Genomic DNA, 57,322 nt, shown 5'->3' on the forward strand with positions numbered 1-57,322 from the left:
ACTATAAATACCTTTTTTGAGCTTGTCAAACCTCTCGATGAAAATTTTTCTATGAATTCAGCGTAGAATGTCAACTTTTACTTATATTTCAATAAGTTAACTCTGATGTAAAGATTTGTAAAATTTTTACTTTTCCATTTATCAAAGCAAATTTAATTGTTTTTCTTCTGTTTTTTGCTTTGAATTTTCTTGCGGAAGCCACTTGATTGGTTTTTCGCCTTTTTCTTCAAGCCAATTATTAACAGTTTTAAAGTGCCCGCAGCCGATAAAAGGAACAGGTCCCCTTCGTGCAGACAGCGGAGAAGGATGGTTGCTTTGTAAAATCAGATAAGAAGAGGACCCGGAAATCTCTTCAATAATTGGTCTTTTTTGTTGTGCAAAGCTCCCCCATAACAGATAAACACACGGGCGCTGTCTTTGAGCCACCGCACGAACAAGATTATCCGTAAGGATTTCCCATCCGATCCTGGAATGGCTGGATGGCTTTCCTTTTTCTACTGTCAAAGATGCGTTCAACAAAAGAACGCCTTGTTTAGCTAAATAAGTTAAATCACCGTTGGAAGGGATTTCCCCGGAATATTCATTGATGATTTCTTTATAGATATTTCTCAGACTTGGAGGAAGTTTTATTCCTTCTGCTACAGAAAAAGCCAGGCCGTTCGCCTGGTTTGGACCGTGATAGGGGTCCTGCCCAAGGATAACAACTCTGACTTCATCAAGGGACATTAAAGTTAAAGCACGGAGAGGATCGGGCGGATAAACATTATCCTCCCCGATCTCTTCTTTCCTCTTGTTCACATAGGAAGTAAGTACCTGTCCTTGCGGAGAATCAAAAAAATTTTTGACTAAGTTTCCCCATCCGGGTTTCAATCGGTTTACGTCCGAAAAATTCATTGCTTTTGAGCGTTACGGGAATCAAGAATTTCTTTTGCTACTTCAGGAATATCAGCCAAAATGATTGCATCATCTCTTTCCGCAATCGTCTCTAAAGGAACTCCCTCACTCCAACCTGTCCGGACTAATATAGAAGAAACCTCTGCTGCTTTAGCGGCTCCGGAATCATTTCCTGAATCTCCAATCATCAGAGCTTCGTTTTTGGAAACATTCAGAAGATTAATAGCCATTTCAACAGGATCTTTTGCAGGCTTTGGTCTTGGAGCCGAATCTCCTCCTACCACTACGTCAAAAAGATCCGCGATGCCGCAACTGTCCAAAGTTTCCATACTCATATCGTATGGTTTGTTGGTGACAATTGCCAACTTTAATCCTGCTTTCTTCAGAAGCTCGAGAGCCTCTTTTGTTCCGGGAAACAATGTGCCTTTGTCATAATCTCCTTTTTCTACATGCTTCTGAAGACTAGACACTGCTAAAGAGAAAATATGATCATCCAATCTGCCGTTCATTGAATCAGTCAATGAACGGTGTATTAAATTGACCATTCCTTTTCCGATATAAAGGCCCACTCTCTCCTCGGGCAACGCTGGCTTATCAAAGTCTCTTCGCACTGCATTGACTAATTGAGTCAGCCCGGGAAGGGTATGGACCAGAGTTCCGTCTAAATCAAATAAAACTGCCTTGACTTCTTCAAAATTTTTCTTGTTCTTAGACACTGTCCAACTCTTTTCTAAAATTGTTAATTATCTTTTTATAACCTTCGTAATTCTTTCCGGAAAAAACAGCGCTTCCTGCGACAAATACTTCTGCGCCTGCAGCTGCAATTTCCGCAATATTGTCAATCTTGACGCCCCCGTCAACTTCTAAAAGAATCTTTTTGCCTGTCTTTTTTTCATATTGATCAAGAATCCATCTGCACTCTTGGAGCTTATGAAGAGTCTCGGGAATAAAAGACTGGCCGCCGAATCCCGGGTTGACGCTCATGAGCAGAACCATATCAATTTTGTCCATCTCATAGGTCAGCCAATCCAGTGATGTAGCAGGATTAAAAACTAAACCTGCTTTGCAGCCATTTTCTCTGATTAGTGACAAAGTGCGATCTACATGCCTACTGGCTTCAGGATGGAAAGTAATATAGTCAGCACCGGCTTTGGCAAAAGGTTCTATCAAACTATCAACTGGTTCAACCATCAAATGTACATCGATGGGGGCTTTAGTCCATGGACGGATGGCTTTACAAACCATAGGGCCGAAGGTTAAGTTAGGAACATAGTGATTGTCCATCACATCAAAATGAATCCAGTCTGCTCCGGCCTTTATAACATCTTCTACTTCGGCCCCTAAGCGGGCGAAATCGGCAGATAGGATGGACGGAGCAATCTTAAAGCGATTATCTTTCATCAGGCATCTCCTTTGTGCTTATTTTAACGGCTGAATCTCCCGCAAGCACCTATCCTATTACCTACAACCTCTACAATGTAGGCTTGCTTTGAGGTAACAAAATGCACAAATTAGTATTCCGATTTTCTTTTTTCTCCGCCGTTTCTGCGGCACTTTTGCTCGCAGGCTGCTCAACAACTGATAAAACTAAACCGGAAAAAGAAATTGATGAACCAACATCAATAGAAACCAGAACGACAATTGACGATTACTCTTCTATTAATCAGATTTCTCAGGAAGATTGGCAGGCCGGCCTACGGGCTTTTCGAGTATCCTGCAGAAGCATCGGCAAAAAAGCGATATGGAAAGAAGTTTGTGCTAAAGCCGACTCTACCCCTGACAGCGAGGCAGAATATTTCTTTCGTTCTCAATTTACTCCGTGGAAAATCACAAAAATTAAACTCGGAAAGCAAACGGGAACCGTATATAGCGAAGATGAATCCGGCCTCATGACCGGTTATTACGAGCCACTTTTGAAGATCAGTAAAGAAAAAACTTCCGGGCACAAAATCCCGATTCTGTCCACGCCCGATGACTTAATTATCGTTGACCTCGCCAGCTTATATCCTTCTCTGAAAGGAATGCGTCTTCGAGGCAAGCTCCAGGGAAGGAAACTTATTCCCTATGACGACCGAAGCCATATCGTTCAACGCAGAGACTTAGATAAGTATGCAATCGGCTGGAGTGATGATCCGGTCGCGGTTTTCTTCTTGCAGATCCAAGGCTCCGGCAGATTGGAAACTGCCGCTGGTGAAACTATTCGTGTCGGATACGATGACCAAAACGGCCATCCGTATAAAGCCGTCGGATCTTGGCTCGTTCAAAAAGGCTATCTGAAAAGACACGAACTATCCATGCAAAATATTCAGAAATGGGCCGTTGAAAATCCCACTCGTGTAAATGAGCTTCTCGATCAAAATCCCAGTTTTGTCTTTTTCAAAGAGAGACTAGTAACTGATCCCTCGGAAGGTCCGATTGGTGCCCAAGGGCTTCCTCTAACTCCGAAAGCCTCTGTGGCTGTCGATAGAAAATTCGTCCCTATGGGAACACCTCTGATTGTTCATGCTTCTCAAGACAACCCCTCCTTAGATTTCACCCGACCTGTTGTCGCTCAGGACACAGGAGGAGCCATCAAAGGACCTTTAAGATTTGATTTTTTCTGGGGCTTCGGAGATGAAGCCGGAAAGAATGCCGGAAAACAAAAGAGCGATGTCTCTGCATGGATACTGCTCCCTAAGGGAGCAGTTCCCGAAGATATTCGTTAAGAATGCTGGATTTTTTCACCGAGCTCCATTGCTGTCATAAAACCGAACGGACCTGTACCGTCTTCTAAAAAGATTGCAGGTACCGTTTCTATTTTGAGTTTTTCAGCCAAACGAGAGTTGTCTTCCAAGACTTTCATTTGAGAAGCCTTGAACATTCCTATCGGTGCCTTTTCATCCATGCACCATTCATACCAAGCTTTATGCGGAGTCTTGGAGGAGAGGATAACGGCAGACTTAACAACTGAGTCTTCACCTAAAACAGGATAAAGGAACCAGTAAACCGTCAGATTTTCCATCTTGCTCAACGTTTCCTGCACAAGACGTTTGCACCATCCGCAGTTAGGATCGGCGAAAACTGCAATTTTTGCGCTGCCGTCTCCTAACTTAGTGGTAAAGGCGTGTTCTACCGGCCAATTTTTTTCATCGAATTTCATTGTTCAATCTCCAAAAAAATTCTAGAAGAACTATAGAAAAGAACCTGTGAATGCAAGTGCTTTAGTTTCCAAAATGAGTTATGGGTGCTGAGGAGCTTCAGAAAGAAGGTTCTCAAGATAATCAATGCCGACTGCGCCCGGAGCTCTCTTTCCGGAAGGTACAAAGACAGTCGGGGTTCCAGTGATGTTGAGTTTAGAACCAAGCTCAATATTACGATCTAAAGCAGAAATATCACAGTTTGCAGCGCGTTTGGGAGCAGCTTTGCCTTCCAAAAGCTGCTGTTTCCATGCCAAAGCACGATCTTTAGAACACCAAATATTAGCGCTGGCCTCCTTGGATCCGGCTGTGATTACCGGGTACAAGAAAGTATAGATAGTTACGTCCTTCATGCCGGCTAAGCTAGCCTCGAGCTTCTTACAAAAGGAACAGTTCGGGTCGGAAAAAACGGCAATCTGTCTGGATCCGTTGCCGTGAACTGTCTTAATTGCGTCTGCAAGGGGCAAAGAAGAAAAATCAATTGTCAAAAGTTTATCTTTTGCTTCTTGAGTGAGATTCTTTCTGGACAGAGTATTGAAGATTTCGCCCATCAAAACATGATCCCCGGTCGGATCCATGTAAATAATCTCATTATTCACGGCTAATTCGTAGAGTCCGGGAATCGGAGAGGGAAGCACATGCTTGACTTGGACTCCCAAACGTCCTTGAGCTAGTTTTCTTATTCTATCCAACTCTTTTTCTTGTGCAGAATCATTAGTGCTTTGCACAACTTCTTTTGCTTCGGCGGGAGCGGCTTTTTGTTCAGGTATTTGAGCCTGTCCAGCACCGCAAACGGCGGCAAGGACAGCTAAACAAATAAATTTCTTGAGCATCTCTGACTTTAACCTTGTATGTAATCAATACGAAAAGCAATAAATCTTTAGCAGGCCAATAATAACAGTTGAAGTAATTGCTCAATCTTAAAAAATTAATCTTTGGTTTCAAGATATCTCGCGGTGCATGGCCTGCAGAAGAAATGAACTTTTCTCAAAATGTAAATAAATTTAACTTTTTGTCCGGGACAGTTGCACGATTAAAATTTCTCCTGTATAGTTCGACTTCTCTTGATTGAGCCGGCTAGATAGCTCAGTTGGTAGAGCAACGGACTGAAAATCCGTGTGTCGATGGTTCGATTCCGTCTCTAGCCACCAGAATAAATATCCCGAGGATGTAAAAGTCCTTGGGATTTTTTCTTACAATTAAGATATTCCGATCATTGGGGAGTAACCGTTAGACATTCCGGTGTCTAAGACAGGGTCAACATACTTGATTGAATAAATCATGGCGCTGTCGGTTTTCAGCTTGGTGAGACCAACGATAAAAAGGCGGCCGCCGGTCTGCCTGTTTTATCGTTGATTTTACTTACCGGCAGAAAAGAGAAAACAATAATGGAAACCCTATTACTATCTACCGGTGTTGTCGCACTTGCAGAAATGGGCGACAAAACCCAGCTCTTAGCCTTCCTTCTAGCTTCTCGATATAAAAAGCCGTTACCTATCATCTTAGGTATTTTTGTCGCGACCATCTTTAATCACACATTGGCAGGGCTTGCAGGATCTTGGCTTGCCGGACTCTTCAGTCCTGATGTGTTGAGATGGGTCCTTGCCTTGTCGTTCGTTGCAATGGCTATTTGGATTCTTATTCCGGACAAAATGGACGATGATGGCATCCCTCAAAACAAATTCATGGAAAAATGGGGTGTATTTGGAATTACTTTCATTACCTTTTTCTTGGCTGAAATGGGTGACAAGACACAAATTGCTACCGTTGCTCTTGCGGCCAGCTACGGCACCCCGTTCATCATTGTTGCCGGTACGACCCTGGGTATGTTAATTGCCGACGTTCCTGCGGTTTGGATTGGCGACAAACTTTCGGAAAAAATACCGGTTAAATGGGTACGCTTAATTTCCGCGGCTCTCTTTGTAATCATCGGCATCTTCGTAGCCTTGGACTTCACGCCGAAAATCTCTTAACTTGCGTACTCTCAATCTGAGAAAGAGAGTTTGAGGAACCTGGAAAGCTTTTTAGAATTGAATCATCTGTCTTAGAAACAGAGAGGATAAATATGAAGAAACTTTACCGAGGACTTCTGCTCGTTCTATCCATCGCAGGGTTTCTGGCTCTCAATGGATGTACAGCCGTGCAGGAACAAGTCAATCCTACTCAGATGAATTCGCAATGGTTGAATCAAAGCGTTACTTTTGATCAAAAAACCATTACCGGAATTTTAGTTGTTGCGGTGTCCTCAGATCCGACTACCCAAAGGCTTTACGAAGATATTACGAGCACGACGTTTACTTTGAACGGCATTCCTTCGGAACCGGCGTACAAATATCTAAACCCAGGATCCGGCTTTCTGCTTCAAAACGGAGGCCTGAACTTGCCGATTCTTCGACAAGCGGCCAAGAATGCCAAGGCAAGCGACATCCTCGTCATTACGTTTAACGGTGTAAAAAACCAGACGGTCTACAATCCCGGTGTGACGTGGGGTCCCGATCCTTTCTGGGGCGGCCCTTTCGGACCCGGACCATTCGGTCCCGGACCATTCGGTCCCGGACCGTTCATGGGGCCTGGTCCGTTCATGGGCCCCGGTCCGATGTGGGGAGGATGGGCAATTCCACCCTCAGTTACTACCAATCAGTATTTAGTGAGCAATATCCAGCTTTTGCTGGCAAAGGACTATCAAGCTTTGTGGACAGCTTCCTTCACTACACTTCTTGAGCAGTTTTCAAATGAAAAAACTATTGAACTTTACTCTCAGCTGTTAGTGCAGAAACTTTTGTCCAATGGCTTCATGATTCCTCTGCAGACCCCAAGCTATCAAATCAAAGCTCCGGTCTTAAATCCAGGCGTTACGCCTGCTCCTTAGATTTCGCTTGAGAAAAGAGCCGAGAAATTCTGACGCAGTCTTCGATATGTTTATTCCCGATAAACTTCATCGCTGCAAACGAAATCCCGGCTCCGGCAACTTGTCCGAGAATCGGAACAAATTTCGCAGCCTGTGTTGCCGTTATCTGTACGCTTAGTTTCTTAAGCACCGCCGTCACTAACGGAGCCGTAATATACTTTCCGGCCCACGAACTGCCAACTGCCGTAATCATGGCAAATACTTGAAGCCTCTGATCCGTGGATAATCTCTCTATTTCTCGGGGAGAAAGTCCGAATTCCGAGTTAACGGAATTCAAGATCGAAGCCATCAAGGCAACATCAACGGTAATATTGACTCCGGGAATCGGCACCAACGAAGCCCCTGCGCTATACAAGGCTCTTTTGGTAACGAGTTTCTTACAGCGTTGAATTGCCGCTTCGAGATCATCGTCTTCCGTAGGAATCTGTCTGGACTCTCCGACATTTTCCTGCTCTTTACGAACTACGGGTAGTTTTGTTGTCATTACCGTTCCTCGTTTCTACCTAAAGAATTACACTTTAAGATAAGAATAATGCACTATTTCTAATATGGTAAGTCGAAGTGGGTTGGTATGCTTGGCCATAGCAACTATAATTCACGTTTTTTATTAAACACTCTGTGACGCCGTTTTTTCATGAATCTGCTTATTCTTGGTCTTAATCACAACACTGCCCCTCTCTCTTTGAGAGAGAAAGTATCCTATGGGCCGGATGAGCTGAAAGATTCTATCAATATGATTCGAGCGATGCTCTCACCCCAAGACAAGGGAGGCATCTCGGAAGCTGCAATTCTTTCTACGTGCAATCGTACCGAAATCTATTGCGCAGCTCAAGATTCTGAAAAAGCAGCCCGCAGTCTAAGAGAGTTCATTGCGGAACAAAAACAAGTTCAACTTGCCGAACTCGAAGAACACCTTTATCTCTACATCGGCGAAGAAGCAGCCAGACATGCATTCAGAGTTGCCTCGGGCTTGGACTCCATGGTCTTGGGTGAAACCCAAATCGTAGGTCAAATTAAAAAAGCCGAAAAAACAGCTCAAGAAGCCCGTTCTTTAGGCTTGTACCTTCACCATTTGTTCCAAAAAACTTTTTCAGTAGCCAAAGAAGTTCGGTCAACTACTGAAATCGGCACAAGATCTATTTCTTTAGCCGCGGCCGCCGTCAGAGTGGCCAACAGAATTTTCGGGAACATCTCTGATTCCAGCATCTTATTCGTTGGAGCCGGTGAAATGATTGAACTGTGCGCAGCGCATTTCTGTGCACAGAATCCTAAAAAAGTCACCGTCGCCAACAGAACTGTTGAAAGAGCGCAAGCTCTTGCGGGCCAGATTGGCGCTGATGCCATCAAACTTTCCGATATGCCGGAAGTAATGGCTGACTACGACATTGTTGTTTCCTGTACCGCCAGCTCTCTGCCTATCATCGGACTCGGAATGGCTCAGCGAGCCATTAAAAAACGCCGTCACCACCCGATGTTTATGGTGGATTTGGCAGTGCCTCGCGACATTGAAGCGGAAATCAGCAATCTCGATGACATTTATGTGTATACCGTTGATGATCTCGGCAAAGTAGTTCAAGCAGGCATAAAAGGACGTCAGGAAGCAGTGAAAGCCGCTGAAGTTCTCATTCAAGAAAGAGTCAACGAATTCCACGTTTGGATGTCCGCCCGAAATTCCGTACCTCAAATTATTTCTCTAAAGGAAAAAGCGGAAGCTCTTCGCGAAAGAGAAATAAAAAAGGCTAGACGAGCCTTGGCTAAGGGAGAGGACCCTGAAAAAGTTCTGGAGCAAATGTCCAAATCTTTGATGAATAAGTTCATCCACGATCCGCTTACTACTCTCAGAAATAATCAAAGTCTTCCTGATGAAGACTACCAGAAAGTTTTAGACCTCTTACAGAACTTTTTCTTGTATCACGGCCATTAGCGATCGCTCCTTCTCCCTCTTCTTCAACTCATTTTTGTGTTTGAAGAGACAAATCACGCCTTTACACATTAGAATTTCACAAAATTCAATTAATTAGTTGAACATGAAAGACTCAATGAGAAGCAAACTGGCTCAAATGGCCAGACGTTTAGAAGAAATTGATACCACACTGCAGGATCCGAATGTCACCAGCGACATGAACAAATTCCGTGCTCTCTCCAAAGAAAGAGCTGAAATTGAACCTGTTGTGCTCAAAACAAAAGAATTTGAAACCGCAGAAGAGGATCTGAAAACTGCTGAAGAAATGCTCAAAGATCCGGAAATGGCCGAATTTGCTGCTGAAGAGATCAAAGCAGCCAAAGAAACTTTGGAAAAAGCCGAGCAAGATCTTCAAATTCTTCTTTTGCCGAAAGACCCTAACGATGACAAGAATATCTTCTTAGAAATCCGAGCAGGTACTGGCGGAGACGAATCCGCCTTATTTGCAGGCGACCTCTTCAGAATGTATTCCCGATATGCAGAACGCCAAAAATGGAGCATTGAGTTTGTTTCGGCCAGTGAATCCGACCTTGGCGGCTACAAAGAAATCGTTGTTCGAATCATCGGACAAGGCGCCTACTCGAAATTGAAGTTTGAGAGCGGCGGTCATCGCGTTCAACGCGTGCCGGAAACTGAATCACAGGGACGGGTTCATACTTCCGCCTGTACGGTTGCCGTACTTCCGGAAGAAGACGAAATCGGTGATGTCGTCATTGACCCCGGTGATATCCGTGTGGACGTTTTCCGCGCTTCCGGTGCAGGCGGTCAGCACATTCAGAAAACAGACAGTGCAGTTCGAATCACCCACATTCCGACCGGCATTGTTGTTGAATGCCAGGACGAACGAAGCCAGCACAAGAACAAAGAAAGAGCCATGGGAGTCTTAGCTGCCCGAATCAAAGCTGCTCAAGTTGCCGAACAGCAGTCTAAAGAAGCCTCCATGAGAAAATCCTTGATTGGCTCCGGTGACAGAAGTGAAAGAATCCGTACCTACAATTATCCGCAGGGGCGAGTTACCGATCACAGAATCAATTTGACTCTCTATAAACTGGATTCCATTATGGACGGCGACATGGATGAAATCATCGAATCCTTAGGAGCCGAATACCAGGCAGAACAGCTGGCAAATCTCAGCAACGATGCCTAATAAGCCGGTGACGCTTGGAGAGTGGTATCAAGCCACACTCCTCCCCGCATCTGAAAAGAGAGGATTCCTTTGTCATTTTCTGGGCCTGACACAAATACAGACTTTAACCAGAAAAGATTTAGTCCTCTCAGAAAACGAAATTCACAAGCTCTCCGAAGCGGTCAGACGCCGTTTAGACGGAGAGCCCTTCCCCTATATTGTTGGGACTCAAGAATTCTTTTCTCGGCCATTCTTCGTCAATCCCTCCGTGCTCATTCCTCGGCCGGACACCGAATGTCTTATTGAATGGCTGATTGACCATATTCCGAAACACGCTAAAGCTGCAGACCTCGGAACAGGTTCAGGCTGTATTGCTATCACTCTTAAACTGGAAAGACCGGACTTAGAGGTAATCGCCACCGACATCTCCGAGGATGCCTTAGCTACAGCTAAAAAGAACGCTGAGAACTTAGGAGCTGAAATTAAGTTTTATCAAGGAGATTGGCTTAAAGCCCTCCCTGCCGGCGAAAGCTTTGATGTTATAGTCAGCAACCCGCCTTATATTGATCGGCACGATGAGCATCTTAAGCAATTAACCTTTGAACCCTTATCTGCACTGACTGATCATGGAAACGGTCTTAGCTGTATTGAAACAATCTATTCACAAGCGTCTGCTCTTCAAGAAAAACCTTCTGTCATAGCCATTGAACACGGCTGGGATCAAGGTTCTGCAGTTAGACAACTGGCTGATAAAAACAGCTTTGGGGGCGCACAAACTTTACGCGATTACGGCGGTAATGACAGATTTACGGTTTGGACCGAGTAGTTTCGTGCTGTAAAAATAATTCCGAAAGTAAAAAATCACTCTCGCTTACGCTGAGATAACAGAATATTTTTGGATTCTTTTTGAAGAGAAAGGAAGTGGTGCCCGTTGACTGATTTGAACAGACGACCTACCGCTTACAAGGCGGTTGCTCTACCACTGAGCTAAACGGGCCACTTGAGAATTAGAGAGAAGAGATACACCACGAAGATTTGTGGTGCCCGTTGACTGATTTGAACAGACGACCTACCGCTTACAAGGCGGTTGCTCTACCACTGAGCTAAACGGGCTCCTCACTAACGAGGTACGCATTGTACACAAAAAATCTATTTTCGTGTTGAACAAAGCAAAAATATACATTTAAAAACATTAAAGGACAGATAAATCTGTCCTCTAATATTTTTAAGCCTCTGTAAATACAGGTTTCTTAGGCCTTGAATCTTTTTTCTTTATCCGTTTTCCCGGGAAAAGATCCATGGGTAAACCAAATTGACACTCTCTGCAGACTATCAATTTCACGTTCTCCACCGGGAAATGAATATGATGAGCCTGGCCGCCGAATCTGGCATCAAAATCAACAAACTCATTTCCGATTTCTAAATTTCCGCATGCCTCAGGGCTAATGTTGAAAACGATTTCTTTGTCGTTTTCAAATTTTGCGGGGACGTTGATTTCATCTTTATTGCTCTGAAGATTCACTTGAATCATCGGAGTATAGGAATTATCAACGGCCCATTCGTAATATGCTCTGAGAGCATAGGGAGTAAAAGGAGGAACGTCAGGTTTATTAAAAAACATTTTATTTACGCATTACTCTTTCAGATGGAGTCAAGGCCTCGATAAATGCAGGTCTGGAGAAAACTCTTTCAGCATATTTCTGAACAGGCATAGCGGCAGGAGGAAGCTCAATGCCGTAGTAGCTCAAACGCCAAAGAAGCGGGGCTAAAGCAATGTCAAGCATAGAGAATTCATCGCCGTTGAGATATTTTCTCTTAGCAACGACAGGAGCCAAACCAACCAAGCTGTCTCTAATCTTCTGTCTTGCAGCTTCGCGCTGTTCTTCGGTAGAGTTTCTGTCTTCCAAAGTTTTTACATGCACGAAGATTTCTCTTTCAAGGTTAAAGAGAGTCAGTCTTGCACGTGCTCTTTCAACCGGATCAGGCGGCATCAGCTGCGGATGCGGAAATCTTTCGTCAATGTATTCATTAATGATGTTGGATTCGTATAAAACCAGATCTCTTTCAACCAGAATGGGAACCTCACCATAGGGGTTCATGACATTAATATCTTCAGGCTTGTGGTAAAGATCGATATCACGGATTTCAAAATCCATGCCTTTTTCGAAAAGAACGAAACGGCAACGCTGCGAGAATGGGCAAGTGTTGCCAGAATAAAGAACCATCATGAGGGTATTCCTCTCCTAATTTAATTGAGAATGTACTAAATATCCGAATTTTAAAATATTTGATTAAAAATCCCAAATTTTTGAAATCACCAATTTCGAGTTCAGCCGCTAATTTCTTCAATCTTTTCTTCTAGAATCAGCCTAAATAGTATTAACCGAAAGGTGTATTCATGGCTTCTGTACAGCAACAGGCATCGGGATTCTTCAAAGAGTTCCAGGCCTTTATTTCCAAAGGTAATGTTATTGATTTAGCTGTAGCCGTTATCGTCGGTGCAGCATTTAACAATATTGTTAATTCTTTTGTCAAAGATATTATTAACCCAATTCTTGGCGTCATTATCGGCAAACCGGACTTTTCAAATTTGTTCTGGGTTATGAAAATGCCCGCGGATTATTCCGGCCCAATGACCTACGACGCACTCACTAAGGCCGGCGCTACCGTGTTAGGTTACGGCACATTCTTAACCGCCATTATCAACTTCCTTCTTTTAGCTTTGGTGATCTTCTGCATGCTCAAGTTTTTGTCTTCAATGAGAAAGAAACTCGAAGCTCAAATTAAAGCCGAAGAAGAAAAACCTGCACCTGCTCCGGTTACTCCCGAAGATACGATTTTGCTTCGTGAAATTCTGGCTGAGTTAAAGAAGAACAAGCCGCAGCAATAACACCACATATTTGAAATGGTCGAATGAAAAAAATCTTTCGACCATTTCATCATCAAGAACTCGTCACTCTCGACACAAAAGAATTCAGGTCGTCTCTAGAACCTCCAAACTCCCTTAATGCCCCCTGTAACGGCAAGTCGTGTGTCTCCCGTTTGGGCAGCAACAAAAGCCGCTACTCCAAAGTTTTTAGCTTGGCCCTGAACACCAAACTCAGCGGAAGCAGACCAACGGTTAATTTCTCCCGTTACGATTTTTTGCGAGGCATTAATTCCGGGAATTGAAAGACGCGCTTTATCTTTTGTCTGCCCGACTCTCAGAGAACCTTCAAGGGCGCCATGCACTGAGAGATCAACACCTTTAAATGTTGAAATTTTTTGATTGATATTTAATTCCAGCGGAAGTTCAATAAAAGTCTGAGCTTTCATCTTAAGGCTAAAAGCGCCTCCCCCTCCTATTTGCGTGTTCTCGGTATGCTTCGGATAGTGCCAGACTGTGGGTCGGAAGCTCATGTCTCCCCACTCTTTGAAGCGCACTCCGGCTGCTGCACCTAAGCTCATATAGTTGAATTTTCCTTTCAACTTCAGGTCATCCATCTCCATGGAAGACGGCATCACACCGGAAATGCGATTATTAGCGTGATAGAAACCTGCTTGAGACCCAAGGAACCAATTATCAAATTCTTTTTGCAGAGCAAAATTTAGGGCATAGTTCCATTGCTTATTCTTGGCTTCTATAACCGTACCCGAAGATTTCGAAGATGTTCTGACCGCACTGGCTCCAAAAGCACCCTTCAGGGAATCAGTGAATGCGTACACAGCCCCTGCTCTGACTCCTTCAGAAAAAGCTTTAAATTTATCTTCGCCTAAGTAAGAGTTAATGTGTTTAGAAAATACAGCTGATCCGATAATGCCGCCATAGAGTTCAGTCTCTCCGCTGCGGAGCAACTTCTTCTGAATTCCTTCCATTTGTCCCTTCAACGCTTCATTAGCATTTAGATAAGCGGTAGTTTTAGCTCCCGTTAAAGCTGACAATTGCGTACCCTCTGCCAGCAAACGATGCGATAGGTGAGAGCTCATATATTTTTCATTATCTGCTCGCGCAAAAAACTGGGCGCCGATATTTGCGGAATTTACATTAAAGTCTTCAAAATCGTTATAGAGAGCATTCTGTATTTGAGGATAAAGAAAGTTTTGCTCAACAATATCGATGCGTTCAAACTTCCACCCTTTTGCGTCCTTCTTTAGTCCGAGCAGAACATTTGGATTTGCTGACACAATTTCGCTTCCAATGAACCCTTGATCAATATCAACTGATGAATCCGTGAGATATCCTAAATTAAAAGGATCAAGCACAATAAGCTTACTGCCTTGTTCCAAACCCAGAGACGCTGACCCATTCGCCGTAAAGACCGGCCCCGAAGCTGCAGGATTAAAGAGCAATGCGGAACTCTCGCCAAACACAAGATTTGCACCATTAGACCGAACCGCATCCCTACCCAAGACAATGCTCGATGAACTATCTAATTGCAGCGAAGAATTCACGGCAAGGATGGCATAGTTCTTCAGTCTGAAGTCTTTAACTAGCCCCTCTACGCTTTCTTTTTGAAAGCTCAGTCCCGATGAGCCGGATCCGTAAAGTAAAACAGAATTCTCTTCAACGGATAGCTCGGAGTGATTCAATGACAGCTTGTCGATGATTGCCCAGGAAGTTGCTCCGTCTTTGGCCCCTTTCAAGCTAAAACTGCTGTCTTTTGTAGTCAGCTCTTGAACCTTAAGTATCCCTCCTTCCTGAACTTCCAAAGCAGTTCCGGATAGATCTCGGCTGCCCCATGCCAAATTCAATGAAGAAACCGCCATTAAGCCACGGATTATTATCTGTCCTGAATTATTGACAGAACTACCTAACAAAGTTCCGTCAAGCAAAACCGTACCGGCATTGTTTAAATCTTTATAGAACTGTGCAGTCGAGTCGTTCTCAATCTTCAGACTACCCGTTTCACTCTGGCTTACATCATCCATGAAGCGGATCGCAGCATTTGACGCGATTCTCATCTCTCCTTGATTCTCGACATCGGAGCCTGACTTCACAGCGACTTGACCGGAAAGCGTAAATAAGGCACCTTCCTTGGTAAGGACTCGGCTGTTTAAGAGAGTCGGTTCATAGTAGTTTCGAGTATGAGAGTATTTAGCTTGTCCATGGATTAATAGGGAAGAGCCGTTTTCCACAATAAGCTTTGAGATGTTCTCGGTTACATCACCTTTTGCGCTGTAAAGGACAACATTACTGTTTTCTAACTGCACATCCCCTTGCGTATCGAGCTTCAAAGCTCCAATCTTAATTTCCTTGTTCTGAAGAAGACTCTCATCTTTAAGATTTAAAGTCACGTGAGAAAGAATCACATTCGAATTGTCAAGAACTCCGAAGTGTTGGTCAAAGGTCACTTCGCTCAACTGCCCTTCCCTCACCGTGACTTCGCCCGCGGCAATAAGCACGGAATCTTTGTAGACCTCCTGTGCGCGCAGTAAATAATCCAACGAAACAGAGGCATCTGTTAAAGTGATCGAATTAAAGGTGCTTCCATTACTGAAGGTGCTTTCCTGAAGACTTGTCAATCCCCAGTCAGAAGCTGAGATCTTGAGAAGATTAGAAGATGTCGTCGTAATGTTTACATCGGTAAAGAGCCATCCGACAACATAACCTTCCGAATTTTTATTAAATTCTCCGGAAGTTTCAAAGAAACCTCCCTTTTGAACATAATCTCCCGTGAAATCTTTTAAAGAGCCGTTGAGGATAATTTTTCCTTCGTCACCGGGCGCAACCTCTATATGGCCGGCACCTTCAAAAATTTTTGCCGCATTGATTGTTAAAGAGCTGTTGACTTTTAAAACTGAGGAACTCTTGGCAAACCGGATGCCTGTACCCACCTTACCAGGAGTTTCAAAAGAAAGCTCTGAGGTGCCGTTTAAAATTAACGAAGAACCGGCAGCAATATCAACCAAAGTATTATTAGCCTCTGACCACTGCTGAGCGTTCAATCCGGCATTAAACGTTGCCTCCGAAGACAGATTAACCTGCAGCATTGCCGCTGTCTCACCCTTTGATGCCAAAGAAAGAGAAACATCTTCCAGGAATTTCGTTTTTCCGTTGACTTGAAGCAGATTGATGCCGGTAGTGTTCTCCCCTCTGTTCAACCCGAATAAATTCAGTTTCAATGTTACGGAGGAATCGGATAACGCCAGAACAGGTAGGCGCTGAGAGTTGAATTCATAGCCGAAATTCACCGAGGCACCGGGCTTGAGAATGTCAAAGTCCGGCGCTGTCAAATCTGCAAAGAATTCCGTGAGTACGGCGCTGTCAGATACAATTTTTGCCTCAGAAGCAAATTGTTCTACTAATTCGTCATCTGAGATCTGAGCGAATCCGTTTTGTTTCCAGATCTCCAACCAGTTTTCCGAAGATTGCTCTTGAGCACCAACGGAAGATAAACACATCGCGGCATTAAAAACCGCCAAAACAAGGCACGACTTCGCCCTGCCTTTCAAAATGGAAGGCATAAATTTCCTTTATGTTAAGAGCCCTGTCGCGCTGATAGATTCCGCTATACCGGATTGTCTATATTGACGAAAGAAACTTCGAGTTCAGGAAACTGCTGTTTGAGCCATTCCGAAAGAGCTCGTATGCCTAATGTTTCGCTGGCATGATGCCCAACAGAAAAGTAAGGAGTATCCAATTCCCGGGACTCCAGCACCGTTCTCTCGCTAATTTCTCCGCTTATGTAAGCTTGAGCTCCTGCTTCATATGCGGTTTCCAGGTAGTCTTGGGCGGCTCCGGTTGACCAAGCAACAGTCGATAAAATTTTGTCGGAGTCTAAAAATATGGAGAGGGGTGGTCTATTGAGGTTAGTACTGATGAGATTAGCCAATTCCGACACGGTCATGGGTTTTGGCAATGTTCCTATGTTCAAACATGGATAATCTTCAAGGGGCCGTCCGTCCTGAATTCCGAGCAATTTTCCGAAAAGATAATTGTTGCCGATCACGGGGTTAATATCCAGCGGAAGATGGTAAGCCAAGAGGTTAATATTTTTTGTAAGGAGCCTTGAAAGTCGTTTCTTTTTGATTCCGGTGATGCACGGACTTTCATTCTTCCAGAAGTAGCCATGATGAACAATAATTGTCTGGGCACCAATTTCTATCGCCTTATCAATGAGTTCTAAAGAAGCCGTAACCCCGCAAAGCACTTTTGTTGTATCTTTACAACCCTCAACTTGAAGGCCGTTTGGAGCGTAATCCTTGATTTTTTTAATGTCTAGAAACTCATTTAGTGTTTTTTCAATCACGGCAGTTTTCATAAAATAATCCCTCATTGGAGAAGAAAGAAATTGGAATTTCTTAATGGTACTGACCTGCACAGCAATCGATTTTTTCTGCTGCCTGAACGCAAGTCTGACGTTATGACGATGATTGGATATATGAAAAAAGGCAACATCTCTGCTGCCTCTTTCGATTATTAAGCCAGTTACGGCATTACGATTCCGCTTCCGGACGGTGGAGTAAATCCAGGCTGACCGGGAACTACAAGCTTGCTGGCTTCTTGTCTGCGCAGTTCTTGAAGTTTTTGGATTGTTTCCTGAACACCCGCCTTAGCAGCTTCTTTGTACTTAGCAACGGCATCCGCAAGGTTATCTGCCTTGATTTCGAAGGAAATCGGGAGAGGTCCCATCTGGGTCATGATCTGAGCTTCACCCGTATAAATTACAGGTCTTCTGTCATCGAATTCACCACTGACGTGAATAGGAATCAAAGCACGAATCACGCCAATTTTACGGTCCGTGTAGATCTCTTCTCTATAGAGCTCTTCAGGATTCATCTGAGCATCTTCAGCCTGTTCTGGCTTTTCTTGTTGAACTGGTTCGGACATAAACACTCCTCAAATAATTTTCTTATATTTTGCCCCGTTCGCAAACAACAATGCAGTACCTCTTCCCTAAAAAGAGACTGTTGACGCATTAATTGAGACTGTCGGCGGACTAGCGAAAAATTAACGATAGACCATTACAGGAATTTTGGAATGAGTTAAGACTTTCTGAGTCTCACTGCCAAGCAGTACAGCGGCTAAACCTTGACGACCGTGAGAGGCCATAAAGATCAGATCACAGCCATATTCAGTGGCGGCATCGATAATTGCTTCCGCAGGTGAAAAAGATTTAAAGGCCACCACTTCACAGGGAACTTCTTTCTTCTCAACCAGTTCTCTAGCCCCTTCAAGTCTTTCCTGAGCCAATTCTCTGACTCGAGAGTCATATTGATCAATACTTTCAGGTCTGTATTCTGAAAGATTAGAGTAACTGTAAGGCTCAATTACTGTTGCAATAACAACAGAAGAGCCAAGGGCTTTTGCAAAATTGACACCGGCTTCGAGGGCTTTATCTGATAATTCTGAACCGTCTGTGGGAATTAAAATCTTTGAATACATATTTTTCCTGTTCTCTACCGATTAGCTCGTTAATCTTTAATATTACTCGCAGCCACACATTCTATGAAATATTTTTTTGCAAATCACAAATTTTGCAAAAACTTCCATCGCAAAAATTAAGAATTCCAGCTCTAAATCCGAATAGTTTTATTGCCTGCCGCAACATTTCTGAGGGCTAGGGCTGATGCGGCTAAACCTACTGATGCCGTCACAACCATGCCGGATCCGTAGCCTGCACATGAAAGTCCGCCCATAGTTTGAAGCTCGCATTGCTCATTGGGCTGAAGAACCTCTTCGTCGGAAAATACAGCCGGCACCTTGAATTTCGTGACTTTTCCGGAAACATTTTTCCTAGGAAAGCCATACTCCTTTCTAAGACGAGCCCTGACGCGGGATAAAAGCGGATCTCCCTTTGTCAAAGCCAGGTCATCGATTTTAATTCTCAGAGGATCCTTGCGTCCTCCGGCCGCTCCGCAAGTAATAATCGTCTGACCGCGTTTGAGAGCAGTATTGATCATCGCTGCTTTTGCCCTGACATTATCGATGCAGTCGATGACAATGCCGTCCTTCGGTAGCATTTCATCGACGTTATCCGGCTCAATAAAATCTTCAATGCATTCAACCTTACAAGCAGGGTTGATCAGGGCGATTCTCTCGGCCAACGCTTGAACTTTGGGCTTTCCGTAATTTCCGTCGAGGGCCTGGATCTGCCGGTTCGTGTTGCTTCCAGCCACGTTGTCTAAATCAATCAAAGTAATGTGGCCTACTTCTGTTCGAGCCAAAGACTCCGCTACCCACGATCCCACTCCTCCGAGACCAACAACAATAAAGTGAGACTCGTTAATGTTTTTTTGACCGACAGGCGTGTATAAACGTCCGACTCCCGAGAATCTTCTTTTTAGATCAGCTTGTTCTAAGTTTTTCGACAATTCAATACCTTTTAGTTATTTATTTTCAACGACAATTTGCCGTTACACTATTGGCTTGACCACCGCATAATAGTCTTAATGGCTGGCTTCAGTTAATGTTATACGGATTTTTGTAGTCAAAGATTTTTACAACAATTAGAATAAGTACAGCCGATACAGAGGAGGATATCTATGAAAATTTTAGTTCCTATTGATGGGAGTGAATTCAGCAAGAATTCAATTGACTTCGTAACTTCGCGTGCAACTCTTTTGGGTCACAACCCAACCGTCGAACTTCTCAGCGTCCAAGCAGCAGTACCATCACGTGCATCTAACTTAGTTGGTTCCGGTGCATTGAAGACCTACTATGACGAAGAAGCTCAAATCGTTTTAGAACCCGCTGTCCAAGCTTTAAAGAAAGCTAATGTCAATGCACAGTCCCGCTTCGCCGTAGGTGAAGCCGCTCCGACCATTGCTCAAGTTGCTGAAGATACTGAAGCTGACTTGATTATTATGGGCTCTCACGGCAGATCTGCTCTGAAGGGCTTATTACTCGGCTCCGTTACTAATGCGGTTCTGGCACTGAGCAACAAACCTGTTCTTATCTTAAGAAATAAACCTGCCCCTGCAAATGACTCACTGAAAGTCGGCGTAGCCATTGACGGCTCTAAATATGGAGAAGCTGCGGTTCAATATATTTTGAAGAATCATGATCTCTTCGGCGATAACGCAGAATTCCATTTGATCAACGTCGTCAGCGATTACTCCGGCGTAGTAATGCCGGATATGGCCGGAATGGCACTTCCGACATTAAATGAGTCCGAAGTACGTTCTATGCAGAAAGAAGCATTCGAAGAAGCTGTCGGTCCAATCCGCGGAGGCTTCGACAAAGCCGGTTATGCAACTAAAGAAATTTGCCTTGTCGGAAATCCCGGCGATGAAATTGCCGCCTATGCTAAGAAAGAAGGTTTGGATCTAATCGTTATGGGAACCCGCGGCTACGGTGCATTTAAAGCAGCCGTCCTCGGATCCACAGCAACTCGTATCGCAGCTATCAGCGAAACACCTTTGTTAGTTATTCAGGCTTAATCACAGCCAGCTCTTATGAGGACTTAATATGCTTAAAGTTATCAAACTCGTTGTAATTATGGGTTTGATGCATTGTGGCTTTACGTCCTCAAGAGTGATATCTACTCTCTACGCGCTCGATCATCAAGAATCTGCTTGGGTGGTCGGCGCGATTCTTTCTGCCTATTCTCTCATCCCCGCACTTATTGCCATTCATGTCGGCAAATGGATTGATAAGGTCGGCGTCAAGCTTCCCTTCGGGATAGCTGCATCAATGGTGGGCAGTGCTTCACTAGTTCCGGTCTTTCTGCCTTACGAAAGTTTCGGGATCTGGCCGGTTTTCATTACTTGTTTATTGGCGGGAACAGGTTTTCTCTTTGCTTTAATCAGCGGACAAGGTCTCATTGGAGTTCTTTCAACCAATAAGACCAGAGCAACGGCTTTCACTTATCAATCAATTGCCTTTTCTTTGTCAGGATCGGCAGGCCCCGTTATGGCCGGGTACTTCATTGATTTGGGAAGTTTCAGCTACGCTTATCTTGCTGCCTTCAGCTTTGCAATAGTTGGGGGCCTGGCCTTCTTTTTGCTTAGTTCAAATTTTCCAAAGAATATCAGCAATATTTCTAAACTAAAGCGGACTGAAAAGCACAGCGCTCTTGAACTCTTCGCTCTCAAACCTGTTCGTAATGTTCTCATTGCCTCGGCCTTTGTTTCGATGGCTTGGGATCTTCAAGCGTTCATGATTCCGGTGTACGGTACGGAAATTGGGCTAGATGCCGTGCAAATCGGCTGGCTGCTGAGTGCCTTTTCCATTTCTACTTTTGCCGTCAGGACAGTCATGCCGATTATTTCCAAGGCATTCGAAGAGTGGAAGATCATTATTTTTGTACTGGCCAGCAGCGGGCTTATTTTCTTGGTATTTCCGTTCATTCATTCTCTTCCGCTTCTATTTGTCTTTGTTTCCGTACTCGGTATGTCTCTGGGATCCTCTCAGCCTAATGTCCTTTCCTTACTTCACACGGTGACGCCGGAAGGAAGAATTGGAGAAGCAATCGGCATCAGAACGATGCTGATGAATTCAAGTCACTGTGTATTCCCGCTATTATTCGGCGCCGGAGGAAGTTTAGTCGGCGCAGCAGCAGCTTTCTGGTCTTTAGGAGGTACCTTACTAGCCGGAGCGGGTTACTTGAAAGCTTCCAATAAAAATATCTCATCCCCGACTTCCTTGTGATTAAAAGCCGAGATCCGGCCTTATATCCCTTCTTGAAGGACGGCGTTTTACGAGCCGAACTGATAAAAAAGTATTTTGTCTTTTCAAAATTGCAACTAAGAGTGTAACAATATCGTGCTGAATTTTTACATTCAGCTTATTATTGATTGATCTTGTCAAAATAACTTTTATATATCCTTAATAATTAAGGGGTTATGAATGAGTAGCTAACAAAATGTTAAAAATAGTACTTTCATTTAAGGGGTTTTCTTAATACGATATAGTACTTTACTCATGGTTATTTTTCATTCACCCCTGTAAAATAGCAGTATGAAGTAAACCCACCTTTTGTTACTTCTAATATTTCTCTAACCGTAACAAAAGTTTTTTATATTTTTTATAGAAGGAAGAGTTTTGTAGTTGTAGGAGGGTGTTTTGTTAAATCAAGAAATTTCAGTATTAATTGCCGAGTCTGATTTAGAGACACAGCGCTTGTACCGCCAACGTTTGATTCATGATCCCACAATCAAACTAGTTGGTATCTGCTCAAGCATGTCCTCAGCCAATCTATTGTTGAGTCAGACCTCCTGCGATTTGTTGATCACGGAAATCGATCTCCCCGACGGCAACGGTGCCGATTTGATATCTTTGGCTTTAACTGACTACGGCGTGAGAAATTGTGTTGTCATCAGCGCAAAAAACACTCCAACTGACATTAAAGCCGCTATAGACAACGGCGCTACCGGCTACATTCTAAAAGGCGAACCTGAAGCAATTGATATTGCCGCATGCGTTCGTGTCGTGGCATCCGGAGGAAGCCCGATTAGTCCTCCCGTCGCACGAGTTGTCCTAGACTCCATTCAGGCAAAAAAAGGCAGAGAAAACCGGAAAAAAGATGGCGCCCGCGTAGTCGCTTCTCCCAACAATCCTCTCTCTCCGCGAGAATCTCAGATTCTCGAACTGCTTGCTAAAGGTATGAGTTTCTCTGAAATCAGCAAAACATTGCAAATTTCGTGTCATACGGTCACGGCACACATTAAAAAGATTTATCGTAAACTTCAGGTGCACTCCCGCGGAGAGGCTGTTTACGAAGCCTCCCAGCTGGGCATCTTAGAGAAATAATTCTTAACTAAGCGGCGAACCAATCGCCGCTTTTTCCTCCGTGCTTTTCTAAGAGGCGGATGTCGAACATGACCATACCTCTGTCCACGGCTTTCAGCATATCGTAAATAGTAAGCAAGCCTACCTGAACGGCGGTGAGCGCTTCCATTTCAACTCCTGTTTTACCCCAAGTTTCACATGTCACGACGCAGCGAATTTTTGACTCTTTCTCAAAAATTTCAAAATCCACATTTACATGGGTCAACGAAATCGGGTGACAAAGCGGAATTAAATCCGGAGTCTTTTTGGATCCCATGATTGCAGCGATTCGTGCTACGGCAAGCACATCGCCCTTTTTGGAAGTCCCTTCCTGGACTTTCTTCAATGTTTCCGGCTGCATGCGGATCCAGCCTTCTGCGATGCCTATTCTTCTGGTAATGCCTTTCTCTCCGACATCAACCATGTGGGCCTCACCCGATTGGTTAAAATGAGTTAGTTCTGCCATTAGAAATCCTATATTTGGTTACAACTTAAGTTATTTCTCTCAAAAAGAGATAAGCTTTTGCTTTTAAAGTTAACTTTGTAGATCCTATAACATCTGTGCGAAAGAGTGTATGAACCTTAAACCGTTATGCTGTCTAGTTGTTTCGGTGTTTACAGCGCTGACGCCGATTTCTGCAGCTTACAGCCAATCTTATAATCTTCCGGATTTAGGTGCGGCCGGCGGTTCTACTTTGTCTCCTCTGGAAGAAAGACAAATTGGCGAACACATTATGGGAGAGGTCAGAAGCGATCCGACTTATCTTCCCGATCCGGAAACCTCAGAATATCTGAACAAAATCGGTTATCGATTAGTTTCTGCAGGCCCGGCTAACGGCTATTCCTACAATTTCTTTGCCGTCCGCGATCCCTCGATCAACGCTTTTGCTTTACCGGGAGGATTTATCGCCATCCACACAGGGCTTGTTACGGCAGCTCGTTCGGAAAGCGAACTCGCCTCGGTAATGGGACACGAAATTGCTCACGTCCAGCAGCGCCATATTGCACGTATGCTGGAAGGACAAAAAAATAATCTGGCATGGACTCTCGGATCCTTGCTTGTCGCTATTCTGGCAGCAAGAGCAGGCAGCGGTGATGGGGCGGCCGCCGCAGTTGTCGGCACACAAGCCGCAATGGCACAGAACTACTTAAGTTTTTCCCGCAACGCTGAAAGAGAAGCTGACCGTGTAGGCTACGCTTCCCTTGTGCGCGCCGGATTCGATCCTAAGGGCATGGAGCAGTTCTTCGACCGTTTAGACTTTAATAATCGTGTGTACGAAGGTGCGCATGCTGCCCCCGCTTATCTGCGCACTCACCCGATGACAGTTGAAAGAATGAGTGAGGCTCAAAATCGCTCCCGTCTTTCAAAGAAAGTAAACTACAAAGACTCTCTTGACTTCTTTTTGATTCAGGCACGCCTTCGTGTGCTCGAATCAAACAGATTCCAAGGCTGGGATGACGCCCTGCAGTACTTCCGAAACGACTTAAAGACAGCCAAAGGCTATCAAGCAGTTGCCGATCACTACGGATGCGCGGTTGCACTCCAGAGAATGAAGAAATATTCCGAAGCTCTGACAGAGATTGAAACCGCTAGGAAGATGGCCGGCCAAAATTCAAACATAATCAGCAAACTCCATTCCGAGTTAGTTTTCCTTTCTTCACCAAGTCAGCAAAGCCGCGGCATTCAGCTTGCAAAACAGAATTACGACCGCAATCCTTTATCTCAGTTAGCGCTTCTGAACTATGCAGAACTCTTATACAAAGGAAAACAATACAACGAGGTCATTAAGCTAATGCGAAAACAGCATGCTCTTAATTCTAGGACTCCGGCGTATCAGTCGATTTTAGGAAGAACTTACGAGGCACTTGGAAAGAAAAGCCTGAGTCACCAAGCAATTGGAGAAATGTATGCGCTTAACGGCCAGAAAGTCGCGGCTATTCAGCAATTTCAAATTGCTCAGCGAAGCAACGACGGTGATTTCTACACGATGAGTGAAATCGATGCAAGGCTAAGAGAATTAAGAAAGCAGGTTGAAGACGACAAAAAGTATGAAAATTGAGGTCGTTTGAACCTTTTGATTAATGAGAAAATATCACGGTTTTAAATTTAGAGAAATAAAGTGGCAGAAACAGAAAATCAATCCAAACCAATTGAAACGGATGCAGTCATCATCGGAGCCGGCCCTGTAGGCCTATTCCAAGTTTTTGAACTCGGTCTTCTGGAAATGAAGGCCCACGTCATCGACTCTTTACCGAGACCGGGAGGTCAATGTGTGGAACTGTACCCGGACAAGCCTATTTATGACATTCCGGCCGTTCCAGTCTGCTCTGCACAAGAACTTACAGACAACCTTCTTAAACAAATCGAGCCCTTTAATCCGACTTTCCACTACGGAGAAGAAGCCCAGGAACTCAAGAAGCTCGAAGATGGCCGTCTTTACGTTAGAACCTCTAAGGGAACGGAATTTCTTGCCCGCGCAGTATTCATCGCCGCAGGTGTAGGTTCTTTCCAAGCAAGAACACTTAAAGTACCGCACATCGACAAATTCGAAGGCACGCAGCTGCACTATAAAGTTAAAAATCCTTCCATGTTCGAAGGCAAGAATATTGTTATCTGCGGAGGCGGTGACTCTGCATTAGACTGGTGCTTAAACCTTGTTGGCAAAGCAGAAAGCGTTGTCCTTATTCACAGAAGAGACGGCTTCAGAGCAGCCCCTGCTTCCGTAACTAAGATGAAAGAACTCTGCGACCAGTGGGAAATGCAGTTTGAAGTAGGTCAAGTCACTGGCTTTACAGAAGAAAACGGCGTTATGACAGAGGTCAGAGTTACCGGCGCAGACGGCGTTACACGACGCATGCCGATGGATCATCTGCTGGTATTTTTCGGTCTTCAACCGAAACTCGGCCCAATCGCCGAATGGGGCCTTAAGCTCGAACGCAAACAGATTGCGGTTGATACTGCAAGATTTGAAACCAACATTCCGGGTGTTTTCGCCGTGGGCGATATCAACATCTATCCGGGCAAGAAGAAACTTATTTTGTCCGGCTTCCATGAATGTGCTCTTGCTGCTTTTGCGGCAGCTGACTACGTTTTCCCGGAAAAACGTGTTCTCCTGCAGTACACCACAACAAGTCCGAAGCTTCACAAAGTTTTAGGCGTTGAAACACCTCACTTTGATTAAGAAACGAAAAAAGCGGCCTCGGCCGCTTTTTTCAATTTTGAAGATTAGTCGTTAGAAACCTTGATGGAAGGCATCTTAGCTGAGTAATCTTTATTTCTTTCAGAAACGAGAACGCCGACCTTTCTAGCGATTTCTTTGTAAACCTGAGCGACCTTGCTGTCAGGAGCAGCTTCAACAATCGGTTCGCCCTTGTCCATGCTGAGGCGGATATTGATGTCCAAAGGAATTTCGCCCAAAAGTTTGACGCCGTATTGCTCGGCCATCTTCTTAGCTCCGCCCTCACCGAAGATATGTTCTTCATGTCCGCACTTGCTGCAGATATGAGTTGCCATATTTTCAATAATACCGAGAATTGGAACATTGACCTTTTCAAACATGACCAAACCCTTCTTGGCATCCATTAAAGCGATGTCCTGAGGAGTTGTGACCACGATAGCGCCGGTCAAAGGCACTTCCTGAGAAAGAGAAAGCTGAATATCGCCTGTTCCCGGCGGCATATCTACAATCAAATAGTCCAGATCGTGCCAGTTTGTCTGCTTAATCAACTGTTGAAGAGCTGAAACAGCAAGAGGACCTCTCCAAATCATCGGTTCGTCCGGATCAATGAGCACCCCGATAGAAGCTACCTGCAAGCCATGACCGTCTAACGGTTCAAGAGTCTTGCCGTCTTTTGTAACTGCACCGCCTTTAAGACCAAGCATAGTCGGCTGGCTAGGACCATAGATATCAGCATCCAACAAACCGACTTTTGCGCCTTCTGCCTGAAGAGCCAACGCTAAGTTAGCTGCAACGGTGCTTTTGCCCACACCGCCTTTGCCGGAAGAGACGGCGATAACGTTTCTGACATTATCAAATACCTTCACGCCTCTCTGAACTTGGTGAGCGATGATGTTCTGTCTAACTTCAACATCAGCCTCAATATGATTCTCAGCCAATTTTGCTTCGACAAGATTCTTGACAACAGGAATTTGTGTTTTTGCGGGATAGTCGAGGTCGATTAAAATTTTTAACTTATTATCGACATCTTCAATTTTCTTAACTGACTTAGAAGTCACCAAATCTTTTCCGGTGTTCGGATCAACTACTTCCTTCAAAAGATGGCGAACTTTTTGTTCAATTTTTTCGTCCATGTAGAACTCCAATTATTAGTTCTGAAAAATATCCGTTAAGTTTAACTCACGACCGAAGAGATACCCTAATCGATTGTTTCAAAACGGATCAAAAAAGTTGCGAAATATTGTATGAAACTCAAGGCTTCAAAAGAAAATGAAGCCGCAAGAATAAGACTGGACAGCAATGCTCAAAAAGAGATTTTCTCAATGATTATGCAGATGGCTGAATTTTCTGATGGTCAGTTGACCGTAGAAAGAAGAAGCTCTGCCAGAAAGAGTAAAATTATGAGTTTCACGTTAACTAAATCTTTAGCAGAACTTTAAACATGAGTAAACGCACCATATTCCTGACTACCGCTCTTCCATATGCGAACGGTAATTTTCACATGGGCCACATTGTTGAGTACATTCAAGCTGACATTTGGGTCCGTCATCAACGCATGGGTGACAACACTGTCCACTTTGTAGGTGCTGATGATGCACATGGTGCGCCAATCATGATTTCTGCCCAAAAATTAGGCATCTCTCCGGAAGCTTTCGTTAAGAAAATTTCCGAAGGACGCAAACAGTACCTGGACGGTTTTTACATCAAGTTTGATCACTGGCACTCCACAGACAGTAAAGAGAATACCGAACTTTCCTGTGAAATTTATCATCGCCTCAAAGACGCCGGTCTGATTTATACAAAGGATATTGAACAGTTCTACGATCCGGAAAAGAAGATGTTCTTGGCGGACCGTTTCATTAAAGGCAAATGTCCTAAGTGCGGTGCTGAAGATCAATACGGTGATTCTTGCGAAGTATGCGGAGCAGTCTATGCCCCGACCGAACTCATCGAACCGTATTCCGCCCTTTCCGGAGCAAAACCTGAATTAAGAAAGAGTACTCACTACTTCTTTAAACTCTCCGATCCAAAATGCGTAGAATTCCTGAGAGACTGGACAAAAGGGGTTGCTCCTGACGGTTCGTTGAGACTGCAGCCTCAGATTATTGCGAAGACTGAAGAATGGCTTGGAAAAGACGGCGATCTCTCTGATTGGGATATCAGCCGCGATGCTCCTTATTTCGGCATTGAAATTCCGGATGCACCGGGCAAATATTTTTATGTATGGCTCGACGCCCCTATCGGCTACTTAGCGAGCTTAAAGGCCTATTGCGAATTAAAAGGAATTAACTTCCAAGCCTTGTTGGAAACTTCTACAACTGAACAGATTCATATTATCGGCAAAGACATTGCCTACTTCCATACTCTCTTCTGGCCGGCAATGCTTCAATTTTCCGGCAAGCCCTTCAAGACCCCGGATCATGTTTGGTGCCACGGGTTCTTAACCGTTTACAACAGAAAGATGAGTAAGAGCCGCGGAACGGGCCTTGATCCTATCGCCTACCTGAATTTGGGCATGGATCCGGAATGGCTCCGTTATTATCTGGCTTATAAGCTCAACTCTAAGGTGGAAGATATCGATTTCAATCCTGAAGACTTCATCCAAAGAGCCAATACCGACTTGGTCGGCAAGTATGTAAACATTGCCAGCCGCTCCGCCGGTTTTATCCTCAAGAGATTCGACGGCAAAGTCGATGCTGATGCGATTACTGACAGCGACCTCGTCAGCGACGTGAAGTCCTTCTCGAACGCCATTAGAGACTTCTACGAAGCCAGGGAATATAACAAGGCCATGAGAAAAGTCATGGAGCTTGCTGATAAAGTCAATGAATACGTTGACAGTCAAAAACCGTGGGAATTAGCAAAGAGCGAAGAGAACCGCGCTAAGCTTCATGCCGTATGCTCTACCGTCTTGGAAGCTTTCCGTCTTCTGACCTTGTATTTGAAACCTGTCCTTCCGAGAACAGCATCTCAGGTTGAAGACTTCCTCGGCTGCTGCGACCTGAACTGGGAAACCGTTCAAAATTCATTAAATGCAGAAACTCAAATCAAGCCATTCAAGCATTTGATGACGCGTGCGACACCCGACCAGCTCACACAATTATTTGAACTCAGCAACCCTGCTAACAAAGCAAAAGCTGAAGAAAAAGCTAAAGAGGCAGTCTCCGATGAAAACAAAGATGAATTCGTCTTTGAACCTCTCCAGCCGAATATCACCTTTGACGATTTCGCTAAATTAGATTTGCGTGTCGCAAAAATCGTCAACTGCACTAAAGTTGAAAAGAGCAAGAAACTCCTTCAGCTAACAGTGGATGTAGGAGAAGGAAAAACAAGAAACATTTTCTCCGGTATTGCCAATTTCTATAAGCCGGAAGACTTGATCGGTAAATTGACAGTCATTGTTGCGAACCTTGAACCTCGCAAAATGATGGGCCAGTTTTCTGAAGGAATGCTTCTTTCTGCTTCTGACGGCAGTGAGAAGACCACCGGCTTGTATCTGTTAAACCCTGATTGCGGTGCTAAACCGGGTATGCGTTTGCACTAGTAAAATCACCTAATTGACTCTAACTTTCGGTCAAAAACCTGTTATTTCTACCGAAAGTTAGAGTTTTTCTATTTTTGAGGGATACACTCTCAAAACTTCAATCTTCACTTGCCAACGAAATTTAGAAATGACTGCACGTCAGCATATTGTGGATGCTTTGCATCGCTTTCCGCTAGCAACTTTCCATCCTGCTTCTATAAATATTCTTAAAGATTATTCCGTCAACAAATTTACTAGTGACCTTTCTGCGGGTCTGACGGTAGGTGTGGTTGCCCTTCCCCTCGCTATGGCTTTTGCCATTGCCTCCGGCATGACTCCTGAAGCAGGTATTTATACGGCCATTGTGGCAGGATTCTTAATTTCCTTGCTCGGCGGCTGCAAAGTCCAGATCGGTGGCCCAGCAGGTGCCTTCATCGTTATTGTTTACGGCATCATTGCTCAGTTCGGCGTAGGCGGTCTTTTAGCGGCAACGTTTATCTCCGGCATCTTCCTATTTATTATGGGACTGCTGAAGATAGGAAGCTTTATTCGTTTTATTCCCGTATCCATTGTTATCGGCTTTACCAACGGTATTGCAGTTCTTATCGGCTTATCTCAGGTCAAAGATTTTCTCGGCCTTGATATCGCTAAAATGCCGGCGGATTTTTTCAGTCAAATCTCCACTCTATACGGAGCAATTTCAACCGTTAATCCATACGCTGTCGGCATCGGGCTTCTTTCTTTAATTATTGTTTTTCTTTGGCCGAGAAGCTGGACCCAAGGCGGAGCTCCTTGGAAGCGCTGGATGGCAAGAATCCCAAGTACCGTCATTGTGTTAATCATCATGACCTCGGCAGTGACATTCATGGATCTTCCAGTAGAGACTATCGGTTCCAAGTTCGGAGGCATTCCGCAGGGACTTCCTAAACTCCAATTGCCGGAAGTCTCCTGGACCTCCTTTAATCAGCTTATCGGACCTGCTTTGACCCTGGCACTGCTCGGCGCCATTGAATCTCTTCTCTGTGCCCGCGTAGCCGATGCTATGACAGATGATCGTCATGATCCTAATCAAGAATTGATGGGACAAGGCATTGCCAACTGCATCGTGCCGTTTATCGGCGGGTTGCCTTCTACCGGCACAATTGCTCGTACCGTTACCAACATTAAGAGCGGTGCGGTCTCTCCCGTCGCCGGCATGGTTCACAGTATCACCTTGCTGATTATTGTTCTTGTTGCAGCTCCATTAGCTTCTAACGTACCTTTAGCCTGCTTATCTGCCATCCTTCTCTTCATGGCCTTTAACATGGGAAATTGGCATGAATTTATCCGACTCAGACAATTCACTATGTCCTACAAGGCTACACTTTTGGCAACCTTCTTCCTGACAGTCATCTTCGACTTGACCGTTGCCGTAGAAGTCGGTTTGATGACAGCTGCAGTGTTCTTCCTTTACAGAATGAACACACTGACACGCGTGCTTCCTCTGCATCTGCCGTTTAATGCCTCCTACGGCATTGAAGCCTGGGTTATGGAAGGCGCCTTGTTCTTCGGCTCAGTTTCCAAACTGGAAATCGTGACGGATCCGAAGCACATCATTGATCCTCATTCTCCGGATGTCATTATCTTCAATTTCACGGATCTTCTCTCTATTGACAATAGTGCTCTTGACATCATTGAGAAATTCCAGAAGAACCTTTTAGCTCACGGAAAGATTTTGGTTATTGCCGGTGCAAACGGCCATCCTCTTAAGCAGATGGAACGTCTTGGCATGACCAAGACGCTAGGCAAGTATCTTGTCGGAGACATGGACGAAGCAATCAAGGTAGGCGAAGAGTTCTTAGAAGAAAAGAGACTCCAGAAAGAAAAGAAAGCTGCGCACGAAGATATCCGCATCGTTGAAAAGTAAGCTAAGTTCTTAATCCTTCTTCGTAAAAATCCCGCAGCGTTTTGTTCTGCGGGATTTTTTTATTCCTAAAAGAAAAACTGCTGAGATTCAGAACTCCGAAGACTCAGCAGTTTTTCAAAAGCCTTTTAGAGAAGACTAGTCAAGGTACTTAGGTTTGTACATGTAGTCTTCCAAAGCAGCCGTCAAATCAGCAGGTTTTTCGATCTGGGCGATACCGCTTTCTAAGCAATATTCAGCAACTCTCTGTGCGATATGACGAGATACTGAACGAACTTCTGTCAAAGACGGGAAGAGGCTTCCGTTAGCCAAATCTTCGTCTGTAACAGTTTCAGTCAATGCACGAGCAGCTGCCAAGAACACGCCGTCAGGAATTAAACTGGCTTTAGTGTACAAGGCTCCCAAGCCGATTCCCGGGAAGACGTAGCTGTTGTTGCCTTGACGAGGAACAAAAGTCTTGCCGTTTAATTCAACCGGAGGGAAGGGGCTGCCGCAAGCAAAAAGACAACGTCCTTCTGTATACGTATAAGCTTCACGTGCTGTGCACTCTGCTTTGGATGTCGGGTTAGACAAAGCAAAGATGATAGGACGTTCATTCAATCTTGCCATTGCGCCTAATACATATGCGTTGAAGGCACCGGACTGAGCGGCCAAACCTACGATAGCTGTCGGCTTAACGGTTTCAATTGCATCCAAGAAAGTTGTGCAGGGTTCCACATCTTTGGCATAAAGAGCTTTGTCATGAGACAAGTTGTCTCTGGAAGAAACAACGAGGCCCTTAGAATCAAAGAGGAAGATTCTGTCTCTTGCCTGCTGTTCCGTCAGACCTTCGGCAATCATTGCCTGAACAAGTAAATTAGAGCAGCCGAGAGCGGCTTCACCGGCGCCTAAGAACAAAATCTTTTCGTCGGAAACTTTTGTTCCTTTGGCTTTTGTTGCAGACATGAATCCGGAGACAGTAACGGAAGCTGTGCCTTGGATATCATCATTAAAGCAAGTAACCTTGTCTCTCCAAATTTCAAGGAGTTTAAATGCGTGTCGGTTAGCAAAGTCTTCAAACTGAATTAATACACCCGGCCAACGTTTGCGAACGGCCAAAATAAATTCTTCTAAGAGTTCGTAGTATGCGTCTCCGTCAACTCTGGGATGTTGCAGACCAAGATACAGAGGATCTTTGAGCAATGCAGGATTGTTTGTGCCAACGTCAATGCAAACAGGCAGAGAACGTTCCGGATGGATACCGGCACAAGCTGTGTAGAGGGAAAGCTTTCCTTTTGGAATACCCATACCGCCGGTACCCAGGTCTCCGAGACCTAAAATTCTTTCACCGTCAGTAACGACAATAATGTCAACATTTTCCTGCGGACAATTGCTGACAAGCTCAGCAACTTGCCCTTTATCTTCGATGGAAACATATAGACCGTCGGTATTACGGAAAATATGGTCATAGTCCATACAGGCTTTGCCCACCGTTGGTGTGTAGACGATTGGCATTAATTCTTCGATGTGATTGATTAACACATAGAAGTAAAGCGTACGATTTCTATGGCGTAAAGAATCGAGGAGTTCGTATTTGACCAAGTTGTCATCCGTCTCTCTCACTCTTTCCATAAATCTTTTGGCTTGAAGCTCGATTGTCAAAATTCTGGGCGGTAAAAGACCGCGGAGTTTTAATTTTTCCCTAGCTTCTTTACTGAAGGCGGTTCCTTCATTAACGTAAGGATTTCTTAAAACATTGACTCCTTCTAAGGGCTGAGCCATAACAAATTTCTCCAAAAAGAAAAAAATAGATTCGGGCGGAGACGAGCCCCGCCCTTTTATACTCTCGTTCAGTTAGAGTTTATCCCTTTAACCTTAAGATAAACGCTCATAAGGCAACAATTTGTTTGTTGTTAGCCAAACAGCACTTGTTTTCCTTCTTTCTGAAGTTGTTTAACCTCAGGAATTCTAAGTCTCAAAGCCGTGTAAATCGGAGGATCCTTCAAGCACTTAGCGGTAAAGAAAGCTACTGCACTGGCGCCGATCATAGCCAACGTTAGATCCCAGCAAGCCGTCATTTCCAAAATCAAGAGCACACCGGTAAAGGGCGCACGAATTGTCGCCCCGAAAAATGCGCTCATGCCGACCGCGCAGAAGGCCAATGGACTGACCTCTATTCCGACTAATCCAAGAGCCCAAGCAAACAAATGTCCTAAAATTCCTCCCATGAGAAGCAAGGGAGAAAACAATCCGCCGGGCACCCCTGTTGAATAACAAAGCGGAGCAAAGATCCAGCGAATAAGACCAAAGAGCAAAACAATCTGAATAGGATAGGCATAGTTCAGCATATCCTGACCTAAATTATCACCGCCGCCTGCCAAGTAAGGCGCATACCAAAGAAGCAGAGCAACCACGATTCCGACGATACCTGCCTTAACCTCCGGCAGAATATGTTTGAAGTAATCGTTGAGATTCAAAAGAAGCAGCACGGATTTGTTATATAAAACTCCCATTGCTCCGATAAATATGCCGAACAGAACCAAGGCAAAAACTTCCTTAACATTCGGAATGGCAAAAGCCTTTTGGATAACAGCATAATCCGGTTGAGCTCCAAGAATCGTCATGGAAGTAGAACAGCCGACCAGCACACAAAGCATGGTAGAAATTACCAAACTCGGTTTAATGTCCTTGGTTACTTCTTCGAAAGTAAACATGGCCCCGCCCAGCGGTGCAGAGAAAGCCACTCCGAGCCCTGTGCCGGCTGAGGCAATGGTTAAAAATTTCAGCTTCGTATAGTCCAGCTTGAATATTCTGCCGAGAGTACCCCCGATAGAAGCCCCCATTTGGACGGTAGGACCTTCTCGGCCAAGTGCCATCCCGCTTCCCAACGTCAAAAGACCGCCGAAGAATTTTACGAAAAGGATTGGCAGACGTGCCGGCTCATGTTCGTTGTGCCACATGGCTTCAACGTATTGAATTCCGCTTCCTCCGGCAGTCGGAGCAAAACGAACCAAGAATCGTCCGACAACCGCGCAGCCGACGCAGATTGCAATTAGTGTCAGAAGACCTTCAAAAGTTCCGGCGGTATGGGCCCAAGAAGCAAGCTGATTACGGTATTTGTCGGCCATATGAAGGAAGTATTGGAAATACCCTCCGGCCAAGCCCGTCAAAAAGCCGGCAACCATGCAAAGTACTAAGAACCAACACAATGAACCCACGGACTCTTTTCCTAAGGTTGTTGCACTGTCTTGCGGAGGCAGTCCCGCAATCGGCGGCGTTTGCGGGGGAACTGTCTGATTGGTTTTACTAGTAGACATAATGGCCTCTTTTTTCTTTGTATGCTTAGAATAAAGGCCAAAACAGCTGAGGGTGAGTCAATGTCCTTCAAAATGAGAACAGGACCATAATGGTCCTGTTCTTTTGTGCTTAACAGCAATTACATTTGACTCTTTGCCATCTTCGCGGCTTCGCTCTTCGGGAAACGCTTGATTAACTGTTGGAACGTTTGTTTAGCATCCTCCGTTTTCTTAGTATCCATTTGAGCCATACCGATAATCAGCATTGCTTCGGGTACTTTTGCATGGCGAGGGAAGTTCTTCACTAAAGCTGACTCGGTATCAATAGCTTTTTTGAAGTCTCCCTTTCCATAGTAGCTGCTTCCCAACCAGTACATTGCTTCCGGATAGAGCTCGGAACCTCTGTTTTTCTGGATGAAAGTGTTGAATGCGGAGATAGCTTTTGCATACGCACTTTGATTCAACAATTTCAAAGCGTTGTCGAGTTCTTGCCTCTGCTGGATCTTTTTATCCTGCGCTGCCTGGTTGGCTTGAACCTTCGGATCCATTTCCTGAATCTTAGTGTTCAGATCACCGACCATGTTCTGCTGTTTCCCATAGGAATTTTTCAGGTCATCGAGCTGACCTCTGAGGTTTTTAACCTCTTTTGTCAGCGACTCAATGCGCTCGTACAACCGCATTTGCGTTTCCTGTTGAGTCTGCATTTGGGCACGCAATTCTACAATCGCCCTTCTTGCTTCATCATCTCCGAAGAGAGCATGAGCAGGATTGGCAAGAGTTGCAAAAACGATCAAGGAAGAGGCAAGTAAGCTAGTTCTCATTTGTTACCGACTAAATAATGAATATCGACGCGACGGTTCTGTGCGTAATCTTCTTCAGTATCGCCCAAAGCTTTTGGACGTTCTTTACCGAAACTGATAGATTCTACTTGATCAGGATTAACTCCCATCAATGTCATACGCTGTTTAACAGCTTCAGAACGTTTTTGTCCCAAAGCCAAGTTGTATTCACGGCTGCCGCGGGCATCAGTATTGCCTTCAAGCATAACTTTAACATTCTTGTTGTTGGCCAAGAATTTAGCGTGATTAGTTACGATCGGCATGTACTGCGGGCTGACGCTGTAGCTGTCAAAGTCAAAGTAAATTTCGCGTTTAGCTAAAGGACCGTCTTTAGCATTGAGCATTCTTTCCACTTCTGTTGCATCTGTAACGGAAGCAGCATCTTTATCCTTCTCTAAATCAATGCTAGAGCAGGCTGTTAAAGATAAGGCAGCCAAAACAGCAGCAGCTGCCAAAGAAAAACGTTGAAGATTCATTTTTAATTTCCTATCGAATGGTCGGTCCCCAAGCGGGTTCTCTAATGTCTCCGCTCAAGCCTGACAAGCGGGAGCGAGAGCTTCCATCGGTAGATACCGTCGAGAGCACTCCCTTACCTCCTTCGTCAGTAGCGAAGATAATCATATTTCCGTTAGGGGAATAGCTGGGGGATTCGTTTTTACCAAGTTGAGAAAGGGGGATTACGTTACCGGTAGAGAGATCTTGTTGGACAAGCTGGAAGTTACCTCCGGCTCTAACAATATACGCAATCTCGTTATTTTTCGGGCTCACAGTCGGGCTGACAGCGTAGGCATTGCCGAAGCTGACACGTTCTGTTGAACCGCCTGCCACAGGTTTTCTGTAAATCTGCGGGTTGCCGCCTCTGTCGCTGGTGAAATAAATATATTTTCCATCAGGAGAGAAAGTCGGCTCAGTATCGATACTATCTCCCTCCGTAAACGGACGAAGATTCATGCCTTCAGGGTTAAGCAAGTAGATTTTTGTACCACCGTCTTTAGAAAGAGCCACTGCTAAGGTGGAACCGTCCGGGCTGAAAGCAGGAGCACTGTTGTTGCCGCGGAAAGCAGCAACCTGGTGTCTCTTGCCGGTTGTCAGATTTTGAAGCCAAACTGTCGGCTTACCGGTTTCGAAAGTGGTGTAGGCAATTCTTCTGCCGTCAGGGGCCCATGCAATAGACATAATCGGCTCACGGCTCTTCAATGCAGTTTTAGGATTGTGTCCGTCGCTGTCGGCAACCATAATATTGAATACATGCCGTCCGTCCTGACGCACGAAAGCTATTCTTGTAGCGAAGTCGCCTTTTTCTCCGGTAATTCTCTCGTAGATTCTATCGGCAATGCGGTGTGCGGTTAAACGCAAATCATCAGCCGGGCAGACGTATGAGGCCTGATCGGTTTCCTGCTTTTTAACCACATCAAATAATTTGAATTTAATTTCGTAGCGGTTATCCGCTGTCTTCTGGATGCTGCCTACTACGTCGGCATCCGCTCCTTGTGCAGTCAGAGCTTTCCAATCAGGATCGACATCGATGCCGGATGCTGAGCCTCCCTCAACTAAACGAAAAACGCCGCTTCGTACCAAGTCATTGGAAATGATCTTGGAAATATTTCCAGGACAAGCATACTCATTTTCAAAGGGTTGAACCGCGATTGGGAACTGATTTGCTCCAACTCCGAGAATATCTACTTGGAACTGTCCCCACGCCAATCCGGAAGCGGCTAGTCCGGCCATCAGCCCTGCTCCCTGTAGAAGCAAACGTCTCTTAAACATTTGAACTGTCATAGTTATTTCCTGCTCATCCCTACGTAGGAATATTTTCTTTACAAAATTAATCTGAAGTATATTAATTTTTTTTGTTACACAAAACCTATATCTGTGGACATTTTGGGTTAAGAAGTGTTAAGAAAAAAAAGACCACCGATTTACTCAATGGTCTCTTTGTGCTAGTTAGCTATGGATTTTAGTGACGGAAGTGGCGTTCACCTGTGAATACCATTGTGATTCCGCGTTCATTTGCAGCAGCAATAACTTCTTCGTCTCTGATGGAGCCGCCTGGCTGAATAACAGCCTTAGCACCGGCATCGATAATTACATCTAAACCATCTCTGAACGGGAAGAAAGCATCGGAAGCCGCAATGCTGCCCTGCAAGGACAAACCGGCTTCTTTTGCCTTAATAGAAGCGATACGGGCAGAGTCAACACGGCTCATCTGACCGGCTCCAACACCTAAAGTCATGCCGTTCTTCACGAATACGATGGTGTTGGATTTGATGAACTTAGCAATCTTCCAAGCAAACATCATGTCGGAAATCTGAGCGCTAGTTGGCTGGAGCTCTGTTACCACCTTCAAATCTTCTTCTTTGACTGTCTGGCTGTCCGGTGTTTGAACCAAGAGTCCGCCGCCGATTCTCTTCATATCGAAATCGTTGTGGGCGGAGCCGTTAGCAACAATCAACAAGCGAAGATTCTTCTTCTTGCCAAAGATTTCCAGAGCTTCCGGTGTGAATTCCGGAGCAATAATAACTTCAGCAAATTGTTTGGAGACTTCTTCTGCTGCTTCTTGGCCAACCTTGCAGTTGAAGGCGATAATGCCGCCGAATGCGGATGTCGGATCGCACTTAAAGGCCTTTGCATAAGCTTCAGCAGCATCTACACCGATGGCTGCGCCGCAAGGATTTGCGTGTTTGATAATGACGCAAGCCGGTGTATCAAAACTTCTGACAGCTTCCCATGCAGCATCGGAGTCAGCGATGTTGTTGTAAGAAAGTTCTTTCCCCTGGATCTGGTCGTAGCCGGCAAGAAGTCCCGGAGCAACGTGTTTTTCTCTATAGAAAGCGGCAGCTTGATGAGGATTTTCGCCATAGCGCATATCCTGGACTTTAACCCACTGACGAGTCAAAGATTCAGGGAAGCGAGTACGTGTCGAAACGTCCGAACCCTTCATGCTTGTCAGATAGTTAGAGATCATGGCATCGTAGTGAGCGGTATGAACGAACACTTTCTTAGCCAATTCAAGTCTGGTTTCAGGAGTTACATGGCCGACTTCTTTGATTTCATCGATAACCTTTCTATAGTCTCCTGGGGAAACAATCACGGCAACGCTTTCATGATTCTTAGCAGCTGCACGAATCATTGTTGGGCCGCCGATATCAATGTTTTCGATAGCGTTTTCGAAAGTGCAGTTTGGATTAGCAATTGCTTGTTCAAACGGATAGAGGTTTACGGCAACGATATCAATCGGGTCAATCTTGAACTGTTCAAGAGCCTGCATATGTTCAGGAACGCAGCGGCGAGCGAGAAGCCCTGCATGAATCTTCGGATTCAATGTCTTAACACGGCCGTCCAACATTTCTGGGAAACCGGTATAGTCAGCAACTTCTTGTACTGGAATACCTGCTTCAGCAATCAATTTTGCTGTACCGCCAGTAGATAAAATGTGATAACCAAGGTTAGAGAGTTCTTTTGCGAACTCGACCACACCTGACTTATCGGAACAGCTAATTAATGCTTGTTTTTTCATGTAAAAACCACTCCTCATTAGAGATTAATAGACAGATCCAACCTTTCAAGCAACTTAAGGGTCAGATCAATCTGTTCGTCCGGATTCCCGGCTAATAAAACTTTACGAATATCTTTCTCGTCCGCATTAAATCTTTTGAGGTACCAATTCAGGTGTTTTCTAATAGTTTTAAGACCAAGGACTTCTCCGTAAAAGGCATGATGAGAACGGATATGCCCAATGATTGTTTCCTCAATTTGAGTTTTGCTAAGTATAAATTGTCTTGTTCCCGATAACAGAGAATTGATTTGGCTAAAAATCCAAGGATTTCCAAGTGCTCCTCTGCCGATCATTACACCATCAGCCCCAGTGGCTTTAAGCACTTCCAATGCCTTATCTGCGGTATCAATATCCCCGTTGGCGATAACAGGGATGGAAACGGCTTGTTTCAAACGTCGTATCGTTTCATACTCTGCATGTCCTTTGAAACCTTGCTCCCCGGTTCTTCCGTGCAGAACCAGCATTTTTACTCCTGCCTCTTCAGCCCTTTTTCCCAAATCCACTGCATTAATATCGGATGCAGTCCAACCAATTCTGTACTTGAGGGTTACCGGAACCGAAACGGCATTCACAATACTCTTAAGAAGGGACTCCACTAAATCCGGATTTTTTAAAAGTGCTGAACCGCATGCTACCGAGCACACCTTCTTAGCCGGACAGCCGCAATTTAAATCTACGATGTCGGCACCGGCGTTTTCCGCTCTCTTAGCTGCTCTTGCTAGCTCTTCAGGAACGGAACCGATCAGCTGAATTCCTCTTGGGGATGGTTCTCCATCTAAGTTCATCCTGAAAGAAGTTTTGGCGGTATGCTGAAGGTTATCTTTGGAAGCGGCCATTTCAGCAACTGCATAGGCGGCTCCCCATTGTCTGCAAATTTTGCGGTAAGGCAGATCGGTAAACCCAGCCATAGGGGCCAGAATCGTTTGACCGGCAATACTGACTGGGCCTACTTGGATGTTATTCATAGCAATACGGGGACATTTTTTCAAATTTTTCTAATTCTTCCGGGGTTCCGACATTTGCCCAATTACCTTCATAAATTTCTCCGGTAATCAACCCCTGATCTACAAAATCGTAAAGCCATGGAAAAAGCGGAGTTTTAGTACTTGGAATATTTTTAAAAATTGATGGAGAGAAAACAGCTATATTCCCATAGGTATATTGTTTTTGTTTGCGGGTAATTTGTCCTTTTTCCAGGCCCATATCTCCGCCTTCATGATAAGAAGGGTTCGGAACCAACACCAAGTGCGCTTTAGCTTGCCCCCCGGAGACTTTCTTTGCTGCGCTTTTTAAGGACTCATAAGGAAAGTCGGTGACGATATCTCCGGACACGACAACGAAAGGCTCACTACTGCTTTGTTCAACCAGCTTATCTAACGCTTTAACGATTCCTCCTCGGGTCTCCAAAGATTCTTCGTGAGTATATCCTTCTATGGAAAAAGTTATGTTTACCCCGTACTTTGAACCGTCCCCAAGATATTCCAGCAGCTTGTCGGCACAGTAGGCAACATTAACAACAATGTCTTTAAACCCAGCTTTTTTCAACGCCAGAATCTGCCACTCAATCAAAGGGCGTCCCCAAAGTTTGATTAACGGCTTCGGCATCGAATCCGTTAGATGCCGCATTCGTTTACCTCGTCCTGCGGCTAAGATCATTGCTTTCATCAAAACGTATAACCTACTTGCTTTTCTTTATTCTGAATCTTGTCCATAAGGTTTGCCAACGGCTTTAACGCATCATAACGGCCGGCAGTTTTAGAGACATAATTGATAAAGCGCGGAAGATCGCCGATGTATTTATCTTTACCGTCTCTGTAAGACAAACGGCAAAAGATTCCCAACACCTTCAGATGGCGCTGCAGTCCCATCCACTCAACATCTTTCCAGAAAGCTCCGAAATCTGCCGGAACCGGCAGTCCTGCTTTTCTTGCTTTATCCCAGTAACGAATCGTCCAATCAATGATTTGATGTTCTTCCCAAGAAATAAAAGCGTCACGGCAGAGACTTGCAATGTCATAGCTGATAGGTCCGTAAACTGCATCCTGAAAGTCCAGAACACCCGGATTATCCACAGACTCCGGCATCAAATTTCTTGGCATATAGTCTCTATGAACGTATACCTTGGCCTCACTCAAATTCTTAGCAATAATCAGATCAAAAGTCCTCTCCAAAAGCTTTTTCTCGAGATCGGACAATTCCATATGGAGATGCTTTTCTAAAAACCATTCAGTAAACAAATTGATTTCTTTTCTTAGAAGCTCGGCGCTGTAGGGCGGAAGGACATCCGGTTTGCTGGCAACCTGAAGTTTGACCAAGGCTGTTGTTGCATCATCCATGAGCCGGTCGGCATTATCGTGATCTAAAACATCCAAATAGGTTTTAGTTCCTAAGTCGGAGAGCAGCATGAAGCCGCCTTCATAGTCGACCTCAAAAATTTCCGGAACGTTCAGACCGGCAGTCTTCATAATCTCATCAACCTTGACGAACTCTTTCATGGATTGCTTTTCTTTCGGACAATCCATGATGATGTAGCTGCGGCCGGTTCCCTGAATACGGAAATATTGTCTGAACCCTGCATCTGAGGAGGCATAAGTCAAAGTCTCCGGCTGAAGACCGTAAGTCGGGGAAACCAAAGCGAGCCATTTGTTTAATTGTTCACGACATTCCATCAGAAAATACCTCTTTTCAGAATAAGCAAGACAACAACTATTGCCTTTATAATTTAGCCACCCAATTCCGTGCAATTCTAATGACTCGACTTACCCAACGGCGAAAACTTGTTACCAGAGTTGTGAATGTGACGCCTGTAGCTGCTTCTATTGCCGCCCTCTTTTTTGTTGCGGCAGGCTCTGCTGTGCGCGCTGAAATTTCAGCTTACGGCACAGCACTTCCGATTAACTTAAACATGGCGCGTTCGCTTGACGTAAACGCTCCGACCGACACTGATGATACGAATATTTATCTTCGTTCTCATCAGATGCACTCTATCCCTGAAGAGCAGATTGTTCTGACCGATGAGGCCGAAGTCCGAAAAGCAGGTGCTGTCCTGAAGGGAGACAAGATCACTTATACCTTCTCAAAAGATGAAGTGTATGCGCAGGGCAATGCTCTAGTTGCACGGCAAGGAACAGTATTCGAGGGTCCGGAACTTACCTATCGTCTTGATGCGGAAAGCGGAAGCATGCCTAATGCTAAGTTCCGTTATCTGCCTAATAATGTTCGTGGTTCCTCTGATGAAGTCCAATTGCTCGGCGATGGTAATGTGAAGATGTGCAACGCCATGATTACCACTTGTAAAGAAGGGGATAACTCATGGTGGATTGAAGCTTCCACCCTCGATATTGATCAACAAGAAGAAACGGCAGACGGACGTAACGCCCGTCTCTATCTCGGCGGCGTTCCTATTTTTGCCTCACCTTACTTTACTTTCCCGATTGGCGAGAAAAGAAAGAGCGGCTTCTTGACACCGAAGATGGGTGCCAACTCCACGTTCGGTTTCAATGTTGAGATTCCCTATTATTGGAACATTGCCCCGAACTATGACTACACCATGGTTCTCAAGCCGATGTCAAAACGCGGCTTTATGCTCGGCAACCAGTTCCGGTACTTGCAGCCGACCTTCGGCGGTCAGCTTGATTATGATATTTTGTTCCATGACAGAGAAACCAAAAAGAAGAGATATTCTCTTGCTTGGAAACACACTCAGCGTTTGTGGGGCGGTGTAGGACTTGGCGTAAATTATCAGAGAGTCTCCGATGACAACTACATCTCAGACTTCTCCACGAACTTAAGGCAGTCTAGTGAAGACGTTCTACCGCAGAATGTCTGGCTGAGTTATGGAAAAACATACTGGAGCACATCTCTGGGAGTTTATAAAAACCAAACTTTAAGACCGGATAACGAGTGGACTGAACAACCTTACGAAAAAATTCCGGAATTTAATTTCCGTGCGTATGGCGCCGACGTGAAAGGCTTCTCGCTTCTTTCCAACTTTACGGCTACACGTTTCCGACATGGAAACAACTTCAATTACAGAGGCGAGCCGATTGGAAGAACTCGAAGCGGAGACGGAAACCGTGTCATGCTGAACAGCACCATCAGCTATCCGATGATGGGCTCTTATTGGTTCTTAACACCGTCGTTCGAATACAGCATGGCTTGGTACGGTGACATCACCGGCCGTAAGTACAATTCCGGCAACGTAGATATCTATAAGAACTCTCATCGAACCATCCCGATCTTCACGCTCGATTCCGGATTGGTCTTTGAGAGAAATACTATGGTCCTTGGACGAGAGACCGAGCAAACTCTCGAACCCAGGTTGTACTATGCTTACATCCCTTATCGAGCCCAGAACCACTTGCCGAACTTTGATTCGTCATTGGCTGACTTGAACTTTGCTCAGCTTTTTTCTCCTAACCGCTTTATCGGTTACGACCGTATTTCCAATGCCAATCAGCTCACGGCAGCTTTGACGACCCGGTTTATTGATTCTCAGACCGGAAAAGACTGGTTCAGCGCAACCGTTGGTCAGCGTTACCACTTTACCGACGAAAAAGTCGATATTTACTGGAATGAAATCAATCGGAAAAACCTCAAGAGCGATATTATCGGCATGACCGAATTCACGCTCATTAAGGATTGGAAGGCTGAGCTTGGGGTTCAATACTCCACTCTGTGGAAAAAATTCTCTAAAACAACTGCCGGTGTTCGCTACAACCCTGCGAAATACAGCAATATCGGGTTGTATTATCGTTATAACTACGATCCGACTGATACCAGAGAGGCTTTTTATAACTCGAACATCAAGCAGCTTGACCTCTCGTTCCAATGGCCGGTCACCAGAGACTTGTATGCCCTTGGCCGTTACAACTATTCAATTCGTGACAAAAAAGTCATTGATTCTTTAATTGGTCTTGAATATCGTGAGGGGTGTTGGATTTTCCGCTCAGCCATTCAAAGATACGTACGCAGTGCTGGGCGCACCACAACCAACTTCTTCTTCGAGTTAGAGCTCGTTGGTTTAGGCGCTTTCGGATCAAGCCCGATTGAAGCACTCCAACAGAGTATTACCGGCTATCAACCTCTCAGTCCCAGACCGATAGAAGTTGGAAGATATGATTACTATGAATAAAACAGCAATGAAGAAAATTAAACTTCTGAGTTTGGTTCTCAGCATTTCTCTAGCTGCTTTAGCCAGCGGACCGGTGTCCGCTCAAAAAGCCGCTAAGCAAGAGACCCAGTCGACCTCTAAAATTATTCCCGTTGACAGAATAGCCGCCGTTGTTAACAACGATGTCGTCACAGAGATGGAACTGCAGTCCCGCGTTCACCAGACCGCTTTGAATCTGCGCCGTCAAAACATTGCATTGCCGCCGATGGAAGCTCTGAGAGATCAGATTCTGGAAAGAATGATTCTGGAAAGAATCATCGAACAAAAGGCCAGAGAAACGGGCGTACGTGTTGACGACAATATGCTTAACTCGGCTATCGAACAGATTGCTGCCAACAACAACATGACTGTTCCTCAGTTAGAAAAAAGACTGTTGGCTGACGGTATTACGTTCAATAACTTTAGAAAAGAAATTAGAGCCGATCTTCTGACTCACCGCTTACGCGAGAGAGAAGTTGATGACATGGTGAAGATTCCGGAAAGCGAAGTCGATCAGTACATTAAAGATCAACTCGGACCTGAAAAGCGCCGTCAATACAATCTGCAGAGAATTGTAGTCAGCCTGCCGGAAAATCCCTCCAGAGAGCAGTTTGAAGAGGCTCAGAGAACAGCCAACAAAGTTCTAGAAAGTGCACGCAAGGGCGGCAACTTCAGCCAGCTGGCTGCCAGATACTCTCGCTCTCCTGACGCTATGGAAGGCGGGAACATGGGATGGAAAACTGCCAATACGCTTCCTCCTCCGCTTTTCGACGCCCTTAAGAACGCAAAAACCGGCGATATAGTGCCTCTTCGTGCGCAATCCGGATTCCACATTTATAAGGTCTTAGGCAGCCGAGATCCGGGAGATGCTGCGGAAGTTCAATCCGTCAAACAAACCCGTGTTCGTCAAATCTTTATGCGTCCCACAAACATCACACCTGAGAACGTTGTTGTTGAACGCATGAAGAAGATTAAGGAAAGAATCGAGAGCGGCGACTCTGATTTTCAGACCCTGGCCCGTCTTCACTCTGCCGATCCTTCGGGCACTCGCGGAGGAGATCTAGGTTGGATTTATGAAGGCGACGTTCCTCCGGAACTGGAAGCAGAAATTAATAAACTTCAAAAAGGCCAAATCAGTGAACCGATTAAAACTCCTTTCGGCTATCACTTGATCCAAGTTACGGACCGACGTACACAGCAAGGCGTTAATGAAAGACTTCGCAGTCAAGCCAGAGACAATCTGAGAGAACAAAAAATCAATGAAGCGACTCTGGATTGGGAAAGACAACTAAGAGACCAAGCCTACGTTGATAAACGTATTGCTCGCCCTCAGGATTAACATGAAGCGCCTGGAAAAACCAGGCGTTTTTTACTATGGCACTTGTATTAAAAAGCCACAAGGCTAAAAAGAATTTCGGACAGAACTTCCTTCACGATGATTTCTGGATTGAAAAAATAGCATCCGCAGTTGATGCTCAGCCGGGCCAAAACATTGTTGAGATTGGTCCTGGACAGGCAGCTCTTACACGCTTGATGATTCGAGACGCAGGCTGCGTTACCTGTATCGAAATCGATAAAGATTTAGCCCAGTGGCTGCAAAAGAAGTTCAAGCCTGAAGAACTGGCTCTTATTGAAGCTGATGTTCTTAAAGTTGATTTTGCTCGCATCAAGCCGGGAGAAAAAATAAGGCTCGTCGGCAATCTTCCGTACAACATCTCCAGCCCTCTTCTCTTCCGCTTAATGGAATTAGCAGACAGAGTCATTGATCAGCATTTCATGCTTCAAAAAGAGGTTGTAGACAGAATGGCAGCCACACCGGGCCATAAGGCCTTCGGACGTTTGTCAGTCATGCTTCAGCACCGATACAAGATCGTCAAGCTTTTTGACGTTCCCCCTGATGCCTTCTCTCCTCCTCCGAAAGTCATTTCTTCCGTCGTGCGGATGATTCTTTTGGAATCTCCCCTTCCGGTTAATGAAAAACTTTTTGAACGGGTGACGGCTCAGGCGTTTTCGATGAAGAGAAAAACGCTGAAGAACAACTTTGCCAAATATTTTGGCCCGGAAATTTTAGAAGAAGCGGGCATTGATCCCGGGGCCCGAGCAGAAGCCGTAAGCATGCCGTCTTTTGTAACTTTGACCAATTTATTGGAGAGCAAAGGCATCCTGCTTGATGATTGCGTCTCGGCGACACAGGAATAACTAAATTGATCATTCGGCTGTTCCATCCGACATTTCAGCGGGAGAACAGCCTTTTCCTTACACTTTCTTCGACATCTATCGAACTGAAAACGTGTTGTGATAAGGACTGAACCTATTTAACAGGATCGCAGATGTGGAAAGTTTTTAGTTTTGCTCTGCGCTCCATCGCGTCCGGACATTTTTCCAGAACTTTGTTCCAGAAATTTGGGCTATGGTCCAAATAGTACAGATGGCAAAGCTCATGAATGATGACATATTCACACAGGTTTTCCTCGGTCAAAACCAATCTCCAGTTGAGATTGACATTGCCCAAGCATGAGCAGCTTCCCCATCTAGTCTCGGCCGAAGAAAGTTTGACCTTTTTAAGTCTTTCTTTGAAGTAAGGATCCTTTTCAGCAATTTTATGAATCAAGTCCGTTAAGTAAATACGTGCCCAATACTTCACAAACTCTAAAGCAGCCTTATAGAAAATCGCCTGATCTACCTCTTCCGTTGAAAAGAAATAAAAGGTGTTCGTCGACTCGTCAAAAGACTTCCTTACCTTCTTGGAAGAAATCTCAATTCTGACAGGGTCTTGGATGCCAACAACTTTGATGCACTTATTCTCCCAAGCAGAAAGCCACGGCTCACGAATTCTTTCATGCTTCTTATTGGGCGCTTTGTTGAGATTTTTTTCTATCCAAGCTAAGTGGGTCTCGATAACCTTTTCAATACACAGTATTGGCTCATAATGAGGAGCTCTAACCGTTAATACACCGTCAGAGATAACTAAGCCAATCGTCTTTCTTGTTGACCTTTTCAGAATATATTCAAGAGACTGTCCATTTAAAAGTATTGTCCTCTTATAGCCATTCTGAGCTTTCTTTTTGGGCTGGACTTTCCTTTTTGGGCCAGCTTTCGGTCTTCCCGATCCCGGAGTCAGAGGTTGGCCGCTCATCACTTTATAAAAATCCTCCCCGAGGACGTTCTCCTCCTCTTCAGTAAGAGCTTTCTTCCCGCCTTTATATTGATCGAATAAGTTCCAGGAATTCTTCTCTTCTCGAAGTTGAAGCCAGAGTTCAAGCAATTTTTTCGGATTGAGCAGATCTTTATTGATTAGATCTCTAATATCGAACATAGACTTCAGAATTAAGGTTTATCAATGACCTTCATTTGAGTTTCGATCCAGTTCTGAACTTCATCATTAAGTTGAGCAACGGTCTTTCCTTCAGGACGAATTTCAGGTCCGAAAATAACTTGGATATGACCCGGATAAATAATGAAGCTTCCCTTCGGCCAGCATCTGCCGGAATTCAAAGCAATAGGCACGACAGGAGTCCCGGTATCAATGGCGATTCTTGCACCGCCGGATTTGTATTTAACAGTCTGCCCCGGTTTTGTACGAGTCCCTTCGGGGAAAAGAACTATAGCCCAGCCTTTTTCAAAATACTTGGGGGCTTCTTCTTTAATATGCTCGAATGCAGCTTTCCCGTGACTGCGATCGATGCTAAGCATTCCTAAGGAGGCCAGACCCCAGCCGAAGACCGGAAGCTTATGAAGTTCTCTTTTGTAGACGAAACTGACTCTGCGGGGCACAAAACCAAAGAGAGCCAGAGTTTCCCAACCGGACTGGTGTTTGCTTAAGAGAACGACGGGTCCCATGTTTTTAATGGAATCCATATTCTCAAAACTGAACTTAACATTGCAGATGCCGCCCATGGCTTGAATAATCCATTTGCACCATCCCCTAACAATGTCGTAACACCTCTCCTTACTGGAAGAAAAAAGAGAGGCGGTAAGAAGAATGAATCCTGCAATCAAGATGCTGACTGCAAAGACGAACCAAAACAAAATAGAACGAACCAAAGCAGTCAGCTTCATGATCAACCTCTAAAAGAAATTAGGACGCCAAGCAGGAGAGCTTAGCGACTTGGTTCATTGAACGATGCAGCTCTTTGAGCAAAGCGAGACGATTGCGTCTTACAGCTTCATCATCCACATTGACCATTACCTTGTCGAAGAAGGCATCAACCGGAGCCTTGAGAGGAGCTAGAGCAAGGAGAATAGTCTCATATTCGCCTTTTTCAAACTTACCTTCAAGATCTTTATTGACTTCAACCAATGCCTTATAAAGGTCTTTTTCTTCTTGCGCTTCAAGAAGGTTTTCGTCAACACTCTCAGGAATGCTGTCTTTGCTCTTCTTCAAGATATTCTCAATTCTCTTGTTTGCTGCACTTAAGCTGGCTGCCTCTTCGAGTTTTCTAAAGGCTTGCAACGCTTTAAGGCGAGCAGAGATTTCACGAAGATACTTCGGTTCTACGGAAAGCACCGCCTCCACTTCAAGAGCTTGGGCACCTTCTTCTTTAAGCATGACTCTGAGTCGGTCATAGAAGAAGTCTTTGAGCTCGCGGGAAGCATCTTTAACGCCGTCAATCTTCTGCTCTTCAGCCACGGCAATAGCAATCAAATCATCCAAGCTTAGCGGAAGATCTTTTTCAATCAACATCCTCAAAACACCTAAAGCATGGCGCCTCAATGCAAACGGATCTTTATCTCCGGTTGGGATCTGACCGATACCGAACAGACCGGTTAATGTGTCAAGCTTGTCTGCCAATGCCACGGAAAGGCTTTCGGGAGTGCTCGGCAATTCACCGCCGGCATATCTCGGATAGTAGTGTTCCTTAATAGAAACGGCTACGATCGGATCTTCTTTGTCATGGAGAGCATAGTATTCGCCCATGATACCCTGGAGCTCTGGGAACTCACCGACCATCAAAGTACGCAAATCGGCCTTAGCCAATTTGGCGCCGCGTTTCGCAAGTTCGGGATTTGCGCCGAGCTTCTCAGCAACTTTTTCAGCGATGTTTTGAATTCTTTCGCTGCGCTGGAGCTGGTTACCGAGTTTGTTGTGATAAACAACATGTTCCAAGCCCGGAACCCTGGAATCCAAACGTTCGAGCTGATCCTGTTCAAAGAAGAACTTGGCATCGGCAAGTCTGGCTCTGACAACTCTTGCGTTACCCGACTGGATAGCAGCGCCGCCGTCTTTGGCATTGATCTGAGAAACTACTAAGAATTTATTGATAAGCTTGCCGTTCTGATCACGCAGGGCAAAATATTTCTGGTTTTGCTGCATTGTCAGAATCAAACATTCTTCCGGAACTTTCAAGAAATCTTCATCAAATGAAGAGACATAAACGACCGGCCATTCAGTTAAGGAAGCAACTTCATTGACCAAGTCTTCCGGCATGATGATTTGTGCATTCAGATTTGCCGCTTCGCTCTTTAAAGCAGCAACCATTTTGTCTTGACGCTTCTCAAAGGAAGGAATCACCTTGCCCTGTTCTTCAAGCTGGCTTTCATAGGTGTCCGCGGAGTTTATTGTCAACAAATCTTTGGTGTGGAAGCGATGGCCTGCCGTCTGGTTTCCTGCTTTCAAACCGAACAAAGAGACGTTCAATACTTTATCGCCATAAAGAGCAAGCAAATGTTTTACCGGACGAACAAATTCAACGGTTTCTCCATTAGCAAGCTGATAGCTCATCACCTTTGGAATCGGAAGATGAGTTACTGCATAGTCGAGAGCATTTTGGAGGTCTTTCTCCAAGCTCTCTCCTTTCTTAACGCCTTCATAGTAAAGCTGGTCTTGTTTGCCGTCATTGACAACCTTAAGTTCAGAGACGTCAGCTTGTACACCGAGAGCAGCTAATTTCTTGGTCAAAGCCGCGGTAGGCTTGCCGTCAGCACCGATACCAATCTTGCTTGGAACCAATCTCTGGCTGAAAGGTTTATCAGGAGAATCAGCCAAAACGTCAGTAATGTAAACAGCAATTCGACGCGGAGCACCAAAGGCTTTCATCTTGGAGTCCGGCAGCAAAAAGTCTGCCTTCTTTAATTGAGTAAAGACTTCCTGAGCAAAAGCATCTGACAATTTTTTCAGAGCCTTCGGAGGGAGCTCCTCTGTTTGGATTTCTACTAATAAGGAGTTCATTTTTCTTTACCTCTTAGCCTTCTTTGGAACACATTGGGAAGCCCAAGCGTTCGCGGGAATCGTAATAACTTTGAGCCACGGAGCGGGAGATCTGACGGATTCTGCCGATATAGGCAGCACGTTCAGTAACGCTGATAGCGCCTCTGGCGTCTAAAAGATTAAAAGTGTGTCCGGCCTTCAAAACCATTTCATAAGCCGGCAAAGCTAAATTCAAGTCCATCAGGCGCTTGGCTTCGCTTTCGAAATAATCGAACTGCTTTAAGAGTTTTTCCGGATCGCTGGCTTCAAAGTTGTAATGACTTTGCTCAACTTCGTTCTGGTGGAATACATCACCATAGGTCAAGACATGTTCTTTTTCTCCGTCGGACCAACGGGTATAAACCAAATCAAATACGTTGTCGCAGTTTTGGAGATACATACTGAGTCTTTCCAAACCGTATGTAATTTCACCTGTAATCGGTTTGCAAGGAATACCTCCGACCTGTTGGAAATAGGTGAACTGAGTAACTTCCATGCCGTTCATCCAGACTTCCCAGCCTAAACCCCAAGCACCAAGAGTAGGATTTTCCCAGTTATCTTCTACGAAACGGATATCGTTGACTTCCGTGTCAATACCGAGTGCTCTGAGAGAGCCCAAGTATCTGTCAACGATGTCTGTTGGAGAAGGCTTTAAAACCACCTGGAACTGATGATGCTGATGAAGACGATTTGGATTTTCGCCGTAACGTGCATCTTTTGGTCTGCGGGACGGCTGGACGTAGGCGGCTCTCCACGGTTCCGGACCTAACGCTCTTAAAAATGTTGCGGTATGAGAGGTTCCGGCTCCGACCTCCATATCAATAGGCTGAAGCAAGGCGCAGCCCTGCTTGTTCCAATATTCCTGCAAGCGCAGGATGACTTCTTGAAAGGTAATCATAATCTTTTAGGTAAGGTGAACTCTGAATGAATTCATGACAATCTGACTATTTTAATGAAATAAAAGGATGATTAGCATCGGAGGGCAAGAAAATCCTCCTCCTTTTCCGCACGCATACTTCCGCTCAGTTATTTCCGTACTGAACTCATCGCTTTAACAAGACTCAACAATGCCAGATCGCCGTTTCGTCTTGTACCAACCATCAGGCTTCCCGGCGGTGTCTTCCCTAAGTCCACAGGAAAGGCGATAGTCGGACCGCCCCCGATTGCCCACCAATCTAAATATTCGGAAGAGACGATATAGTCGGCATCATATTTAAGCAACAAACTTTCAATAAAGTCGTTTGCCTTCTCTATGTTGCGATTTGCCAATTCCTTCTCTTTCGGTTCAGGCATTGCGAAGGCATCTTCCAAACGTTCCATCCCATACCGATGAGATTCGGGTCGGCTACGGTACTTCTCGACTAATTCTCGGAAACTCTTCGGTTCAGAAGCACTTCCATAACGTTCCAGAAACTTAGTCATATCCCGATTAATGTCGCTTGAGCTGATCTCTTTATAGTCAAACACAATTTGAGGCGTCTCAAGTTCAACTACAGAGATTCCAAGATCAGCCAACCGGCTAAAAAAGCTTTTCAAGGAGGGAGACACTTGTGAGCTATTCCTTAGGAAGAGGAGCCTAGGGCACGTACGGATGAACGGTTTGGAACAGAAAGAGAAATCAAATGATTGTGGATCGGAGGAATCGTGGCCTGTCATCGACAAGAAAACTTCTTTAAGTAGTTCCGGATTTCGTGCCAAAACGCCCGGAGCATCGAAAGAAGAGGATAAAGGTATGATTCCCGTTCGAGAGATTGAACCTCGTGTAGGTTTGAAACCATACACCCCGTTATACATTGCCGGAATCATGATGCTGCCCCGCGTCTCTGTCCCCAGCGCAGCGTCACAAAAACCTGCGCTGACTGCTACGGCTGAACCAACGCTGGAACCTCCGCAAGGAAAACGACCGCCGTAGGGATTTCTTCCGAATCCGCCCAGTTCCGAATACCCTCTTTTCAAAACCGATGAGGTAACGAAACCTGCCAGCTCGGTCAGATGAGTTTTCCCAAAAATATCAATGCGTAAATTCTTTCTCAACTGTTCAATACAGAAAGCATCCGGCAGTCTGAGGTTCTTTAAAGCAAAAGATCCGGCAGAAGCCGGCCAATCTCGAACGCCGATGTTGTCTTTAACAAGAAGATGGATTCCGCAATCTACTTTAGGATTTTTGTAAAAACGAACGGCATGCAAAACGCCATTAAAGGCCTGAATCCTTTTTACCATCTGAACGGTTGAAAGGTCCCTGTTTAACGGATAAGATAAGTTTTCCATAGGTTTGAGTTTCTCGTATCAAATCTCTCCCATTATCTTCCTTTCTTCTTCATTAGCGGCGCGGCATACGGGATATTTCTTGCATTGATTGCGTATAAGGTATTTTCTTTTACTTGTATTCAATGGAAAACGGCGGCCTAAATTGAAATCTGCAATACCTTCATTTTTTACCCTTAGTTAACGAGTTTTTAATTTATTTTCAAATTTTTTTGGCTCATCTGGGGCATTCTCTCCCCATAATATGAGTAACTTAGTTTGCAGAAAAAGAGAGATTTTGTGAAAACAAAAATTTTAACTTGCCTCCTCAGCTTAGGATTAGCAGCCGCACTTCCTACAGCCTCCTGGGCAGATTCTTCAGTCAAAGAAACCGTTACCGTGGACATTCAAGTTCCTGCAGCGTTGCGCGGATTCGTTCCCTTACACAACCCGGTGGCAATGCCGAAGGTAAGACTCTTTACCAAAGACGGAGAAGAGGTCGATTTAAATACATATCACGGCAAAGTTCTGATCCTGAATCTTTGGGCATCATGGTGTATGCCATGCATTCAAGAAATCCCGGCATTAGCCAAGATGCAAAAGAAACTTGAAGGTTCCAACGTAATGATCATGGGAGTCAACCTTGAACAGACGACCAATCAAGTTCTGAAATTCCTTGAGAAGAAGAAGTATGAAGGATTTCAAACTTGGCTGGACCCCACAGTGTCGGTCCCTTCTGCTCTGCCTATCAGCGGTATTCCCACAAACCTGATCCTCAATGGAAACGGAGAAATCATCGCAATGGTTGCCGGTTATGCCCAGTGGGATGCCCCCGAAGTTGCAAAGTTTCTCAAAGAACTAGAGAAAAAGTACAGCAAACCTTCTTCTAGTGCTGAGAAGAAGCTGTAGGCTTGCGGCGCCAAGACAGTCCGATTCCTGCTGCCAATGACAAAAGCATAACCAGAACCGAGGGCAGATCGCCTAAGCTCGCATAAGGCGTTGGCTTCCCGATTGCCGCTGTGACGGCCACGTCAAGCTTTCCGGGAACCATGAACGGTAGCCGAGCAATGATCTGCCCCTTTTCATTAATAGCTGCCGTAGCTCCCGTATTAGTAGCACGCACAATCGGACGGGCAAACTCTTTTGCTCTCATTCGAGAAATACTCAAATGCTGAGGCAAAGCTGCCGAATCACCGAACCAACCGAGGTTAGATAGATTAATCAAGATACCCGGGGCCTCGCCTTTGTTCCACCATTGTCTGATAGTTTCGCTGAATAAATCTTCATAACACAGGGTTGGCGCCACTCTGACCTGCTCTACAACGGTAAAAGGTTCTTGAGAAACATTTCCTTCCTTAAGGTTGGCCATTGGAATACCCAGCATATCGATGAACCAACGAAAACCGAAAGGCACGTACTCTCCGAACGGAACTAAGTGTTTTTTAAAATAGAAGCCGAACTTACTGCCTTTTTCAATCAAAATTGCAGTGTTGGCATAACCGCCTTCCGGGGATCGGATAAATGCGCCCAATATCAAAGGATTGCCTTTTTCTTCCGTTACTTTTGTCAGCTCTTTAAGCATTTTTGTCGGCAGCTTGTCAAAAGGAATCGGGAAAATAGTCTCAGGCAGAACAATCACTGCATCTTTTTTAAGACCCGGAGCACTCATCTCTTCCGTATATCTTGCAAAAGACTGTTCCGTCCCCATCGGAGAAAATTTTTCGTTCTGCGCAATCCCGCCTTGAATCAAACGGAAATTGACAGTTTCTCCCGGCTCGCTCCAAGTCTTTTCTTTCAAAACAAAAGCCGAGCCGAGAAGAGCAAGGAAAGCGACAGCAACCAAATTAGCCGTCCAGATATCCCGTCTTTTCATAGAAAGAACGAAAAGACAGATAAGTCCTGCTGTCAGTGCGGCAAGGTAATTAATGCCGGTTGCACCAATCACGGGCGCAAAAACGCTAAGAGGTCCTTCGATGTGAGCGTAGGCACCGGCTGCCCAAGGAAAACCGGAAAGAACCCATGTGCGAAGCCACTCTGTTAAAGCCCAAGCTGCTGGCGTAATCAACAGGAAGAAAACCCAGTTTTTTCTGCTGCGATCCCTTAAGCCCAAACCTGAGAGCAGCCCGGCTACTGCGGGAAAAATTGCCAGCAAAGAAGCAAAAGCCACGACCGCGATTCCCGCGACCCATGCAGGCTGGTAACCATAGTCATGAATAGAAAAATAGATCCAGTAAACGGAAGAACTAAACCAGCCTAATCCAAATAAAAATCCCAGAAAGGTGCTCCGAGCAACTGAGGAGGAATACAAAAAAAGAAAAAAGATTCCGGCCAAGCTCAAAAGTTGAATTAAAGCCCAGTGCGGTGCAATGGAAAAACCTTGAGCTCCCCCTAAGACGAGTGCAAATCCGCAGATTTCAAAGAAATTAATCTTTCGAGTCATTTTGTTCGTCGGTTTTTTCCGGAACTGACTCCGGTTTCGGCTCCTCAACCTTTTCGACTAAAAGCATCTGAACTTTTCGGGCCACCGCTTTCGTAACTTTGAAACGATATCCTCCGATAATCACTACTTCTCCTACATGCGGAACGTGTTCAAGCTCATCAGAAATTAAGCCTCCGACAGTTTCATAGTGATCATCAGAGAAGTGTGTCTCGAAATGTCTGTTGAACTCTTCAATATGAGTAGAAGCTTTGACGCGCCACTTCCCCGGAGAAATTTGAATAATGTCGTTGGCAGTTTGATCAACATCAAACTCGTCGTCAATTTCTCCGACAATTTCTTCGAGTACGTCTTCAATCGTTATGAGACCGGAAACTGATCCGAACTCGTCCACGACCAAAGCTAAATGGTTTCTTTTCAGCCGAAATTCTTTAAGAAGGATGTCAACCGGCTTGCTCTCAGGAATAAAAACCGGAGTCCGAAGATGCTCGGAAACCTTGTAATTGGGATCTACGAAAAGTTTCAGAAGATCTTTCGCAAGCAGAATTCCTACCACATTGTCTCTATCCCCATCAATGACAGGAAAACGAGAGTGACCGGCCGCAATGACCTGCTTAATCCAGTTCATCGGGTCATCGGAAATGTCGATGACCTGCATTTCCGTACGGGGGACCATGAGATCGTCAGCTCTCAGATCGGCTACCTCCAGCACCCCTTCGATCATATGGAAAGCATCATCGGTTAAGATTTTCTTTCCGTGAGCGTCTTGGAGTTTTTCAATAAATTCTTCTTTGGTCTCAGGATGTTCGTGAAATAGTTTTTCAGAAAGCTTCTCAAAAAAAGAACGGGGTTTTTGAACAGGTGCCGGGTTGTCTGACATATTTTTTAACTTTTGAACACAATAGCTCGATGATATAGGAAATCCTATTGTTTTTTCACAGCAAAAACTATACGTAGTTCCTATCGGGATATGGAGGTTTGAAACCCAAATCCATCACGATTTCGGTTTCTTTGCGCTCCATCACTTCCGCCTCTTCGTCATGCATATGATCGTAGCCCAAGGCATGAAGAGCTCCGTGAACGAGCAAATGTGCTAAATGCTCCTCCAATGATTTGTTCTGGTCCAAGGCTTCTTTTCTAAGGACAGGAACACAAACAACCAGGTCAGCTTCCACGACAGGTTCTCTAACATAATCAAAAGTCAGAATGTTGGTCGCGTAATCTTTTTTACGGTAGCTGTTATTGAGTTCTCTGCCCTCTTCTTCATCAACGAATCGAACCGTCACCATGGAATCCGAAGCCAAAGCTTTCTTCAGCCATCTCACCATTTTTGAGCGAGACGGCAAATCTTCAAATTTTGAAAGCTGTTGAAAAGAAAAATTAAAAACGGGAGATTTAGTCTCTTTTTTCACCATTTTTTTGTGCTCTGTCATATGCCTCTACAATCCTTGCAACCAAAGGATGACGTACTACGTCAGCCGCCGTAAAGTAGGTGATGGAAATGCCGCGGACATCTCTCAAGATATTTGCTGCATCCATCAATCCGCTTCTCTGGCCTCTCGGCAAGTCAATCTGAGAGGAGTCGCCGGTAATTACCGCCCGGGATCCGAAGCCGATTCTCGTCAGAAACATCTTCATCTGTTCCGGAGTTGTGTTTTGAGCTTCATCCAGAATTACAAATGAGGAATTGAGAGTTCTCCCTCTCATGTAGGCCAAAGGAGCAATTTCAATATTTTGCCGTTCAAGCAAGCGCTGAGTCTTTTCAGTTCCCAATAAATCAAAGAGCGCATCGTACAAAGGACGAAGATAAGGGTCGACCTTTTGAGAGAGATCGCCCGGAAGGAAACCGAGTTTTTCACCGGCTTCGACGGCCGGACGAGTCAGCACGATTCTTTCAACTTCTCCCTTTTCAAACGCATCGACGGCCGCCGCGACAGCGAGATAGGTCTTGCCGGTTCCTGCCGGCCCGATACCGAAAGAAATATCATGACTCATGATATTTCTGATGTAGGCCCTTTGCATCGGTGTACGGCCCGTCAAACCCTTGCGCCTTGTGCGAAGTTCAGGAGTCGGTTCTTCCGTAATCTCTTCTTCGAGACTTGTCTTGGATCCGACAAAGTAAAGCTGAATATCTTCGGTACCTAAGTCGCCGGCCTTATTCTGAGCCGCTTTTGCTAAATCGGAAATAGCCTGTACACCTTTCCTTGCCGCTTCCAGCGGGCCTGCCACGGTAAAGACAGAACCTCGCCGAGAAATGTCGACATTGAGG

Annotated in this window: 53 protein-coding genes, 3 tRNA genes and 1 riboswitch (1 of these 57 cut by a window edge); of the genes, 21 read left to right on the forward strand and 35 right to left on the reverse strand. The window is 45.0% G+C overall.

Annotated features, from left to right (window positions below):
* Positions 1-141 precede the first annotated feature (141 nt).
* From RDK53_RS05230 to rpe, 3 genes are read right to left on the reverse strand one after another with little or no spacing between them, the layout of a single operon-like run.
* A complete protein-coding gene (locus RDK53_RS05230; protein ID WP_308513606.1) occupies positions 142-870 on the reverse strand; it encodes a uracil-DNA glycosylase in 729 nt (242 codons plus the stop codon).
* 20 nt (positions 871-890) lie between these two features.
* A complete protein-coding gene (locus tag RDK53_RS05235; protein ID WP_308513607.1) occupies positions 891-1,610 on the reverse strand; it encodes an HAD-IA family hydrolase in 720 nt (239 codons plus the stop codon).
* Positions 1,603-2,295 carry a ribulose-phosphate 3-epimerase gene (gene rpe, locus RDK53_RS05240; RefSeq protein ID WP_308513608.1) on the reverse strand — a complete coding sequence of 231 codons (693 nt, stop codon included), beginning with the start codon at positions 2,293-2,295 and terminating at the stop codon, positions 1,603-1,605. Before rpe ends, RDK53_RS05235 begins: the two co-directional genes overlap by 8 nt.
* A gap of 101 nt (positions 2,296-2,396) precedes the next feature.
* Here rpe and RDK53_RS05245 point away from each other — a divergent pair, with 101 nt between their 5' ends.
* Positions 2,397-3,599, forward strand: a complete 1,203-nt coding sequence (locus tag RDK53_RS05245; protein ID WP_308513609.1) for an MltA domain-containing protein — start codon at positions 2,397-2,399, stop codon at positions 3,597-3,599.
* On the opposite strand, the gene RDK53_RS05250 is transcribed toward RDK53_RS05245, so the two are convergent.
* Both RDK53_RS05250 and RDK53_RS05255 read right to left on the reverse strand, forming a co-directional pair.
* The gene (locus RDK53_RS05250; protein WP_308513610.1) at positions 3,596-4,033 is read right to left on the reverse strand and encodes a DsbC family protein; all 438 of its coding nucleotides are present in this window, start codon (positions 4,031-4,033) and stop codon (positions 3,596-3,598) included. The genes RDK53_RS05245 and RDK53_RS05250 overlap by 4 nt on opposite strands.
* 78 nt (positions 4,034-4,111) lie before the next feature.
* Positions 4,112-4,903: a DsbC family protein gene (locus tag RDK53_RS05255; RefSeq protein WP_308513611.1), complete on the reverse strand. Its 792-nt coding sequence runs from the start codon at positions 4,901-4,903 to the stop codon at positions 4,112-4,114.
* Positions 4,904-5,145: 242 nt separating this feature from the next.
* On the opposite strand from RDK53_RS05255, the gene RDK53_RS05260 reads away from it, so the two are divergent.
* The 3 genes from RDK53_RS05260 (at position 5,146) to RDK53_RS05270 (ending at position 6,939) form a co-directional block, all read left to right on the forward strand.
* A tRNA-Phe gene (locus tag RDK53_RS05260) sits at positions 5,146-5,221 on the forward strand.
* A 55-nt stretch (positions 5,222-5,276) separates the two neighbouring features.
* Positions 5,277-5,446, forward strand: a riboswitch (yybP-ykoY riboswitch).
* 12 nt (positions 5,447-5,458) lie between these two features.
* Positions 5,459-6,043, forward strand: a complete 585-nt coding sequence (locus RDK53_RS05265) for a TMEM165/GDT1 family protein (protein ID WP_308513612.1) — start codon at positions 5,459-5,461, stop codon at positions 6,041-6,043.
* 92 nt (positions 6,044-6,135) lie between these two features.
* A complete protein-coding gene (locus RDK53_RS05270; RefSeq protein WP_308513613.1) occupies positions 6,136-6,939 on the forward strand; it encodes a hypothetical protein in 804 nt (267 codons plus the stop codon).
* Here the strand turns inward: RDK53_RS05270 and RDK53_RS05275 are convergent.
* Complete coding sequence (locus RDK53_RS05275; RefSeq protein ID WP_308513614.1) at positions 6,923-7,462, reverse strand: hypothetical protein; 540 nt, start codon at positions 7,460-7,462, stop codon at positions 6,923-6,925. The genes RDK53_RS05270 and RDK53_RS05275 overlap by 17 nt on opposite strands.
* 150 nt (positions 7,463-7,612) lie before the next feature.
* Between RDK53_RS05275 and hemA the strand changes: the two genes are divergently transcribed.
* The 3 genes from hemA (at position 7,613) to prmC (ending at position 10,893) form a co-directional block, all read left to right on the forward strand.
* Positions 7,613-8,902 (forward strand): glutamyl-tRNA reductase, encoded by a 1,290-nt coding sequence (hemA, locus tag RDK53_RS05280; RefSeq protein ID WP_308513615.1) that lies wholly within the window; start codon positions 7,613-7,615, stop codon positions 8,900-8,902.
* Between the two features lie 103 nt (positions 8,903-9,005).
* Positions 9,006-10,088 (forward strand): peptide chain release factor 1, encoded by a 1,083-nt coding sequence (gene prfA, locus RDK53_RS05285; protein ID WP_308513616.1) that lies wholly within the window; start codon positions 9,006-9,008, stop codon positions 10,086-10,088.
* Complete coding sequence (gene prmC, locus RDK53_RS05290) at positions 10,081-10,893, forward strand: peptide chain release factor N(5)-glutamine methyltransferase (protein ID WP_308513617.1); 813 nt, start codon at positions 10,081-10,083, stop codon at positions 10,891-10,893. The genes prfA and prmC overlap by 8 nt, the downstream gene beginning before the upstream one ends.
* A 96-nt stretch (positions 10,894-10,989) precedes the next feature.
* Here prmC and RDK53_RS05295 read toward each other — a convergent pair.
* The 4 genes from RDK53_RS05295 to RDK53_RS05310 form a co-directional block, all read right to left on the reverse strand.
* Positions 10,990-11,064, reverse strand: a tRNA-Thr gene (locus RDK53_RS05295).
* Between the two features lie 41 nt (positions 11,065-11,105).
* A tRNA-Thr gene (locus RDK53_RS05300) sits at positions 11,106-11,180 on the reverse strand.
* A 112-nt stretch (positions 11,181-11,292) separates the two neighbouring features.
* Positions 11,293-11,688: a ClpXP protease specificity-enhancing factor SspB gene (locus RDK53_RS05305; RefSeq protein WP_308513618.1), complete on the reverse strand. Its 396-nt coding sequence runs from the start codon at positions 11,686-11,688 to the stop codon at positions 11,293-11,295.
* 1 nt (position 11,689) lies between these two features.
* The gene (locus RDK53_RS05310; RefSeq protein ID WP_066594030.1) at positions 11,690-12,295 is read right to left on the reverse strand and encodes a glutathione S-transferase N-terminal domain-containing protein; all 606 of its coding nucleotides are present in this window, start codon (positions 12,293-12,295) and stop codon (positions 11,690-11,692) included.
* Positions 12,296-12,465: 170 nt separating this feature from the next.
* Here RDK53_RS05310 and mscL point away from each other — a divergent pair, with 170 nt between their 5' ends.
* Positions 12,466-12,957, forward strand: coding sequence for a large conductance mechanosensitive channel protein MscL (gene mscL / locus RDK53_RS05315; RefSeq protein WP_066594032.1), 492 nt, complete (start codon positions 12,466-12,468; stop codon positions 12,955-12,957).
* Between the two features lie 95 nt (positions 12,958-13,052).
* On the opposite strand, the gene RDK53_RS05320 is transcribed toward mscL, so the two are convergent.
* Positions 13,053-16,511, reverse strand: a complete 3,459-nt coding sequence (locus RDK53_RS05320; protein WP_308513619.1) for an autotransporter outer membrane beta-barrel domain-containing protein — start codon at positions 16,509-16,511, stop codon at positions 13,053-13,055.
* 44 nt (positions 16,512-16,555) lie between these two features.
* Positions 16,556-17,308, reverse strand: a complete 753-nt coding sequence (locus RDK53_RS05325) for a Nif3-like dinuclear metal center hexameric protein (RefSeq protein WP_066595903.1) — start codon at positions 17,306-17,308, stop codon at positions 16,556-16,558.
* 30 nt (positions 17,309-17,338) lie between these two features.
* Here RDK53_RS05325 and RDK53_RS05330 point away from each other — a divergent pair, with 30 nt between their 5' ends.
* Positions 17,339-17,470, forward strand: a complete 132-nt coding sequence (locus RDK53_RS05330) for a hypothetical protein (protein WP_308513620.1) — start codon at positions 17,339-17,341, stop codon at positions 17,468-17,470.
* 5 nt (positions 17,471-17,475) lie between these two features.
* Here RDK53_RS05330 and RDK53_RS05335 read toward each other — a convergent pair whose 3' ends face one another.
* The 3 genes from RDK53_RS05335 to RDK53_RS05345 form a co-directional block, all read right to left on the reverse strand.
* A complete protein-coding gene (locus tag RDK53_RS05335; RefSeq protein WP_066594036.1) occupies positions 17,476-17,877 on the reverse strand; it encodes a hypothetical protein in 402 nt (133 codons plus the stop codon).
* A 120-nt stretch (positions 17,878-17,997) separates the two neighbouring features.
* Positions 17,998-18,432 (reverse strand): universal stress protein, encoded by a 435-nt coding sequence (locus tag RDK53_RS05340; RefSeq protein WP_066594038.1) that lies wholly within the window; start codon positions 18,430-18,432, stop codon positions 17,998-18,000.
* 131 nt (positions 18,433-18,563) lie between these two features.
* Positions 18,564-19,361 (reverse strand): tRNA threonylcarbamoyladenosine dehydratase, encoded by a 798-nt coding sequence (locus tag RDK53_RS05345; RefSeq protein WP_308513621.1) that lies wholly within the window; start codon positions 19,359-19,361, stop codon positions 18,564-18,566.
* Between the two features lie 171 nt (positions 19,362-19,532).
* Here RDK53_RS05345 and RDK53_RS05350 point away from each other — a divergent pair, with 171 nt between their 5' ends.
* The 3 genes from RDK53_RS05350 (at position 19,533) to RDK53_RS05360 (ending at position 22,740) form a co-directional block, all read left to right on the forward strand.
* Positions 19,533-20,429 (forward strand): universal stress protein, encoded by an 897-nt coding sequence (locus tag RDK53_RS05350; protein WP_066594040.1) that lies wholly within the window; start codon positions 19,533-19,535, stop codon positions 20,427-20,429.
* A 28-nt stretch (positions 20,430-20,457) separates the two neighbouring features.
* Positions 20,458-21,639, forward strand: coding sequence for an MFS transporter (locus tag RDK53_RS05355; protein ID WP_308513622.1), 1,182 nt, complete (start codon positions 20,458-20,460; stop codon positions 21,637-21,639).
* A 414-nt stretch (positions 21,640-22,053) separates the two neighbouring features.
* Positions 22,054-22,740 carry a response regulator transcription factor gene (locus tag RDK53_RS05360; RefSeq protein ID WP_308513623.1) on the forward strand — a complete coding sequence of 229 codons (687 nt, stop codon included), beginning with the start codon at positions 22,054-22,056 and terminating at the stop codon, positions 22,738-22,740.
* A gap of 7 nt (positions 22,741-22,747) precedes the next feature.
* Here the strand turns inward: RDK53_RS05360 and moaC are convergent, their stop codons facing one another.
* Positions 22,748-23,224, reverse strand: a complete 477-nt coding sequence (gene moaC, locus RDK53_RS05365) for a cyclic pyranopterin monophosphate synthase MoaC (protein WP_308513624.1) — start codon at positions 23,222-23,224, stop codon at positions 22,748-22,750.
* A 109-nt stretch (positions 23,225-23,333) separates the two neighbouring features.
* On the opposite strand from moaC, the gene RDK53_RS05370 reads away from it, so the two are divergent.
* Positions 23,334-24,818 (forward strand): M48 family metalloprotease, encoded by a 1,485-nt coding sequence (locus RDK53_RS05370; protein ID WP_066594045.1) that lies wholly within the window; start codon positions 23,334-23,336, stop codon positions 24,816-24,818.
* A gap of 60 nt (positions 24,819-24,878) precedes the next feature.
* On the forward strand, positions 24,879-25,940 hold the full coding sequence (locus tag RDK53_RS05375; protein WP_277035859.1) for an NAD(P)/FAD-dependent oxidoreductase: 1,062 nt from the start codon (positions 24,879-24,881) through the stop codon (positions 25,938-25,940).
* A gap of 44 nt (positions 25,941-25,984) precedes the next feature.
* On the opposite strand, the gene apbC is transcribed toward RDK53_RS05375, so the two are convergent.
* Complete coding sequence (gene apbC, locus RDK53_RS05380) at positions 25,985-27,070, reverse strand: iron-sulfur cluster carrier protein ApbC (protein WP_308513625.1); 1,086 nt, start codon at positions 27,068-27,070, stop codon at positions 25,985-25,987.
* Between the two features lie 111 nt (positions 27,071-27,181).
* Here apbC and RDK53_RS05385 point away from each other — a divergent pair, with 111 nt between their 5' ends.
* From RDK53_RS05385 to RDK53_RS05395, 3 genes are all read left to right on the forward strand, one after another.
* The gene (locus RDK53_RS05385) at positions 27,182-27,376 is read left to right on the forward strand and encodes a hypothetical protein (RefSeq protein WP_308513626.1); all 195 of its coding nucleotides are present in this window, start codon (positions 27,182-27,184) and stop codon (positions 27,374-27,376) included.
* Between the two features lie 2 nt (positions 27,377-27,378).
* Positions 27,379-29,481 (forward strand): methionine--tRNA ligase, encoded by a 2,103-nt coding sequence (gene metG, locus RDK53_RS05390; RefSeq protein WP_308513627.1) that lies wholly within the window; start codon positions 27,379-27,381, stop codon positions 29,479-29,481.
* 127 nt (positions 29,482-29,608) lie between these two features.
* Positions 29,609-31,366 (forward strand): SulP family inorganic anion transporter, encoded by a 1,758-nt coding sequence (locus RDK53_RS05395; RefSeq protein ID WP_308513628.1) that lies wholly within the window; start codon positions 29,609-29,611, stop codon positions 31,364-31,366.
* A 135-nt stretch (positions 31,367-31,501) separates the two neighbouring features.
* On the opposite strand, the gene RDK53_RS05400 is transcribed toward RDK53_RS05395, so the two are convergent.
* The 9 genes from RDK53_RS05400 to RDK53_RS05440 all read right to left on the reverse strand — a co-directional run bounded on the left by RDK53_RS05400 (position 31,502) and on the right by RDK53_RS05440 (position 41,702).
* Positions 31,502-33,124: an NAD-dependent malic enzyme gene (locus RDK53_RS05400; RefSeq protein ID WP_066594054.1), complete on the reverse strand. Its 1,623-nt coding sequence runs from the start codon at positions 33,122-33,124 to the stop codon at positions 31,502-31,504.
* A gap of 131 nt (positions 33,125-33,255) precedes the next feature.
* Positions 33,256-34,659 carry a ClC family H(+)/Cl(-) exchange transporter gene (locus RDK53_RS05405; RefSeq protein WP_308513629.1) on the reverse strand — a complete coding sequence of 468 codons (1,404 nt, stop codon included), beginning with the start codon at positions 34,657-34,659 and terminating at the stop codon, positions 33,256-33,258.
* A 119-nt stretch (positions 34,660-34,778) separates the two neighbouring features.
* Complete coding sequence (ybgF, locus tag RDK53_RS05410) at positions 34,779-35,459, reverse strand: tol-pal system protein YbgF (protein ID WP_277039888.1); 681 nt, start codon at positions 35,457-35,459, stop codon at positions 34,779-34,781.
* A complete protein-coding gene (gene pal, locus RDK53_RS05415; RefSeq protein ID WP_066594058.1) occupies positions 35,456-35,953 on the reverse strand; it encodes a peptidoglycan-associated lipoprotein Pal in 498 nt (165 codons plus the stop codon). Before pal ends, ybgF begins: the two co-directional genes overlap by 4 nt.
* A gap of 10 nt (positions 35,954-35,963) precedes the next feature.
* Positions 35,964-37,256 (reverse strand): Tol-Pal system beta propeller repeat protein TolB, encoded by a 1,293-nt coding sequence (gene tolB / locus RDK53_RS05420; protein WP_308513630.1) that lies wholly within the window; start codon positions 37,254-37,256, stop codon positions 35,964-35,966.
* A gap of 178 nt (positions 37,257-37,434) precedes the next feature.
* Complete coding sequence (gene purH, locus RDK53_RS05425) at positions 37,435-38,994, reverse strand: bifunctional phosphoribosylaminoimidazolecarboxamide formyltransferase/IMP cyclohydrolase (RefSeq protein ID WP_308513631.1); 1,560 nt, start codon at positions 38,992-38,994, stop codon at positions 37,435-37,437.
* A gap of 17 nt (positions 38,995-39,011) precedes the next feature.
* On the reverse strand, positions 39,012-39,998 hold the full coding sequence (gene dusB / locus RDK53_RS05430; RefSeq protein ID WP_308513632.1) for a tRNA dihydrouridine synthase DusB: 987 nt from the start codon (positions 39,996-39,998) through the stop codon (positions 39,012-39,014).
* Entirely contained in the window at positions 39,991-40,698 is a 708-nt protein-coding gene (gene murU / locus RDK53_RS05435; protein WP_308513633.1) for an N-acetylmuramate alpha-1-phosphate uridylyltransferase MurU, read from the reverse strand. The genes dusB and murU overlap by 8 nt, the downstream gene beginning before the upstream one ends.
* Positions 40,698-41,702 (reverse strand): phosphotransferase, encoded by a 1,005-nt coding sequence (locus RDK53_RS05440; RefSeq protein ID WP_308513634.1) that lies wholly within the window; start codon positions 41,700-41,702, stop codon positions 40,698-40,700. The genes murU and RDK53_RS05440 overlap by 1 nt, the downstream gene beginning before the upstream one ends.
* A gap of 80 nt (positions 41,703-41,782) precedes the next feature.
* Between RDK53_RS05440 and RDK53_RS05445 the strand changes: the two genes are divergently transcribed.
* From RDK53_RS05445 to rsmA, 3 genes are read left to right on the forward strand one after another with little or no spacing between them, the layout of a single operon-like run.
* On the forward strand, positions 41,783-44,167 hold the full coding sequence (locus RDK53_RS05445) for an LPS-assembly protein LptD (RefSeq protein WP_308513635.1): 2,385 nt from the start codon (positions 41,783-41,785) through the stop codon (positions 44,165-44,167).
* Complete coding sequence (locus RDK53_RS05450) at positions 44,160-45,524, forward strand: peptidylprolyl isomerase (protein ID WP_308513636.1); 1,365 nt, start codon at positions 44,160-44,162, stop codon at positions 45,522-45,524. The genes RDK53_RS05445 and RDK53_RS05450 overlap by 8 nt, the downstream gene beginning before the upstream one ends.
* Positions 45,525-45,559: 35 nt before the next feature.
* Positions 45,560-46,384: a 16S rRNA (adenine(1518)-N(6)/adenine(1519)-N(6))-dimethyltransferase RsmA gene (rsmA, locus tag RDK53_RS05455; RefSeq protein WP_308513637.1), complete on the forward strand. Its 825-nt coding sequence runs from the start codon at positions 45,560-45,562 to the stop codon at positions 46,382-46,384.
* Positions 46,385-46,496: 112 nt separating this feature from the next.
* Here rsmA and RDK53_RS05460 read toward each other — a convergent pair whose 3' ends face one another.
* The 5 genes from RDK53_RS05460 to RDK53_RS05480 form a co-directional block, all read right to left on the reverse strand.
* Positions 46,497-47,501 (reverse strand): YgjP-like metallopeptidase domain-containing protein, encoded by a 1,005-nt coding sequence (locus tag RDK53_RS05460; RefSeq protein ID WP_308513638.1) that lies wholly within the window; start codon positions 47,499-47,501, stop codon positions 46,497-46,499.
* Positions 47,502-47,512: 11 nt separating this feature from the next.
* Complete coding sequence (locus RDK53_RS05465) at positions 47,513-48,244, reverse strand: lysophospholipid acyltransferase family protein (protein ID WP_308513639.1); 732 nt, start codon at positions 48,242-48,244, stop codon at positions 47,513-47,515.
* A gap of 19 nt (positions 48,245-48,263) precedes the next feature.
* Positions 48,264-50,354 (reverse strand): glycine--tRNA ligase subunit beta, encoded by a 2,091-nt coding sequence (gene glyS, locus RDK53_RS05470; protein ID WP_308513640.1) that lies wholly within the window; start codon positions 50,352-50,354, stop codon positions 48,264-48,266.
* 13 nt (positions 50,355-50,367) lie between these two features.
* A complete protein-coding gene (gene glyQ / locus RDK53_RS05475) occupies positions 50,368-51,270 on the reverse strand; it encodes a glycine--tRNA ligase subunit alpha (RefSeq protein ID WP_066594076.1) in 903 nt (300 codons plus the stop codon).
* A 128-nt stretch (positions 51,271-51,398) separates the two neighbouring features.
* The gene (locus RDK53_RS05480) at positions 51,399-52,640 is read right to left on the reverse strand and encodes an amidase (RefSeq protein ID WP_308513641.1); all 1,242 of its coding nucleotides are present in this window, start codon (positions 52,638-52,640) and stop codon (positions 51,399-51,401) included.
* Between the two features lie 276 nt (positions 52,641-52,916).
* On the opposite strand from RDK53_RS05480, the gene RDK53_RS05485 reads away from it, so the two are divergent.
* A complete protein-coding gene (locus RDK53_RS05485) occupies positions 52,917-53,525 on the forward strand; it encodes a TlpA disulfide reductase family protein (RefSeq protein ID WP_308513642.1) in 609 nt (202 codons plus the stop codon).
* Here the strand turns inward: RDK53_RS05485 and lnt are convergent.
* The 4 genes from lnt to RDK53_RS05505 form a co-directional block, all read right to left on the reverse strand.
* On the reverse strand, positions 53,503-55,056 hold the full coding sequence (gene lnt / locus RDK53_RS05490; RefSeq protein WP_308513643.1) for an apolipoprotein N-acyltransferase: 1,554 nt from the start codon (positions 55,054-55,056) through the stop codon (positions 53,503-53,505). The genes RDK53_RS05485 and lnt overlap by 23 nt on opposite strands.
* Entirely contained in the window at positions 55,040-55,933 is an 894-nt protein-coding gene (locus RDK53_RS05495; protein WP_308513644.1) for a transporter associated domain-containing protein, read from the reverse strand. Before RDK53_RS05495 ends, lnt begins: the two co-directional genes overlap by 17 nt.
* Before the next feature lie 67 nt (positions 55,934-56,000).
* A complete protein-coding gene (ybeY, locus tag RDK53_RS05500) occupies positions 56,001-56,468 on the reverse strand; it encodes an rRNA maturation RNase YbeY (RefSeq protein WP_308513645.1) in 468 nt (155 codons plus the stop codon).
* A protein-coding gene (locus tag RDK53_RS05505; protein ID WP_066594082.1) for a PhoH family protein crosses the window boundary here: on the reverse strand, positions 56,449-57,322 show its 3' portion. 134 nt of this gene lie beyond the right edge of the window; only the last 874 of its 1,008 coding nucleotides appear in the window; the start codon falls outside the window, past its right edge; it ends in the stop codon at positions 56,449-56,451. Before RDK53_RS05505 ends, ybeY begins: the two co-directional genes overlap by 20 nt.

The sequence above is a fragment of the uncultured Turicimonas sp. genome, from assembly GCF_902477955.1.
In the GTDB taxonomy this organism is placed as follows: domain Bacteria; phylum Pseudomonadota; class Gammaproteobacteria; order Burkholderiales; family Burkholderiaceae_F; genus Turicimonas.

Excerpts from the sequence above, each read along its gene's own strand:
- RDK53_RS05355 (WP_308513622.1), top strand. The coding sequence starts at position 20,458 with ATGCTTAAAGTTATCAAACTCGTTGTAATTATGGGTTTGATGCATTGT.
- RDK53_RS05265 (WP_308513612.1), top strand. The coding sequence starts at position 5,459 with ATGGAAACCCTATTACTATCTACCGGTGTTGTCGCACTTGCAGAAATG.
- RDK53_RS05350 (WP_066594040.1), top strand. The coding sequence starts at position 19,533 with ATGAAAATTTTAGTTCCTATTGATGGGAGTGAATTCAGCAAGAATTCA.
- RDK53_RS05400 (WP_066594054.1), bottom strand. The coding sequence starts at position 33,124 with ATGGCTCAGCCCTTAGAAGGAGTCAATGTTTTAAGAAATCCTTACGTT.
- RDK53_RS05370 (WP_066594045.1), top strand. The coding sequence starts at position 23,334 with ATGAACCTTAAACCGTTATGCTGTCTAGTTGTTTCGGTGTTTACAGCG.
- RDK53_RS05250 (WP_308513610.1), bottom strand. The coding sequence starts at position 4,033 with ATGAAATTCGATGAAAAAAATTGGCCGGTAGAACACGCCTTTACCACT.
- RDK53_RS05395 (WP_308513628.1), top strand. The coding sequence starts at position 29,609 with ATGACTGCACGTCAGCATATTGTGGATGCTTTGCATCGCTTTCCGCTA.
- RDK53_RS05305 (WP_308513618.1), bottom strand. The coding sequence starts at position 11,688 with ATGTTTTTTAATAAACCTGACGTTCCTCCTTTTACTCCCTATGCTCTC.
- RDK53_RS05340 (WP_066594038.1), bottom strand. The coding sequence starts at position 18,432 with ATGTATTCAAAGATTTTAATTCCCACAGACGGTTCAGAATTATCAGAT.
- moaC (WP_308513624.1), bottom strand. The coding sequence starts at position 23,224 with ATGGCAGAACTAACTCATTTTAACCAATCGGGTGAGGCCCACATGGTT.
- RDK53_RS05465 (WP_308513639.1), bottom strand. The coding sequence starts at position 48,244 with ATGAAGCTGACTGCTTTGGTTCGTTCTATTTTGTTTTGGTTCGTCTTT.
- RDK53_RS05245 (WP_308513609.1), top strand. The coding sequence starts at position 2,397 with ATGCACAAATTAGTATTCCGATTTTCTTTTTTCTCCGCCGTTTCTGCG.
- purH (WP_308513631.1), bottom strand. The coding sequence starts at position 38,994 with ATGAAAAAACAAGCATTAATTAGCTGTTCCGATAAGTCAGGTGTGGTC.
- tolB (WP_308513630.1), bottom strand. The coding sequence starts at position 37,256 with ATGACAGTTCAAATGTTTAAGAGACGTTTGCTTCTACAGGGAGCAGGG.
- RDK53_RS05385 (WP_308513626.1), top strand. The coding sequence starts at position 27,182 with ATGAAACTCAAGGCTTCAAAAGAAAATGAAGCCGCAAGAATAAGACTG.
- pal (WP_066594058.1), bottom strand. The coding sequence starts at position 35,953 with ATGAATCTTCAACGTTTTTCTTTGGCAGCTGCTGCTGTTTTGGCTGCC.
- RDK53_RS05320 (WP_308513619.1), bottom strand. The coding sequence starts at position 16,511 with ATGCCTTCCATTTTGAAAGGCAGGGCGAAGTCGTGCCTTGTTTTGGCG.
- RDK53_RS05270 (WP_308513613.1), top strand. The coding sequence starts at position 6,136 with ATGAAGAAACTTTACCGAGGACTTCTGCTCGTTCTATCCATCGCAGGG.
- rpe (WP_308513608.1), bottom strand. The coding sequence starts at position 2,295 with ATGAAAGATAATCGCTTTAAGATTGCTCCGTCCATCCTATCTGCCGAT.
- glyS (WP_308513640.1), bottom strand. The coding sequence starts at position 50,354 with ATGAACTCCTTATTAGTAGAAATCCAAACAGAGGAGCTCCCTCCGAAG.
- RDK53_RS05445 (WP_308513635.1), top strand. The coding sequence starts at position 41,783 with ATGACTCGACTTACCCAACGGCGAAAACTTGTTACCAGAGTTGTGAAT.
- apbC (WP_308513625.1), bottom strand. The coding sequence starts at position 27,070 with ATGGACGAAAAAATTGAACAAAAAGTTCGCCATCTTTTGAAGGAAGTA.
- metG (WP_308513627.1), top strand. The coding sequence starts at position 27,379 with ATGAGTAAACGCACCATATTCCTGACTACCGCTCTTCCATATGCGAAC.
- RDK53_RS05460 (WP_308513638.1), bottom strand. The coding sequence starts at position 47,501 with ATGTTCGATATTAGAGATCTAATCAATAAAGATCTGCTCAATCCGAAA.
- dusB (WP_308513632.1), bottom strand. The coding sequence starts at position 39,998 with ATGAATAACATCCAAGTAGGCCCAGTCAGTATTGCCGGTCAAACGATT.
- murU (WP_308513633.1), bottom strand. The coding sequence starts at position 40,698 with ATGAAAGCAATGATCTTAGCCGCAGGACGAGGTAAACGAATGCGGCAT.
- RDK53_RS05480 (WP_308513641.1), bottom strand. The coding sequence starts at position 52,640 with ATGGAAAACTTATCTTATCCGTTAAACAGGGACCTTTCAACCGTTCAG.
- RDK53_RS05440 (WP_308513634.1), bottom strand. The coding sequence starts at position 41,702 with ATGGAATGTCGTGAACAATTAAACAAATGGCTCGCTTTGGTTTCCCCG.
- ybeY (WP_308513645.1), bottom strand. The coding sequence starts at position 56,468 with ATGGTGAAAAAAGAGACTAAATCTCCCGTTTTTAATTTTTCTTTTCAA.
- hemA (WP_308513615.1), top strand. The coding sequence starts at position 7,613 with ATGAATCTGCTTATTCTTGGTCTTAATCACAACACTGCCCCTCTCTCT.
- lnt (WP_308513643.1), bottom strand. The coding sequence starts at position 55,056 with ATGACTCGAAAGATTAATTTCTTTGAAATCTGCGGATTTGCACTCGTC.
- rsmA (WP_308513637.1), top strand. The coding sequence starts at position 45,560 with ATGGCACTTGTATTAAAAAGCCACAAGGCTAAAAAGAATTTCGGACAG.
- RDK53_RS05335 (WP_066594036.1), bottom strand. The coding sequence starts at position 17,877 with ATGTCCGAACCAGTTCAACAAGAAAAGCCAGAACAGGCTGAAGATGCT.
- RDK53_RS05310 (WP_066594030.1), bottom strand. The coding sequence starts at position 12,295 with ATGATGGTTCTTTATTCTGGCAACACTTGCCCATTCTCGCAGCGTTGC.
- RDK53_RS05450 (WP_308513636.1), top strand. The coding sequence starts at position 44,160 with ATGAATAAAACAGCAATGAAGAAAATTAAACTTCTGAGTTTGGTTCTC.
- mscL (WP_066594032.1), top strand. The coding sequence starts at position 12,466 with ATGGCTTCTGTACAGCAACAGGCATCGGGATTCTTCAAAGAGTTCCAG.
- RDK53_RS05405 (WP_308513629.1), bottom strand. The coding sequence starts at position 34,659 with ATGTCTACTAGTAAAACCAATCAGACAGTTCCCCCGCAAACGCCGCCG.
- prmC (WP_308513617.1), top strand. The coding sequence starts at position 10,081 with ATGCCTAATAAGCCGGTGACGCTTGGAGAGTGGTATCAAGCCACACTC.
- ybgF (WP_277039888.1), bottom strand. The coding sequence starts at position 35,459 with ATGAGAACTAGCTTACTTGCCTCTTCCTTGATCGTTTTTGCAACTCTT.
- RDK53_RS05495 (WP_308513644.1), bottom strand. The coding sequence starts at position 55,933 with ATGTCAGACAACCCGGCACCTGTTCAAAAACCCCGTTCTTTTTTTGAG.
- prfA (WP_308513616.1), top strand. The coding sequence starts at position 9,006 with ATGAAAGACTCAATGAGAAGCAAACTGGCTCAAATGGCCAGACGTTTA.
- RDK53_RS05255 (WP_308513611.1), bottom strand. The coding sequence starts at position 4,903 with ATGCTCAAGAAATTTATTTGTTTAGCTGTCCTTGCCGCCGTTTGCGGT.
- glyQ (WP_066594076.1), bottom strand. The coding sequence starts at position 51,270 with ATGATTACCTTTCAAGAAGTCATCCTGCGCTTGCAGGAATATTGGAAC.
- RDK53_RS05275 (WP_308513614.1), bottom strand. The coding sequence starts at position 7,462 with ATGACAACAAAACTACCCGTAGTTCGTAAAGAGCAGGAAAATGTCGGA.
- RDK53_RS05325 (WP_066595903.1), bottom strand. The coding sequence starts at position 17,308 with ATGAAAACTGCCGTGATTGAAAAAACACTAAATGAGTTTCTAGACATT.